Genomic DNA, 56,478 nt, shown 5'->3' on the forward strand with positions numbered 1-56,478 from the left:
TCGCGGCCGAAGGCGCCCACGTCGTCATCAACGGCTTCGGCAAGCCCGAGGATATCGAGCGCGAGCGCGCCGGGATCGAGAGCGAGCACGGCGTGAAGGCGCTCTATTCCCCGGCCGACATGACCAAGCCTGAGGACATCGCAGGCATGATCAAGCTCGCCGAAGCCGAACTCGGCGGAGTCGACGTGCTGGTGAACAATGCCGGCATCCAGTTCGTCTCGCCGATCGAGGACTTCCCGCCGGAGAAGTGGCAGCAGATCATCGCGATCAACCTGTCCTCGGCCTTTTACGCCATGCATCATGCGATCCCGCTGATGAAAGCGAAGAAGTGGGGCCGCATCATCAACACGGCCTCGGCGCATTCGCTGGTCGCCTCACCGTTCAAGTCGGCCTATGTCGCTGCCAAGCACGGCATCGCCGGACTGACCAAGACCGCGGCGCTCGAGACGGCGACCGCCGGCATCACCGTGAATTGCATCTCGCCCGGCTACGTCTGGACCCCGCTCGTCGAGAGCCAGATCCCGGACACGATGAAGGCACGCGGGCTCACCAAGGAACAGGTCATCAACGACGTGCTGCTCCACGCCCAGCCGACCAAGCAGTTCGTCACGGTCGATCAGGTCGCGGCGCTCGCGGTGTTCCTGTGCTCGGACGCGGCGAGCCAGATCACCGGCGCCAACATCTCCGTAGACGGCGGCTGGACCGCGCAGTAGCCCAGCGGAGATCGACGTCTCGGCAAAGGCTCCCGGGCCGGCCGCGAGCTGCTCTCACAAATGAAAACGGCGGGGCTCTCGCCCCGCCGCTTGTCCAACAGTATCGATGCGATCAGGCGGCCGGACCGCCTGCAGTCGTTCCATATTGCGGGAACTCGCGCTCCGGCTGGGAAGCATTGCCGCCCTTGGCGGAGCTGTCGATCGCACGCTGCTGCCAGGATGGCTGCGATTGATCGTGGCGGCCCTGAGCAAAGGCAGTGGCGGGAGCGCTCAAGGCCAGAGCGAGAGCTGCGGCAGCTGCAAAAACACGAGTATTCATCACGGAGTCCTCTTTGAAAGGCGCGGTCTCCGGCGTTCGTCGGCGGCCGTGTCTGCTTCGGTGACCCTGATATGAACCTCGCAGCGCGATCGCGTCGTGCGGTCGCGCACGCAACCATTCACGCAAAGCATGTGGGAAGCGGAAACGCTTTTGGCACATGAACTCAGCGCATCGGCTTAAGGCCGCCTACAGCTCTTCGGAATCGTATCGAGCCTGAGCCCCGGCGATCCGGTCGATGTGTTGAAACGCCCAGGTCCCGAGCGCCTCGACCGGCTCGGCCAGAGAATGCCCCATCGGCGTCAGCTCGTAATCGACCCGCGGCGGGATCGACGGCGTCACGGTTCGCGTGACGAGACCATCCCTCTCGAGGTTGCGCAGCGTCAGGGTCAGCATCCGCTGCGAGATCCCGTCGATGCCGCGCTTGAGTTCGCTGAACCTCATTGTCCTGCTACGCAAGGACATGATGATGAGCACACTCCATTTATCGCCGATCCGCGACAGGACTTGCGATATCTTGAGGCAATTCTCTGTACGATGAGGAACAGGGTCAGTCACACTCGTGTAACCTCGGTATCATTTGTGTGCGTTCTTGCGCAGCTGGGGCGGTTCATATCAGATATCGGTCACCAAAGAGAACCAGGTACCGATATGAAACTCCTCCACATCGATAGCAGCATCCTCGGCGCCGGCTCCGTCTCGCGGGAGCTTTCTGCCCTGGTCGTTGCCCGGCTGACGAGAGACGCTCAGGCCGAACTCACCTATCGCGACCTCGCCGTCGACGACCTGCCGCATCTCGCGCCGGCAACCTTGCCAGGCGCACACCCACTCTCGGCGATGGCCGGGCCCCTCGAAGGCCCCGCGCAGGCCACCCGCGCGACGAGCGACCGGATTCTCGAGGAGTTCCTCGCGGCCGACACCGTGGTGATTGGCGTGCCGATGTACAATTTCACGATCCCGTCCCAGCTGAAGGCCTGGATCGACAGGATCGTGGTGCCGGGCAAAACCTTCCGCTACGGCGAGGCAGGAGCCGAAGGCCTCGCCACCGGCAAGCGTGTGATCGTGGCGCTGGCGCGCGGCGCCGTCTTCGGCCCGGACCGCGCATCGGCAGAGCATGCCGAGAGCTATCTTCGCACCGTACTCGGCTTCATCGGCATCACCGATCTCGAATTCGTCCTGGCCGAAGGTCTCGCAGCCGGGGAGCCGAGCAAAGCCAAGGGCGTCGCCGCCGCGCGCGACGCCATCGGGCAGCTCGCCGCCTGAGCGGCGACGCGCAGAGCCGGCTCAGTTCGTCGGCTCGCCCGCGGCCACCTTCGCGGTCCAGTCATCGAAGGCGATCACGGTCTGGCGCTGCTCGCCGAGACCGTCGATGCGCAGCACCATCTCGTCGCCGGACTTGAGATAGCGCGGCGGTTTCTTGCCGAGGCCGACACCCGGCGGGGTGCCCGTGGTGATGACGTCGCCCGGCTCCAGCATCATGAAGTGCGAGACGTAGGCGACGAGTTGCGCCACGTCGAAGATCATCGTCGCAGTCGAGCCGGTCTGCATGCGGGTGCCGTTGAGGTCGAGGCTCATCGACAGCTTCTTCAGGTTCGGGATCTCGTCGAGCGTGACGAGCCACGGCCCCAGCGGCCCGAAGGTCGGGCAGCCCTTGCCCTTGGTCCAGGTGCCGCCACGCTCCATCTGGAATTCGCGCTCCGACACGTCGTTCATGATGCAAGCGCCGGCCACGTAATCGAGCGCCTCGTTGGCGTGGACGTAGCTCGCCCGCGCGCCGATCACCACGGCCAGCTCGATCTCCCAATCGGTCTTGGCCGAGCCCTTCGGCAGGATGACGGGATCGTTCGGCCCGGACAGGCAGGACGGCGCCTTGTTGAACAGGATCGGCTCGGCAGGAACCGCCGCGCCGGTCTCGGCAGCGTGGTCCGAGAAATTCAGGCCGATCGCCACAACGTTGCGCGTGCCGCCGACGCAGGGCCCGAGACGGGTGCCGGCCGGTAGGACGGGCAGCGTCAGCGGGTCGATCATCCGCAGCCGGTCGAGCGCCTGCCGTGACAGGCACGGCCCGGCGATGTCGCGCACCGATCCAGAGAGATCGCGGAGCTTGCCCGTGGAATCGACGAGGCCGGGTTTCTCGTCGCCGGCGGTCCCGTGACGGATCAGCTTCATCGCAGCATTCCCCCCAAGACGATCGAATCGGCGCGACCATGGCCGGCGCCCCGAAACGGTGCAAGCGCAGCCGCGCGTTGCGCGAGGGCAACATTGGCGTGGCGCGAGCGCCACAGACCGGAATCAAAGTGCGCCGGGCAGGAATTTGCCGGGCCGGGCCTGCACAATATCGCGTGAAGTTTACATGTGAACCAAATCTGAAAACCCTCTGCCGCCGAGAACTAAGCAAGAAGAGTGGCCGCATTCGTATGGTTAACGGAGAATTAATACTTCAAGGGCCTATGCTGCCCTAACGATTGATAAGCTTTGCGCAAACCGGCATCGTCGTCGGCAAGGTGACAGCCCGGCCGGGGGACGGCGGGGATACGAGCACCATCGAAGCGGCTTGGGGACATAAACATGATCGGCAGGATTGGTCTGCTCGCTTTGGCGGGCGTCTCGGCTCTCGGCCTCGCCACGGGCGCGCAGGCAGGCGCCTTCGGGCTGCGCGAGCAGAGCGCAGAGGCACAGGGTGTCGGCTTCGCGGGTGCCGCCTCGGGCTCCGGCGGCGTCTCGTCGATGTTCTGGAACCCTGCCGTCATCACGATGCGGCCGGGCTGGGTGTCGGAGCAGAACCTCACCTATATCGGCCTGCACGCCAACATTAAGCCGCAGGTGGGCACGAACCCCGCCTTCCTCGGCTTGGGCGAATCCGGCGACATCGGCCAGGGCGCGGTCGTACCGTCGGGGGCGACCTCCTATCAGCTCAACGACAAGCTTTGGGTCGGTCTGCAGACGGGCGCGCCGTTCGGCCTGATCACCAACCCGAACAAAGTCTGGGCCGGTGAAGTCTATGGCCGCTCGTCGCGGATCTTCTCCCTCGCCTTCAACCCGGTCATTGCCTACAAGGTCAATGATTGGCTCTCGATCGCGGCCGGCCCGAACATCGAATACTTCAAGCTGACGCTGCGTCAGGCACTCCCGATCCCCGGCATCCTGCCTCAGAACTATCCCAGCGCGTTCCTGAAGGGTGATTCCTGGGGAGTCGGCTACACGGCCGGTGTCACCGTGACACCCTGGGACGGCACGGTCCTCGGCGTCGGCTACCGCTCCTCGGTGCATCACGACATCGACGGCAAGATCGGCCTTCCATTCGTCTTCGCCGGACAGGCCAAGGCCAACCTCAACACCCCCGACAAGGTCAGCGTCGGCCTGACCCAGGCGATCAATGCCCAGACCCGGATCAATCTCGGCTTCGAGTGGGACAATTGGTCGAGGCTCGGCACCATTCCGATCATCGCGCCCGCCATCGGCGGCGTGATCACGACCCTGCCGCTGAACTTCAAGGACGGCTACACCTACTCGATCGGTGCCGAATACGATTGGTCGCCCGCACTCACCGTGCGCGCCGGCTTCTCCTACGAGGAAGTGCCGATCGACAACCAGAACCGCACCGTGCGCCTGCCCGACAACGACCGCTACACCGTCTCGGTGGGCGCGGGTTACCGCTGGAGCGACAAGCTGACGCTGAATGCGGCCTACTCGCACATCTTCCTCAACCGGAGCAGCATCCTCGCGGGTGCCGGCCAGAACTACAACGTCGGCAACATCGCCCTTGCCGCTCTGGTCGATGCGAGCGCCGACATCGTCTCGGTGGGCTTCCGCTACACGTTTGCCCCCCCTGCGGCCCCGATGCCGGCACCGATCGTGCGGAAGTACTGAACGCCGCTCCGCCGATCCACGGACGACGGATATTCCCGGCCCCGGACACAACTCCGGGGCCGAATTTTTTGCTCAATTTGACAACATGCTGTCATTACGACAATATAATGCCATAATGTCCAGCGGCCCTATCACCGAACTGATCCTCGAGAGCTTCCGGCTGAATGGCTGCCTGCTCGCAGCCGGGGATGCCTTGGTGAAGGACCTCGGGCTGACCAGCGCGCGCTGGCAGGTGCTCGGGGCCGCCGCACTCGCCCCGGCGCCAGCGCCGGTGGCGCATCTCGCGAGGGACATGGGCCTGTCGCGCCAAAACGTGCAGCGGATCGCCAACGAGCTTGAAGCTGCCGGGCTGCTGACCTTCGCTCCGAACCCCAACCACCAGCGGGCGAAACTCGTTCTGCTGACCGAGTACGGCCGTGCCGTCTATGCCAAGGCCGCCGCCAGGCAGGCCCCTTGGGCGGCCACCCTGTCGAAGGGAGTGCCGGACGATGCCATTGAAGGGGCGACGAGCCTGCTGCGCAACCTGCGCCGCCGGCTGGAAGCCCAGCAGCCGACCCCGCGAAGGAGCCCCGCATGATCCTCGGTCAGATGGCCTTCCTCGCTGCGGCTCTGTTCGCGGGCGCCGCCTTCTATGTCGGCGCCGTCGAGCAGCCGGCGCGGCTCTTCCTCGACGACCGCGCCCTGCTGAGCCAGTGGAAGCCGTCCTACAAACGGGCGACGGTCATGCAGGCCTCGCTCGTGGTCCTGAGCTTCGCCCTCGGCTTCACCGCCTGGATCCAGACGGACCGGCCCGGCTGGATCGTCGGAGCGCTGCTCATGCTCGCCAATCTGCCCGTCACCTTCCGGCTAATCCTGCCAGTCAACAAGCGGCTGATGGCAACCGACCCGACCGACGCGGGACCCGAGACACGCGCGCTGATCCTGCGCTGGGGATCGCTGCACGCGATCCGCACGGCACTCGGGCTTGCGGCGTCGATCGCCTACACGACGGCTGCGCTGACGTGAGCCTCAATAGCCGTCCGTACCGCGCCGCCGCTGCGCATCCACGCTGAGCGGACCGGGGCCGGCAACAGCGATGTAGAGGAACACGAAGCAGAACAGGATCGCGGCATCGCCTCCGTTGAGCGCCGGGAAGAAGCTCTTCGGCGCGTGGGCGAGGAAATAGGCCACAGCCATCTCCCCCGAGAGGATGAAGGCTACCGGCCGGCTGAACAGCCCGATCACGAGAAGCGCACCGCCGACGAGTTCGAGGATGCCGGCAATCCAGGGCAGCGAGAACATGGTCGGGTTCATGCTGCTGGGCGGGAAGCCAAGGATCTTCTGCGTTCCATGCGCCATGAAGACCAGGGCGGCGACGATCCGCAGGATGCTCAGCATCCGCGGGGCCCAGATCACGGTGATCGTCCTGACATCCATGGGTCACATGCTCCCGGCACATGGGTGGAGACGCTGATCGGCCTATCTCAGCCGCAGTGAAACACTAGTCGGACCTTCGCCATGGAAGAAAGCACCGCGAGCTGGCCGGATCGCCGCATCCTCGACCTCGTCGGCCTCACGCATCCGATCATCCAGGCACCCATGGGCGGGCCCAAGCTCGGGCTCACGGCGGCGGTCACGGGCGCGGGCGGCCTCGGCTCGCTCGGCTGCGCGGCGATGAGCGCCGAGCAGATCCGCGCCGCCATCGCCACGATCCGCGAAAGCACCGACGGGCCGGTCAACCTCAACTTCTTCTGCCACGCGCCGCCGCCGGACGAAGAGCCAGGGGATGCCCGCTGGCCGGCGCGCCTCGAGCCGTATTACCGCGAGTTCGGGATCGATCCGGCCGCCGCGCCGGCGATGGCGAAGCGCGCTCCGTTCGACGAGACGATGTGTGCGCTGGTCGAAGAGCTGCGGCCGAAGGTAGTCAGCTTCCATTTCGGCCTGCCGGAGACGAGATGGCTGGAGCGGGTCCGCGCCGCCGGCTCGCTGGTCTTCGCCTCGGCGACGACGGTGGCCGAGGCGCGCTGGCTCGACGAGCGGGGCGTCGACGCCGTGATCGCGCAGGGAGCGGAGGCTGGCGGCCATCGCGGCATCTTCCTGCCCGGTGAGATCGCGGCACAGCCGGGCCTCTTCGCGCTGTTGCCGCAGGTGGTCGACGCCGTGAGCGTGCCCGTGATCGCGGCCGGCGGGATAGCCGACGGGCGCGGCGTCGCGGCAGCCTTCGCCCTCGGTGCCTCCGCCGCGCAGATCGGAACTGCCTATCTGCGCTGTCCCGAGGCCGGCATTTCGCAGGTGCACCTCGACGCCCTGCGCGCGGCGCGCGACGAAGACACCGCGCTCACCAACGTCTTCACCGGCCGACCGGCCCGTGGCCTCCTGAACAGGGCGATGCGCGAGCTCGGCCCCCTTTCGGACGACACACCGTCTTTCCCGAAGGCCGCCGTCGCGCTGCAGCCGCTGCGCGTGGCAGCCGAGTCGCGGGGCGACGGTGATTTCTCGCCGCTCTGGTCGGGACAGTCAGCTGCGCTGGCGCGTGATCTCGGGGCAGCCGAGCTGACACGGCTACTGTCGGAGGAGGCTCGCAAGCGGATGGCCGAGATCGGCCGCCGCTAATTGCCGTAGCTCTGCACTAGCGAGCCGGCCACCAACGTCCAGCCATCGACCAGCACGAAGAAGATCAGCTTGAACGGGAGGGCGACGGTGGCCGGGGGCACCATCATCATGCCCACTGCCATCAGGATCGACGCGACCACGAGGTCGATGATCAGGAAGGGGATGAACAGGAGGAAGCCGATCTCGAAGGCGCGACGCAGTTCGGAGATCATGAAGGCGGGCGTCAGCACCTCCAAACCGACCGCCTCGGGCCCGGAGGGCACCGGCACCTTCGCCATGTCGAGGAACAGCTTGAGATCCTTCTCGCGCACGTTCTTGAGCATGAAGGTCTTGAAGGGCGCCGAGGCCCGCTCGAAGGCCACCGCCTGCGTGATCTGGCCGGCCACCAGCGGCTCGATGCCGTTGCGGTAGGCCTCCTTGCCCACCGGCGCCATGACGAACGCGGTCAGGAACAGCGCGAGGCTGACGATCACCGCGTTGGGCGGTGCGGTCTGGGTGCCGAGCGCCGAACGGAGGATCGAGAGCACAACCACGATCCGCGTGAAGGAGGTGGCCATCACCAGCACGGATGGCGCCAGCGCGAGGACCGTGATCAGCGCGACGAGTTGCAGGGCGCGCTCGGTGACGCCGCCGGTGCCGAGGTCGACGCTCACGCTCTGCGCATGCGCCGCCCCTGCGCTCAAGGCGAGGAGCGTGAGGCCGGCGAGGCTAGGGATCAGGGCTCGATTCGAGGGTCGCATCGCGCGGGCAACCTGCGTCGCGGGGGCGCCGCGCACAAGCGGCGCGCGGCCACGCTGTCCGGCGATCTTCAGGCCGGTCAGTTCTTGCGATCGAGGGGGCGGCCGAGGAGCCTGGCGAACTCGGTCTCGATCTCCTCGACGGTGAAGGGTGAGCCACCCGGCGCCTGTCCCGGCTTGATCTCGGGAGTCTCCGGCGGAGGAGGTTCCTTGGCGGGCGGTGGTGGTGGCGGTTCGGCCACCGCGACCGCGACGGAATCGGGCTTCGGCGCAGGTGCCGGCTCGGATGCCGGCGGCTGGGGTTGAGGCACTGGGTTGGCCCGTCCCAGCATGAAGGAGGGGTTCGGCCGTGCCGTGGCTTGGGCGATGACCGGTTCGGGGGCCGGAGGGGGCGGTGGCGGCGGGGGAACCGGGGCAGGCTCCGCCTGCTCGGCCGGCAAGGCGGGAGAGCCTGGCGGCGGCGTCACGGCAGAAGATTGCCGGCGCAGGGCCGTCTCGAGCTGGCGCGCCATGTCCGATAGGGCTTCCGGATCGAGCGGTCGCGGGGAGCCGGACGACATCAGCGACGGCGGCACGAAAGGCGGCGAGCCGCCGGCCTCGGCCTGCGGTTCCGACCGATCGCGCTCGGGTGCGGGATCCGGGCGCAGATCGGCGAAGGACGGCGTCGCGCGGCGCAGGATCCGGCCGACCTGGGAAATGCCGATCCGCGACGTCACCGGATCGGCAGCCCGCCGATCCGTCGGAGCAGCCTCGGGCTCGAACAGGGCTGGGTCGAGGGGAGGAGCACGCCCGGCGGAGGCAGGCTCGTGCACGTTGGTGCCAGGTTTCGGCGGTGGCACCACCAGCGGCATCTCGAAGGGCGACGTGCCGAGCGAAGCGGATCCCTCCTGCCGGCCCTGCACCGGCGCCATGTCGGATGCCGGCTCAGGGCGCAGCACGGTGTCGGCCGGCAGGCGCGAGCCGGCGCTGCGGATGACGTTGCGCTCGACCACGACGTCGTTGGGGCCGCCGACGAGGAGCAGATGCTCCACATTGTCCCGGCGCAGCAGGATGAGCTGGCGCTGCCGATCGAGCTCGTAGATGTCGACGATGCCGAGCCGCGGCTGGCGCGAGCGGTTTGCCGTGCGCGTCGCCGTCGACAATCCCCGGCCTGCGATGCGCCGGAACAGCAGCACGGCCCCCATCAGCAGGATGAGGATGACGAGGAAGATGACCAAGAACTGCAAGTAGTAAGGTCCGTCTGAACTGAAGAACTCTGGCAAGACGGGACACTCTCGTTGTCCGGGCCAAGCCGGCCGGGCCTGCGATGCCGCACGAGAGTATCGCGTTCGGCCCGGCGGCAGGCAACAAAGGTGAAAACTTCGTTAACAGCTTCGCGCAGGCACCGGAGTTCCTTCGACCCGTAGAGACCGATGTTGCGGCGGCTATCGGTCTGTTTACGCAGCAGTGTCTCGATTTAACGGTCCATTAACCATGGACGCGGCATTTTTTGCCGACCCGGAGCGCGTTACTCGGCAAGCGTTGCCGAGCATCCCGCCGCTCGCGGCTGAGGCGAGGACCCGCCGCCCATGTCGCTCACCGATCTGCCCATCCTCGGCATGCTGCGCAACAAGATGCAGTGGCACCAGGCCCGTCAGGCGCTGCTGGCCGAGAACGTGGCCAATGCCGACATGCCGCGTTTCCGCCCGCGCGACCTCGCCGAGATCAGCAGCACCTCCGGCCCAAGTGGCCTGACGGCACCGTCGGCCGCGGTCGTCGGCGGCGACGGCCTTGCCCGGACGAATGCCGGTCATATTGGCCTGGCCTCGGCCGATGGGCCGAATGCCGAAGCCAAGCGCTTCAAGGGGTTCGAGGTCCGCCCGAGCGGCAACGGCGTCAACCTCGAAGAAGAAATGATGAAGGCCGGCGAGAACCAGAGCGACTACCAGATGGTGGCCTCGCTCTATCAGAAGAGCCTCGACGCTCTGAAGATCGCTGTCGGCAAGCGCTGAAACCTCTGAGCGGAGCGCGCCATGGACTTTCTCAAATCACTCGGCATTGCCGCCTCGGGGCTCAAGGCCCAGTCCGGCCGCATGCGGATCATCGCCGAGAACATCGCCAACGCGGATTCTGCGGCCAAGACGGCCGGCGGCGAGCCCTATCGCCGCAAGGTGCCGACCTTCACGAGCCGCTTCGACAGCGAGCTCGGCGCGACCATCGTCGATACCGGGAGGGTTCGGCGCGACCAGTCGCCGTTCCGCACCAAGTACGATCCCGGAAACCCCGCGGCCAACGAACGCGGCGAGGTCTCGCTGCCCAACGTCAACGGGCTGATCGAGAACATGGACATGCGCGAGGCTCAGCGCTCCTACGAGGCCAACCTGAACATGGTCACCGCCACCCGGCGTATGATCTCCAAGACTCTCGAGATCCTGAAGGCCTGACCGCCATGGCGACCTCCTCCTTCGCCGCGGGCGCCTATGCCGCGGCCCAATCGATCGGCCGCCCCATGGCGGCACCGAAGCCGCTGCAGACCGCAGGAGCCGGCAACGGCTTCGGCTCGCTCCTGACCCAGGCGCTCGACTCGGTGGCGCAGACCGGCGCCAAGGCCGACGCGCAGACCCTTTCGGCAGCGAGCGGCAAGGCCAACGTCATCGATGTGGTCACCGCAGTGGCCGAGAGCGAGACCGCCCTCCAGACGCTCGTAGCCGTCCGCGACCGCGTGATCTCGGCCTACGAGGACATCATGAAGATGCCGATCTGACTGCTCTCAACCCTCCCCCGGTGCGGGGTAGGGAAAAACTTCACCCGCGCGAAAACCCAAAAAATGACCGGACTCGCCATCCTCGACATCGCCCGCGACGGGATCTTCACCTTCCTCAAGGTGGCGGGTCCGCTGATGATCGTCGCGCTGATCGTCGGCCTCGCAGTCTCGCTGTTCCAGGCGCTCACGCAGATCCAGGAGCAGACCCTGATCTACGTGCCGAAGATCGTTGCGGTGTTCGGCACGCTGCTGCTCATGCTGCCCTTCATGGGCGACGCACTCGGCAGCTACATGACCCGCATCGCCGAACGCATCGCCTCGGGCGGCTGAGGGAGCGTTCTGGTATGACGGGCCATGAACCTGCTTCTGCCCGGCATCGCGGCGGCCTTCCTGCTGACTTTCGCGCGCGTCGGCGTGCTGATGATGCTGATGCCGGGGCTCGGCGAGCAGAACATCTCGGCCCGGATGCGGCTCTCCCTCGCCCTGCTCGTCACGCTGGTGCTGTTTCCCACCGTACGCCCGCTTCTGCCGGCAACCGACGGGGCGCAGGGAGGTCCCGCTCTGATCGGGGTGCTGATCGGCGAGATCCTGGTCGGGATGGTGCTTGGGCTCACCGTGCGCATGGTGCTGGCCGCCCTTCAGACGGCGGGCGTGGTGATCTCGCAGTCGCTCGGCCTGTCCTACGCCATGACCGTCGACCCGATGACGGCCTCGCAGCAGGTCACGCTCGGCAACTTCCTGTCGCTGCTCGGCGTGACGCTGATCCTGGCGACCGACCTGCACCATCTCGCGCTCGACGCGATCGGGCGCAGCTACGTCCTGCTGCCGCCGAATGCGCTCCCGAGCATGGGCGATGCGGCTCAGCTCGCCATCACCGCGATCGCGCGCGGCTTCACGTTGGCGATCCGGATCTCGGCGCCGTTCATCGCCTTCGGCATCCTGTTCAATCTCGGGCTCGGCGTGCTGTCGCGGCTGATGCCGCAATTGCAGGTCTTCTTCGTCGCGGTGCCGGCCTCCATCCTGATCGGCATGCTGATCCTGGTCGCGGCGCTCGGCGTGGTGATGGGCGTGTTTCTGGACGATCTCGGCCGGTATCTCGGGGATTTCGTGGGCCGGTGAGCCGCATGGCGGGAGGCTGCTAGGCCATGGCCGAGGGCGCGGAACAGGAAGACAAAACAGAAGAACCGACACAGCGGCGCATCGATCAGGCGATCGAGCGGGGCGACGTCGCGAACTCGGTCGAGATCAACACCTTCTTCATGCTCGGCGCCTTCACGCTGGCGCTGATGCTCGCGGGCGGCCCCGTCGCGACGACGCTGATGACCGACGTCCGCGGGTTCCTGGCAAACGCCCACGCGATTCCCCTGGACCCACACGCTTATGGCGGTCTCGGCGGCCGGATCCTGATCATCTTCCTGCAGGCCGTGGCGATCCCGGCGGGCATGGTCGGCGCGGCGGCTCTGGCAGCCGGCCTGATCCAGCATCGACCGGTCTTCACCGCACAAAGCCTCGCGCCGAAGTTCGAGCGCATCTCGCCGATGTCCGGCATGAAGCGGCTGCTGGGTGTCGAGGCGCTGTTCCAGTTCGGCAAAGGGCTCGCCAAGCTCGTTGTCGTCGGCACCGTCGCCGGGACGATCCTGTGGGGAGAGCGCGACCGGCTGGAATCCTTCGCGCAACTCGATCCGGGCTCGGCGTTGCAAGCGGTGCTGACGCTCTCGCTCAAGATGATGGGCGGCGTGCTGGCGGCCTATGTCGCGATCGCGCTCGGCGACGCACTCTACCAGCGCCACCGCTGGCGCAGCCGCCTGCGCATGTCGAAGGAAGAGCTGAAGCAGGAGCACAAGGAGAGCGAGGGCAACCCCGAGGTGAAGGGCAAGCGCAAGCAGCTCATGCATGCGCGGGTGAAGAAGCGGATGATGGCGGCGGTCCCCACCGCCACCGTCGTCGTCACCAACCCGACCCACTTCGCAGTGGCGCTCCGCTACGAGCCGGGCATGGGTGCTCCGATCTGCGTCGCCAAGGGCGTCGACTCGCTCGCCTTCCGTATCCGTTCGGTGGCGACGGATGCCGGCGTGCCGGTCATCGAGAACCCGCCGCTCGCCCGCGCGCTGCACGCCACCGTCGAGATCGACGACGAGATTCCGGCTGAGCATTATCGCGCGGTTGCAGAGGTGATCGGATTCGTGCTTCGCCTGCGCAAGCGGGCCGCATGACGCGAGAGCTTTCGCCTTCGCGGAACGCCACGGTTTATCCACCTTTTTTCGCGAGATTTTTCCGTTAGTTCTCCGAAGTCGCCAGCGCAGGTGCGCGCATGGTGGCACGGGCTCGACGGATGGATGGGGCCTGATGGCTGAGGAGAGCGGAGCGGTGGGATCGACGACGACGCCAGGAGCGGCGTCGATCGATCGTTCGGAGCGACCGGGCCGCGTCGGGCTGCTTCTGATGTTGGCAGGGTTGCTGGTCGGCGCGGCCGTTGGCCTGTCCTTCGTCGCCACCGACCAGGCGCAGCCCCTGATCCTCGGCCTGCTGGCGCTCCTCGCCATGGCCGGCGTGTTCTTTCTTTTTGCCCTGGCGATCGGCGCCCTCCAGCTCGCAGGCCGCTCGGGCCGCGATGACGTCACCCGCGGGATCGTCGACGCCGCGCCCGAAGGCGTCGTGGTGGTCGAGGATGGCGGCCGGCTGATCTACGCCAACGAGGCCTATATGCGGCTCGCGGGCGGCGACAGCTTCACGACCTTGCGGCCCGTCGAGCGCATCTTCGTCGGCGCGCCGGAGGTGTCCGAGGCCGTTTTCCGTCTGGCCGAGGCCGGCCGCGACGACCGCGCCCATACGGAGGAGGTGCGCATGGCCCCTCCCCCGGTCGGCGCCGCCGAGCGCGATGCCGCCTGGTACCGGATTTCGGTGCGACCCGTCGCCCGCCCCGGCCGGAGCGCCGCGCTCTGGACAGTGAGCGACATCACCCACGAGCGCGAGCGCCAGGAGAACGTCTTCCAGGAACTCCAGCACGCGATCGACTATCTCGACCATGCGCCCGCCGGCTTCCTGTCGATCGATGGCGCCGGGTCCATCGTCTACATGAACGCGACGCTCGCCTCCTGGCTCGGCTACGACCTGGCCACGGTGGGCTCCGGTGGCCTCAGGCTGCTCGAGATCGCCCCTGGCGCCGACGTCTTCACCCACGCCACCGGCCTGCCCGGCGAGGTGCGCACCGACCGCTTCGACATCGATCTACGCCGCCGCAACGGCCATCCGCTGCCGGCCCGGCTCTATCATCGCGTCGCCTACGGACAGGACGGCAAGCCCGGCCCCTCGCGCACCTTCGTGCTCAACCGCTCGGCCGGCGCCGAGAGTGATGAGCCGCAGCGCGCGGCGGAAGTGCGGCTCGCCCGCTTCCTCAACAACAGCCCGATCGCCATCGCCACGGTCGACCGCGACGGCCGCGTGGCACGCGCCAACGCCTCGTTCATCCGGCTCTTCACCGACATGCCGCGCCAGCCCGGCGCTGGCGCGGCGGCCGACGCGCCCGAGCCGATGATGCGCGAGGCCGTGCTGGAGCGCGACCGCGGCGCCCTGGAAGCAGCCCTCGTCAAGGCCGCCAACGGCACTGGCGAGATCGAGCCGATCGAGGTGGCGTTGGCCGGTCCCGGCAACCGCTCCGCCCGCGTCTGGATGAGCCCGGCCGATGCCGAGGTGCCTCAAGCCGGCAAGGACGGTGCAGCGGCGCAGGCGGACCGCGAGCGCATCATCCTCTACGCTCTCGAAACGACGGCACAGCGCCAGCTCGAACAGCAGGTCGCGCAGGCCCAGAAGATGGACACCGTCGGCCAGCTCGCCGGCGGCATCGCGCACGATTTCAATAACGTCCTCCAGGCGATCATCGGCTATTCGGACCTGCTTCTCGCGAGCCACAGGCCGACCGACCACGCCTTCCAGGACATCATGCAGATCAAGCAGAACGCGAACCGGGCCGCGAGCCTGGTGCGCCAGCTGCTGGCCTTCTCGCGCCGCCAGACCCTGCGGCCGGAGGTGATGAGCGTCGGCGAGGCGCTGGCCGACCTCACCCTGCTCCTGAAGCGCCTCCTCGGCGAACGCGTCGCCCTCGACCTCAAGCACGGTCGCGACGTCTGGCCGGTGAAGGCCGACGTGAACCAGTTCGAGCAGGTCATCGTGAACCTCGCGGTCAATGCCCGCGACGCCATGCCGAGCGGCGGCAAGCTCCTGATCCGCACCGCCAACGTCGCACAGGGCGACGAGCGCCCCACCGAGGTGCCGGCCGGCGAGCACGTCCTGATCGAGGTGCTCGATACCGGCGAGGGTATCCCGCCGGAGATCATGGAGAAGATCTTCGAGCCGTTCTTCACAACGAAGGAGATCGGCAAGGGCACAGGCCTCGGACTCTCGACGGTGTTCGGCATCGTCAAGCAGTCGGGCGGCACCCTCGATGTACAGTCGAAGGTCGGAGAGGGCACGGCCTTCCGGATCTACCTGCCTCGGCACATCCCGGAGGCGGAGCCCGTCGTCGAGGAGCCGGCGATCGAGGCCCCCTCGCAGCGCGCCGCAGCTGCATCCTCGGCGAAGATCGCCAAGGAGCGCCTGAGCGAGGCGCTGCAGAAGCCGACGCCCGCCACATCGTCTCCGGAAGCCGCCCCGCCGCCACCTGCCGCCGCCGACGTTGCCGGCCACGCCACGATCATGCTCGTCGAGGACGAGGATCCGGTGCGTGCCGTGAACTCGCGCGCGCTGATGGCCCGCGGCTACACCGTGCTCGCAGCGGCCTCCGGGCCGGAGGCCCTGCGCCTCATGGAAGAGCACGAATACAAGGTCGACCTCGTCGTCTCGGACGTGGTGATGCCGGAGATGGACGGCCCGACCCTGCTGCGCGAGCTGCGCAAGACGCGGCCCGACCTCAAGGTGATCTTCGTCTCGGGCTACGCGGAAGACGTCTTCCGCAAGAACCTGCACGAGGGCGAGTCCTTCGACTATCTCGCCAAGCCGTTCAGCCTGAGGCAGCTCGTCGAAACCGTGAAGACGACACTGGCGAGCTGAGTCTCGGCGGCCTTTCAGGCCGTCCCGTCGCGCAACTGCCGCCGGATGATCTTGCCGGTGGTGGTCATCGGCAGCGCATCGAGGAATTCGAGCTCACGCGGGTATTCGTGCGCCGAGAGGTTTTTCCGCCCGAAGGCCAGGATCTCCGACGAAAGCGCCTCGGATGGCGTGAAACCTTCGCGCAAGACCACGAAGGCCTTCACGATCTCGGTGCGCAGCGGATCGGGCTTGCCCACGGCGGCGGCGAGCGCCACGGCCGGGTGGCGCAGCAGGCAATCCTCGATCTCGGTCGGGCCGATGCGATAGGCGGCCGAGGTGATGAGATCGTCGTCGCGCCCGACGAAATGGATGTAGCCATCCGCGTCGCGGCGGCCCGTATCGCCGGTCATCCACCAGCCGTCGCGGAACTTCTTCGCGGTGGCCTCGGGCTGCCGCCAATAGCCGAGGAACATCACCGGATCGGGCGCCTTCACGGCGATCTCGCCGGTCTCGCCGATCTCGGCATCGCTGCCGTCCGAACGTAGGATGGCGACGCGATGGCCAGGAACCGGCTTGCCGGTGGAGCCGGGTCGCGCGACGCCTGCACGGGCACAGGAGGCAAGGACGAGGTTGCACTCGGTCTGGCCGTAGGCCTCGCCGATGGTGAGCCCGAGGGCATCCCGTGCCCAGGCGAAGGTTTCCGGCCCGAGCGCCTCGCCGGCCGAGGCGATGTTGCGCAAGGTAGACAGGTCGAAACGCTCGCGGGGCTTCTCCACTCCGCGCAGCATCCGCAACGCCGTCGGGGGCAGGAAGGCGTTGGTAACCCGCAGATCCGCGATGAGCTGGAAGGCCGCCTCCGGCTCGAACCGACCGAGAGGCCGCGCCACCACGGGCATGCCACGGCGGAGCGAGGGCATCAGCACGTTGAGGAGGCCGCCGGCCCAAGCCCAGTCGGACGGCGTCCACATCAGGCCGCCGCCTTCCTCGGGGAAGTCGTGCATCATCGACCAGCCCGGCAGGTGCCCCAGCAGCACGCGGTGGCCATGCAGCGCGCCCTTGGCGAGCCCGGTCGTTCCCGAGGTGTAGATCATCAGGGCCGGATCGTCGGGTCCGGTCTCGGAGGTCACGAACTCGGCCGAGGCCCCGGCGAGAACCTGCGAGAGGCCTTCGGCCGGGCCGGAGGGGCCATCAACCGAGAGGAATACGGTGAGGTCCGGGAGCGACTCCCGGATCGGCTCCAGCTTGGCGAGGCCGGCAGCGTTGGTGACGATGGCCCGCGCACCGGAATCGGTGAGACGGTAACGCAGGGCCTCCGCACCGAACAGCCCGGCCAGAGGCAGGGCGATGGCGCCGAGCCGATAGGCCGCGAGATGTGCCACCACAACGGCCGAGGATTGCGGCAGCAGGATTGCGACGCGGTCCCCCGGCCCGATGCCGCGCGTAACGAGCGCGTTGGCGAGACGGTTCGACTCCTCCCTGAGCCGCCCATATGTCACGGGGGCGACGGCGCCCTCCGCCGAGACCTCCAGGATCGCCGGGCGATCCGGTTCGGACAGAGCCCAGCGGTCGCAGACGTCGACCGCGATGTTGTAGCGATCGGGAATGTCCCAGGAGAACCCGGCGACGAGCGCCGCATAGTCGTTTGCGGGTTTCAGCACGTGCGTCGGGCTCTTTGGGGAAGGCTCTCAGGCGTCTCGGGGCGGAAAGCCGCCCTTAAAGGCGAAGTCGGTGACGGGGCGCCGGGCATTCGGCGTCTCACGCCCGCGCTGCTCCTCGGCGAGGCTGTCATGCGGGGTCTTGCGGCCGATCGCGATGGCTGCCTCGATGCGGTGATCGGCCGGCAGCTTCAGCACCTCGGGCGCGCGCTGGTGGTCGAAGCCAACCATGCCGTGGGCATGCCAACCCTGCCGGATCGCCTGCAGCGCCAAGCTCTGCCAGGCCGCGCCGGCATCGAAGGAGTGGCTGTAGGACGGCTTGATCTCGTCACCGACCTTCATGTTCTTGTTGGAGGCGATGAACAGGATCGCGCCGGTATCCTTCACCCATTTCTGGTTGCCGGGCACGAGCAGGTCGAAGAAGGTCTGCCACTCGGGCGTGTCGCGCAGCGCGTAGACGAAGCGCCAGGGCTGCGAGTTGTAGGAGGACGGCGACCAGCGCGCGGCCTCGAACATCCGCAGCAACTCGGCTTCCGGCAGCGCCTCGCCGGTGAAGGCGCGCGGCGACCAGCGGTCGACGAAGAGCGGATCGATGTCGTGGTCGGTCTGGCGCGGGTTCGGCTCTGTCACGGGGTGCGGTCTCCTCGGCAGGGGCGGAAAGCGCACCTATGCCACGGAGAAAGCCGGCTCGACAGGGGCACTTTCGGCGGGGTTTCTTGCCCTCGGCCGCTCGCTGTCCGAGGGTCGGAGACACGAACCCGATCGACAGGGAAGGCGCCCGATGACCGATGCCCCGACAGCTCTCGTGCTCCGCTCGGATCGCGACGGGGTCGCGACCCTGGTGCTCAATCGCTCCAAAGCGCGCAACGCTCTCTCGCTCGCCATGCTGGAAGCGCTGCGAGAGGCCTTCGCGAGCCTCGCCGCGGACGACGGCATCCGCGCCGTGGTGCTCGCCGCGGAAGGTTCCGCCTTCTGCGCAGGTCACGATCTCAAGGAAATGACCGCTTTCCGCGCCGAGTCCGACCGGGGTGCCGCGCGGTTCTCGGCGCTGTTCGATCTCTGCGCCGCTGTGATGATGGCGATCCCCGCCCTGCCGCAGCCGGTGATCGCGGCGGTGGAGGGCATCGCCACGGCGGCGGGCTGCCAGCTCGTCGCTTCCTGCGATCTCGCAGTTGCCGGTGAGGAGGCGCGCTTCGCGACGCCGGGCGTGCAGATCGGCTTGTTCTGCTCGACGCCGATGGTGGCGCTTTCGCGAAATCTCTCGCGCAAGGCCGCGATGAAGATGCTGCTGACGGCCGATCTCGCGGACGCCGCCGAGGCCAGGGCGCTCGGCCTCGTCAACGAGGTGGTGCCGGCGGGGAGCGCGTTGTCGGCCGCGCAGGATTTGGCCGCAGGGATCGCCCGGCGCAGCGCCTATACCGTCCGCGTCGGCAAGCGCGCCTTCTACGAGCAACTGGAGATGCCGCTGGCGGAGGCCTATGCCCATGCCGGCCGGGTCATGACCGAGAACATGCTCGCGCGATCGGCGGAAGAGGGCATAGACGCGTTCCTGAACAAGCGCTCGCGTTGATCAGTGGGGTCGCCGGCCTATTCAGATCGTCTCTGTCGGCTTCGCCAAGCCGCTCTAGGTGTCTTCACAGCTCCAAGGGTCTGAGGTCGAAACCCCGAGCCGGAGGACGTCCATGATCAGATCCGCAATCGGTGCCGCCGCTTTTCTCGCAGCAGCCGTCACGGCCGCGCCCGCCTTGGAAGTGGTCAAGGCCGTCACCATCGCCGCGCCTCCGCAGAAAGTCTGGGACACGATCGGCAATTTCTGCGGGATCGGGGACTGGCATCCGGCCATCGAGCATTGCGAGGCCTCGATGCAGGACGGCAAGTCGATCCGCACGCTGAGTCTCAAGGGCGGCGGTACGATCGTCGAGACCGAACTGTCCCGCAGCGACGAGAAAATGAGCTACAGCTACGCGATCCTCGACGGACCGCTGCCGGTCGCCGGCTACATCTCGACGCTGGCCGTCACACCGGGAGGCGAAGGCTCGCGGGTGACCTGGTTCGGCGTGTTCGAAGCGAAGGGAGCCGACGATGCGAAGGCAACGGCCGCAATCTCGGGCATCTACGAAGCCGGGCTCGCCGCCATCTCCGAAAAGGCCAAGGCTGCGAAGTAAGCGCCGACCTCGGTAACGACGCACGGTCGCGCTGCCTTTCAAATGACATTCGGGGACGAAACCTGCACGCATGATTCGACGCCTCCGCCGCCGTGAGCCCGACCCCTCCCATCCGAGAGAGACGAGCCAGGCGTTTCCCCCGGGCACCCGCAAGATCGTCAGTTGGAATCTGCTGCGTCGGACCGGTGCGGCAGTCGACTGCATCGTTGCCCTCGTCGAGCGCGAAAAGCCCGACCTCGTGCTGATGCAGGAGGCGACGGAGGGCATCGCCGCGATCACCGAGCGCCTCGGCGGCGTGTTCGCGCGTGCGCCCCTACCGGGGCGCATCCACGGCCCGGCGATCTGGAGCCGCGACCCTTGGGACACGCCGCCGGAGGTGGTCACGCTGCCCGCCGGCATCATCGTCGACCGGGTTTGCCAGGTCCTGAAGCTCGGCGATTTTGGCGTCGCCAACGTCCACCTCTCGCACGGGCAGATGATGAACAGGCGCCAGTTGCGGCGGATCGAGCTGCACCTGCCGGAGCGCGCGGCGGTGCTCGGCGACTACAACATCGTCGGTCCGGCCCTGCTTCCCGGCTTCCACGACGTCGGCCCGCGTCGGCCGACCCATGCCATGGCCGGGGTCGCGCCCTTGCGCCTCGACCGCTGCCTGGTGCGCGGCCTCGCCTGCCACGGCCACGCGGTCCTGCCGCGCGGGCTGTCGGACCATCGTCCGATCGTCGTGCACCTCGCCCCGGCTACCGAGGATGCCCCGCAGCGCCGGCGGATCAGAGATATGGCAGCAGCAGTCGCACGGCTGCGTCGCGAAGGCGGACGGGCAATGCGCGGGCGTCGAGGTCGGCAAGAGTTAGCTGAGTCGCCTGCTTCGACTGGATGAAATCGTCGAGGCGCCCCGCAAGCTCCTCGTCATAGACCTCGACGTTCAGCTCGAAATTGAGCCGGAAGCTGCGCGAATCCCAGTTCGCGCTACCGATGAAGCTCCAGCACCGGTCGATCACCAGCGCCTTGGAATGGTCGAAGGGTGGATCGTCGAGCCAGATCCTGACGCCAGACGCGAGCAGGGGCGCCACATGCGCCCGCATGGCATAGTCGACGAAGTGGTGATCGCTGCGGCGGGGGACCACGATGTCCACCGAGATGCCTCGGGCTGCGGCAAGGCCGAGCGCATTCGTGATCAGCTCGTTCGGCAGGAAATAGGGCGTCGCCAGCCGGATCGAAGATCGCGCACAGGAGATTGCCTGCAGGATTACGGTGGCGATTTTCTCGATGTCTGCGTCCGGACCCGAGGTCACGACCCGCGCCGTCAGGTTACCGACCGGCTCCAGGGTCGGCAGCCAGCACTCGCCCTCGAGTTCCTCGTCCGCCACGAAGGCCCAGTCGGCTGCGAAGGCCTGGGCGAACTGCTCGACCACCGGCCCCTCGACCCGGAAATGCGTGTCGCGGATCGGCCAGACCGGCTTCGAGGCGAGCCGGTTGCCGTCGGAGATGTTGACGCCTCCGGTGAAAGCGACGCGGCCGTCGACGATCAGCAGCTTCTTGTGCGAGCGCAGATTGAGGAACGGCATCCGCCAGGGCAGCGCCGAGTGCATGAACAACCCGGCCGGAACGCCGGCACGGGTCAGGTGCCGCCAGGCCGCGGGACGGAAGTAGCCGCTGCCGATGCCGTCGATGATGACGCGGACCTCGGCCCCACGCGCCTTGGCGGCCACCAAAGCCGCGATGAAGGCGTTGCCGATCTCGTCGTCGCGAAAGATGTAGCTCGACAGCGCGACACTGGTGCATGCGCTCTCGATCGCCGCCAGCATCGCGGGATAGGCCTCGTCGCCGTTGCGATAGACGGCGATGGTCGTGCCGGCGACGGTAGGCAGGCCGGTGACCGCGCGCACCGCCCGGTCGAGTGCCTCGTAGGCCTCCGGCACGACAGCGGTGGGTTGCGGCGTCTCGTCGATCTGTTGCGAAGGCTTGCGCTTGAGCTTGCGCGCCCGCCGCTCGACCCGGTTGATGCCGAGGATCAGGTAGAATGCACTGCCGAAGACCGGAGCCAGCCAGGCGAGGCCAATCCAGCCGATCGCCGCACCGACGACGCGCTTCCTGAGCAGCACGTGCATGGTGACGGCGAGTGAAAGCACGAGCCCGATGAGCGCGAGCACGTCCGAACGCACGGACGCTGTCGCCGCGAGCCATCGATAAAGAACCTCTTCCAACGGGCGTACACTCGAGACTGCCGGAGTCTCGACGCATAGGGCAGGCGCACGCGGCGGGAAATAGATGGTCCGCTGAGCGATCAACCGGAAAACAAAGAAGCCCCGCCGCGAGGCGAGGCTTCCTTGGTCGATCGGGACGAGTCTGCTTACCAGCGGTAGGTGAGCGTGCCGAAGACGCTGCGGCGGAAGCCCTGGAACACGTAACCCTGGTAGAAGCCGGCGTTGTAGTACTTCTCATCCAACAGGTTGGTGGCGTTCACTGAAAGCACCGCGCCCCTCCAGGCCGGATCGAGCCGGGCGAGGTCGTAGCTCAGCGAGGCATCCACCAAGGCGTAGGACGGGATGTCGTCGACGTTCGTGGAATTGGTGCGCTGCCCGACATATCGGACACCGGCGCCGGCCCGGAAGCCGCCAAGCGGCGAGCTGAGCGGGAAGGTGTAGTCAGCGAACAGCGAGAAGGTGTTGTTCGGCGCATTGACTAGCCGCTTCCCGACCAGGGCGACGTTCTGAGGGTTCTTCGTCACCTCGGTGTCGAGGTGCGCATAGCCGTAAACAATGTTGAAACCCTCGAACAGGTTCGCCTTGCCCTCGATCTCGAAGCCCTTCGACTGAACTTCGCCCGTCTGAACGAAGAACCCGGGAGCGAGCGGATCAGCCTGCGCGATATTCGTCTGGGTGATCTCGAAATACGAGGCCGTGTAGAGCTGGTTCGTCCCGACCGGCTGCCACTTCACACCACCTTCGATCTGCTTTGCCTCGCGAGGATCGAGCCCCGATCCGTCAGCCTTCTGGCCACCGGCCTGCGGGTTGAAGGAGGTTGAATACGAGACGAAGGGAACGACACCAAAGTCGAACTCGTAACCCAGCGCAACGCGATAGCTGAGGGCGGAGACATCAAGTTTCGAACGGGCACCTCCAGAGGCGCCGACCCTTGGATATTGAACGAAGGTATTAGTCGTCTGATTTGCCCAGTCGTTTCTGACGCTTCCGGTAAATATGAACCCATTCCATTTCATTTGGTCTTGGAAATAAAGACCAGTCTGCTGCAACGAAGCGTCAGTGGTGATGTTGGGTCGCGCATCGAACCCAACATTGGCGAAATTGTAGACCGGATTATAAGGGTTTATGAAAACATCGACCGTCCCGAACGGAAGACCTTGATAGAATTTTCTTTCGTCGTGGCGGTGATAGTCCTGATAATCGACACCCGCTACGATGCTGTGCTGAATGCCCCAGGTATCGAACTGTCCTTCGACGTGATTGTCGGTGAGAAGCCCGTGGCTGGACTGGTTACGAACGTAAGGCGCCGTCGCCAAAGTGAGAAAGTTGGCAGGCGTCTTCGTCACATCTGCGCCGAAGGCCTGATACTTCGCATCGGCTTCGAAGTAGCGGAACGCGGAGTGGAACAGCCAACCCGGCGCAAAGGTGTGATCGAAGATGTAGCCGATCTCCTTGTTCTCCAGGAGCCCGGTATTGAAGTTCGGTGCACCGATGAGGGTGTTGGGGTCGAATTTGCCCAAGGTGCTCGAGCGGAGTGTCCCGACGATCGGCAGGCTCTGCTCCGCACCGCCACCCCGGAACTCGGCATACTTCGCGAGCACGGTCAGCGATGTGTCGCTGTCCGGCTTCCAGGTGATCGCCGGCGCGATGAAGGTGCGGTCATCCGGCGTGTACTTTACCTGGCTGTCCGAGTCCCGGATCAGACCAGTGATGCGGTAGGCGAAGTCGGGCGCTCCCTCGACCGGGCCGGTCAGGTCGAAGCCAGCCTGAACGCGGCTGCGATTGCCCGCCTGAATGAAGACCTCGTTCGAGCGCGTGAAGCTCGGACGCTTGGAGACCAGATTCACGATGCCGCCAGGTTGTCCCTGACCGTACAGGGCCCCGACCGGGCCCTTGATCACGTCGATGCGTTCGTAGGCATAGGGCTCGACGTTCTGGTCGAACGAGTTGAAGCCGTAGCGCAGGCCATCCTCGTAGACGCTGTCGAAGTTGTTGGCGTTGAAGCCGCGCAGGGTGAAGGTCGGGCCGCCCTGTCCGCCCGGATAGTCGACTGCCTGGATGCCAGGCGTATAGGCGACGGCCGTATTGAGATCCTGCACGCCGCGGACGTTCATTTCCTCGCGCGTGATCACGCTCACGTTGTTCGGCGTCTCGAGGATCGAGTCGTTGCCCTTCATGCCCGCTGTCGAGCGCGTGGCGACGAAGCCGGTCGTGCCGAATGTCGGCTGCTGGCCTTCGACCGAGATCTCGTCGAGGGTCGTGGAGCTCGCCGCCGCGCCTTGCGGCCTCGCGGCTTGCGCATGAGCCGACACCAGACCGGAGAGCAGCGCGGCGGTGGCAACGCCTGCCAGCAATCCGCCATGAAGCCCGCAGCGTCCGAAGACGCCGTCTCGTGTCGTGCGCATGATACCCAAGCCCGTTCGTGTTCTTGACCCGCGTGACAGCGTTCGCGCGGAGCTTGGCTATTCCAGTAATGTTGCTCGACATTTCTTCAATCGCGACTGTTTAGACGCGATCTAAAAACACATTACCGTCCGAGGCAGGGCGGCCTGCGGGTGCAATGGCTAAGCTGTTGCCATATCAGTGGTCTTGGGGCGCCGAGGTCGCACCGGGCGTGCCCAGAAGCGGCCTTTCGAGACCGTTTGGCGCCTGTGCGCGTGTCGAATCTGCAACGCTTGGAACTGGGCAGTCCGACCCATCGATGAGGGCGGACGATGTCACGCCACAATCGGGCGCGCCGCCTGTGCGCCTGCCCTAACGATTCGAAGCCGCACCTCGAGCCGTAGCCGGAAAATGACCCGGATCGCGTTTGCCGTCGATCTTTCAGAGAGCCGCCCGGCATCATGCCGAAGACGGCGCTATGTCGGGCTTATCGCCCGCGGCGGGTGCTCACGCTCTACTTGGCGGAGAGTTGAACGGCGGCTGCCGACAGGCCGGCATCACCGTGGCCACCGCTGAGGGTGTAGGCGGTCTGGCCCGAGCGCCAATAGGCGGTCGCGCCATCGGCCGATCGGGTCAGCCCGTCCGGACTCGCTCCACCTGCGGCCTTGCGGGTTGCGAACAACGAGAGATCGCCGAGCGCTCCCGCATCGATCGCGACCTCGACGCCGGGACCATTGCGCGAGGGGAAAACCTGCACGTCGCGCACACTCCAGCCGTTCGGCAGGTTCGGCAGCGAGAGCCCGGTGGCGGCTTCGAGGTCTGCGCGGTCATAGGCCGAGACCGGGCGCTGCGAAGTCGTCTTGGCGCGCACCAGCACGGCCTGGCGTGCCTGCTGCGCCTCCTCGACCAGAGCGGAATCGATGGTGGAGGCCTGGCTGTCCGGCACGCCGAAGGTGCCGATCTCGGTATGCGCGAGCCAGCCTGCACCGACGAGCACGACGATGGCGGCCGCCCGGCGCAGGCGCGCGCCGACCCGCTGCCAGGCCATAGACCGGTCGAGGCGGCGCGCTCCGGAGCGCAGCCGCTCCGGTTCCAGTCCCGGTGAGCTCGAATAGATCTCTCGCAATGCGTCGCGGTCGCGCAGGTCGGCCATCACCCGCGCGGCATCCTCGGGATGCTGCGCGAGATGGTTCTCGACCTCGAGACGGCGCATCGCGCCGAGCTCGTCGTCGACATACGCCGCGAGATCGCTTTCCGTGATCGGGTCGATCATCACGTCACTCTGCCTTTCCGGATCGCTCCGTCAGAGAAACGTCGGCCCGACCGTGCCGGGTTGGCGCTTCTGAATTGTTGTGACGCCCTCTTCCGAAGAACCCGTCTCCGGGTCGTCGGACGGCACTTCAGTGATCCATCCCCGGTGGCGAGGATCAGCCCTCGCCGACCGCCTGCCTGTGCTGGAACCCGGGGGTCTCCCCGGCGTGCTCCGTCTCACCTATCCCTGGGCGCCCGGCACTTGCGACGATGCGCAAAATCGGACGCCCACGCTCAGGAGGGCTCGAAGGCTGCCTCGCCTGCCTGGGCGCCTCGACAACGCGCTCGGGTTCGTTGTCCTCGAAGGCGCGCAAAGCCGCGCGGCCGCGGCCGAGCCGCGACATCAGCGTGCCGATCGGGATGCCCAGCACGGCGGCCGCATCGGCATAAGCCATGCCCTCGAGGGTCACGAGGTGGAGCGCCGCGCGCTGTTCCTCGGGAAGAGTCTCGAAGGCCTTGCGGATCTGCGAAAGCCGGACCTGTCCCTCTTGTGCCGGCAGCGCGACGTCGTCGCTCAGCTGAACCAGCACGTCGGCATGGCGTGCCTCGACCTTCTTGCGGCGCTGCTCGTCGATGAAGACGTTATGCAGCACGGTCATCATCCAGGTACGCAGGTTGGTGTTCGCGCGCAGCGAACCCTTCGCCTCCAGCGCCTTGACCAGGGTGTCATGGACCAAGTCGTCCGCCTTCAACGCGTCGCGTGTCAGCGAGCGTGCGTAGCGCCGCAGAGGAGGCAGCAGGTCGACGATGTCGGGCCGCTTAGAGCGAGATCGGCTGGAAATCATGATATGTGAACGCCTGGAACCCGAGCGATAATCCGTGCCCGGGCTCCCGGCTCATGATAGCACGTGTGCTGGCGCACATGCGCTGGGTCAAATGCCTCTTTCCTCTACTGATATGCGCTCCTGAGATCGAGCGTGCTCTCGCGCCCGACACCGTCGAAGCGCTCGGCGAGCCAGTGCTGCGCCGCCTCGCGGCCCCGGTCGCGCAGGCGCTCGAGACCGCGCCAGCGGGCATCGAGGCGGGACGAGGCGTCGTAATCGTCGAGCGCTTCGGTGCCATCGATCCGGTGAATGAAGACGCGCTTGTCCGTCGCTCCGTCAGGCTCCTGGCCAGCCAGCACGTCGTGCATCACGTCGATGGCCCGCAATTCCCTCATCAGGTTGGCGTTGAAGGTGATCTCATTTAGCCGGTTCTGGATCTCCTGCGGCGTACGCGGCGTCTCGCGCCGCTCGACCGGGTTGATCTGGACGATGAGGATGTCGCGCGCGCACCTCCCCTCGCCGATATGCTGATGAAGCGGATAGAGCGCCGGGTTACCGAGATAGCCGCCGTCCCAATACGGCACGCCGTCGATCTCCACCGCCTGGAACACGGTGGGCAGGCAGGCCGAGGCCATCAGGTGGTCGGCCGTCAGGCCACCCCGCTCGAACACCGTGAGCTTGCCCGTCCAGACATTTGTGGCCGAAACGAACACGTCGGCCGTCTCCGCGCTGCGCAGCCTCTCGAAATCGACGGTCTGTTCGAGCGCCCTGCGCAGCGGGTTGATGTTGAGCGGATTGGAGACGTAGGGGCTCGGCGCCAGCACCTTCATCCAGAACTCGGCGAAGGGGTTGTCCTTGAACGCACCGACGACGCCGCTGACCATGCCACGCTGAACCGGCCAGAGATCGCCGTCGACGCTGGCATGGCGCCAGAACGTCGCCAGTGCCTCGCGTGCACCCTCGGGTCCGCCGGCCAGCCAGCCGTCGATCAACACCACGGCGTTCATGGCGCCGGCGCTCGCCCCCGTCACGGCGTCGAAACCGAGACGGCCGTCCTCGATGAGCGCATCGAGCACGCCCCAGGTGAAAGCGCCATGCGCGCCGCCGCCCTGGAGCGCCAGCGCCACCGTCTTCTCTGTCCTTGGGCCGACGAGCGGGTTGCGGCTCCGAGCTCGGGAAACGGGTGCGGCCTCGGCCGCTCCCTTGGGGACGATCGTGGACAAGGCTTTCAGATCGGAAGTCGTGCCGGTTTGAGCCATCCGAACCTCACAACGAAATGTTGCAACGCAAACTAAAATGCTGCGAAGCAATAAATAGGCTCGGTGTTAGGCGGTTCAAAACGGGATCGCGCATGGCTGTCCGGCGGCAACACTCCTTGCAGGCGTTCCCTGCCATCCGCCCGGCACGCTTCTGCCGCAATGCGGCGAGCGCTCGACATCGCGCGCGGGATGCGACATGAAGCGGCACGAAAATCGTCGATCGCCGCATGGTCGCCACCCATGCGCCGCGCGCGGTTGACGGTGGTCGTGGCCGCTCACAGCTAAAGCGGTCGCGGGCGCTCGCGGCATCGGGTAGAATGATGCGAGCAGTCCACGGCCACGCCCGACGAGACCGACGGAAGCGGCCACGTCTCCGAGCCAAGGTCCCAGATGGAAGCCATGGAATCTCCTGACGCCCTCTCGAACCCGATCGCACCCGAGAGCCCCAATATGCGGGGTCCGGAGATCGCGGGGCCCTCGCCGCGCCACCGCACGGAGGGCGTGACGGTCGGCCAAGGCGAAGGCGCGGTCACCGTCGGCGGCGGTGCACCGATCGTCGTTCAGTCGATGACGAATACTGATACGGCGGATATCGACGCCACCGTGGCCCAGGTGTCGCAGCTCGCGCGCACCGGCTCGGAACTGGTGCGTATCACCGTGGACCGCGACGAAGCCGCGGCCGCCGTGCCGAAGATTCGCGAGCGGCTCGACCGGATCGGCTGCCACGTCCCGCTGGTCGGCGACTTCCACTATATCGGCCACAAGCTCCTGACCGATCATCCGGCCTGCGCCGAGGCGCTCGCCAAGTACCGGATCAACCCGGGCAATGTCGGCTTCAAGAACAAGCGCGACGTGCAGTTCTCGACCATCGTCGAGCAGGCCATCAAGTACGGCAAGACCGTCCGCATCGGCGCGAACTGGGGCTCCCTCGACGGCGAGCTCCTGACGCACCTGATGGACGAGAATGCCAAGTCGCCGCAGCCGATCGACGCGCGCGCCGTCATGCGCGAGGCGATGGTGCAGTCGGCCCTGTCCTCGGCTCAGCGCGCCGAGCAGCTCGGGCTCGGCAAGGACAAGATCATCCTGTCCGCGAAAGTCTCGGCGGTACAGGACCTGATCGCGGTCTATCGCGAGGTCGCCCGCCGCTCGGATTACGCGATCCATCTCGGCCTGACCGAGGCCGGCATGGGCTCGAAGGGCATCGTCGCCGCCTCGGCCGCGATCGGCGTGCTGCTGCAGGAAGGCATCGGCGACACCATCCGCTATTCGCTGACCCCCGAGCCGGGCGGCGACCGCACGGTGGAGGTGAAGGCGGCGCAGGAACTCCTGCAGACCATGGGCTTCCGCACCTTCGTGCCGCTCGTCGCGGCCTGCCCGGGCTGCGGCCGCACGACCTCGACGACCTTCCAGGAACTGGCGCGCGACATCCAGAACTGGATCACCACCTCGATGCCGGAATGGAAGAAATCCTATCCCGGCGTCGAAGGCCTCAACGTGGCGGTGATGGGCTGCATCGTGAACGGCCCCGGCGAATCGAAGCATGCCGATATCGGCATCTCGCTCCCCGGCACCGGCGAGACCCCGACCGCCCCCGTCTTCATCGACGGCCAGAAGGCGATGACCCTGCGCGGGCCGACGCTCGCGAAGGATTTCGAGGGCATTGTCATCGACTACATCGAGCGGCGCTTCGGCCAGGGCGGTGGCTCGGGCACTCGCGACGCCGCTGAGTGACGGGATCGGCGCTCGATCACGCGGCATTCTGATCGTCTCGATCAAAATGCCGCGTGATCGGTTCCAGTGATTTAGAACAGGCTTTGCGCGAAAAACCGTGACCACTTTTTCGCAGCCTGCTCTAAGCGCCGATCTCATGGTTCTCCTCTCGGGCCGCCCGAAGCGTATCCGTCATGCCGATCCGGCAGGTTTCGGAGTCGGGCGCCTGAGCACAGACCGGATTCCATGACCCAACCCGTCTCGCCGAGCACGCCTGCAGGCCCGGCCGCCAATGCCCCCGCCTCCGAGGGTGCCGCGGCCGCCACTGGTCCCGCGCCCGGCGAAGGCGGCCCCGTCGCCGCGTCGGCGGGCTCCGTGGATGCCACCGAGGAATCCGCGCAGGGCCATTCCAAGGCAGGGTTCTTCCCGCTCGCGCTCGGCTCGGTCGGCGTCGTCTACGGAGATATCGGCACCAGCCCGCTCTATGCCTTCCGCGAGGCGCTCGGCCCCTCGCGGGCCGATGGCACGCTGACCAGCGAAGAGGTGATCGGCACCACCTCGCTGATCCTCTGGGCGCTGATGTTGATCGTCACGATCAACTACGTCTCGATTCTGCTGCGCATGGACAACAAGGGCGAGGGCGGCATCCTCTCGCTGATGGCGCAGGCGCGGCACGCGCTCGGCGGCTCGCGCCTCGTCTTCATGCTGGGCCTGCTCGGAGCGGCCCTGTTCTATGGCGACTCGGTGGTGACACCGGCGATCTCGGTGCTGTCCTCGGTGGAGGGCCTCAAGCTCGTCACCCCGGCCTTCGAGGAATACGTGCTGCCGATCACCGTCGTGATCATCATCGGGCTGTTCCTGGTCCAGAGCCGAGGCACGGCGCGGGTGGCAACCTTCTTCGGTCCGATCATGGCGTGCTGGTTCCTGTCGCTCGCCATCGCGGCCGTGCCGCACGTCATCGGCAACCCGGCGGTGTTCTGGGCCTTCAACCCGTGGCACGCGGTGAACTATCTGCTGAACCACGGCTCCGGCGCCCTGGTGGCACTCGGCGCGGTCTTCCTGGCGGTGACGGGGGCCGAGGCCCTGTTCGCCGATCTCGGGCATTTCGGCCGCAAGCCGATCCAGTTCGCGTGGCTGTTCTTCGTCGGGCCGTGCCTGATGATGAACTATCTCGGCCAGACCGCGCTGGTTCTCGCCCACCCCGAGACCACGGACCCGTTCTACCAGCTCGTCCCGAGCTGGGCGCTGCTGCCGATGGTGATCCTGGCGACGCTCGCCACCGTCACCGCCTCGCAGGCCGTGATCACCGGCGCCTTCTCGCTGTCGCGGCAGGCGATCCAGCTCGGCATGCTGCCCCGCCTGGAGATCCGCCACACCTCGGAGAGCCATTCCGGCCAGATCTACCTGCCGCAGATCAACATGCTGCTTGGCCTCGCCGTGGTGATCCTAGCCATCGTCTTCCGCACCTCATCGGCGCTGGCCGCCGCCTACGGCATCGCCGTGACCGGCACCATGCTGCTCACCGCCAGCATGGCCTACATCGTGCTCTGGAAGGTGATGAAGCTCGGCCCGGCGCTCTCGGCGCTGATCATGATGCCGTTCATCATCCTGGAAACCCTGTTCCTGGCCTCGAACCTGCTCAAGCTGCACGAGGGCGGCTACGTGCCCCTGCTGCTCGCCGGCGGCTTGATGCTGATGATGTGGACCTGGGTCCGCGGCGTCGCGATCCTCACCAAAAAGACCCGCAAGACCGACGTACCGCTCTCCGAGCTCGTCGGCATGCTCGAGAAGAGCTCGTCGTATCATCACGTGAAGGGCACGGCGGTCTTCCTGACCAGCGATCCCGAGATCGCCCCGGCCGCCCTCCTCCACAACATGAAGCACAACAAGGTCGTGCACGAGAAGAACGTCGTGCTGACCATCGAGACCGTCGACACGCCGCGCTTCCCCGATTCCGAGCGCGTGCGCATCGAGCCGGTCGGGCCGCATTTCCATCGTGCCGTGATGAAGTTCGGCTACATGGAGACGCCGAACATCCCCAAGGCGCTGGCGCTGCTGCGAAAAGAAGGCTTCAAGTTCGACATCATGTCGACCTCGTTCTTCCTGTCGCGCCGCTCGATCCGCCCGGCCGCCCATTCCGGCATGCCGCTCTGGCAGGACCGCATCTTCATCACGCTGGCCAAGAACGCCAACGACGCCACGGACTTCTTCCAGATCCCGACGGGCCGTGTCGTGGAAGTCGGAACGCAAGTCACCGTTTGAGGACCCCGCCATGACGTCCACGCTGAAGATCGTCGTCACGGGCGCCGAGGGCCGCATGGGGCGGATGCTGATCCGCGCCGTCGCCGAGGCCGAGGGCTGTGTCCTCTCCGGCGCCGTGGAGCGCGAGGGCTCTCACGTGGTCGGCCATGATGCCGGAACGCTGGCGGGTCTCAGCCCGCTCGGCGTCGAGGTGAGCGACGATCCGCTGCCGATCTTCGCCGAGGCCGACGCCGTGCTCGACTTCACCGCCCCCAAGGCGACGGTGGCCTTCGCCGAGCTCGCGGCCCAGGCCCGCATCGTGCACGTCGTCGGCACCACGGGCCTGTCGGCCGAGGATCTCGAGAAGCTGAAAGCCGCCTCCTATCACGCCCGCATCGTGCGCTCCGGCAACATGTCGCTCGGCGTGAACCTGCTGGCGAGCCTCGTGCGCAAGGTCGCGGCGACTTTGGGCGAGGAATTCGACATCGAGGTGCTGGAGATGCACCACCGCATGAAGGTCGACGCGCCCTCCGGCACCGCCCTGCTGCTCGGCGCGGCCGCGGCCGAGGGCCGGAAGGTGGAGCTCGCAAAGACCAGCGTCGCGAGCCGTGAGGGCCATACCGGCGCGCGGCGCCCCGGCGATATCGGCTTCGCGACCCTGCGCGGCGGCAGCGTGGTCGGCGATCACAGCGTGATCTTCGCCGGCCCGTCCGAGCGTATCACCCTCAGCCACCACGCCGAGGACCGCGCCATCTTCGCCCGCGGTGCGCTCCGCGCTGCCCAATGGGCCTTCGACAAGCCACCGGGCCTCTACGGCATGGACGACGTGCTGGGCCTCTAACCGGTTACGATGGACTAAAGTCGCAACCCATCGGCCCCGCCGGCGCTTGGGACGGGGTCGGGCCTCTGCTAGGGAGCCGGCTGTCAGGGCGCGTTCAGGCGGGCGTCTCTATCCGCCGGGAAAGTCAGTTCTCGGGAGTCCACCGTTCATGGAGCGCCTGCTCGTCCTCGCTCGCCACGGCCAGAGCGAGTGGAACCTGAAAAACCTCTTCACCGGCTGGCGCGACCCGGACCTGACCGAGAAGGGTGTCGAGGAAGCCCGCATCGCCGGCCGCTGGCTCAAGGAACAGGGCTACCGGTTCGACGTCGCCTTCACCTCCAATCTCGGCCGCGCCCAACGCACCTGCACCCTGATGCTCGAGGAGATGGGCCAGGCCGGCCTCGAGACGATCCGGGCCGAAGCCTTGAACGAGCGCGACTATGGCGATCTCGCCGGCCTCAACAAGGATGACGCCCGCCAGCGCTGGGGAGACGAGCAGGTCCGGCTGTGGCGCCGCTCCTACGACGTGCCGCCGCCCGGCGGCGAAAGCCTCAAGGACACCGTCGCGCGCGTCCTGCCCTTCTACATCCAGGCGATCCTGCCGAACGTGCTCGCCGGGAAGCGCGTGCTCGTCGCAGCGCATGGCAACTCCCTGCGGGCGCTGGTGATGGTGCTCGACGGCATGACGACCCAGACCATCGCGGGCCTCGAGATCGCGACCGGCGTTCCGCTGGTCTACCACCTCAAGGCCAATGCCACGGTCGAGGCCAAGACCAGCCTCGACAAGGACATCGACTGATCGCGGCGGCCATCACGCTGGCGCCGGGTCTGATTCATTACCCCGGCTGGTTCGATGCGGAGGCGCGTATCGCACTCGCCTCCGCCCTCGCCGAAGCGCTCGGCACCGCGCCGCCCTACACCCCGCGCATGCCGCGAACCGGCAAGCCGTTCTCGGTGCGCATGACGAATTGCGGGCCGCTTGGCTGGGTCTCCGACCGGGACGGCTATCGCTACCAGTCCAATCACCCCGAGACCGGAGCACCCTGGCCGCCGATCCCGGAGACGGCATCACGGGCGTGGGATGCGCTCGCGCATTACGTCGCGCCGCCCGAAGCCTGTCTCGTGAACCTCTACGATCCGGGAGCACGGATGGGCCTGCACCAGGATCGCGACGAGGACGACATCGCCGCGCCGGTCGTGTCGCTGTCGCTCGGTGCGACGGCCCTGTTTCGCTACGGTGGCCTCAAACGTACCGATCCGACCCGCTCGATCCGGCTCGCCAGCGGCGACGCCCTCGTGATGGGCGGCGCCTCGCGGCTGATCCATCACGGCGTCGACCGCCTGATCGACGAGCCGCCGCAGCTGTTTGCAGACGACCACCGAGCCGAGGACGGACGGCTCGGCGCCACTCTCAGCCGCTTCCTGCCCACCGGCGGCCGCTGCAATCTGACGCTGCGCCGTGTGACGCAGCCGCGCGACCCAGCCGCGCGCTTGACAGCGGACGGAAGCGGGCTGACCCATCGCGGGTAGGCGCTCGCTCGACCGGGCGCTCCGGAGACACGATCCCGATGACGTTGCGTCCCGCCCTCAGCCGTCTCGCCGCCTTCGGCCTGCTTCTCGCGGGCCTGTCCTCCGCGCCGCTCACCACGACGGGAGCCCGTGCCGACACGCCGGTCTTCCCATCGAGCTCGCGGTTCGGCTTCCAACCGCCCTCCGACATGGCGCCCTCCCGGCGCTTCATGGGCTTCGAGCGGATGGAAGGGGGCGCCATGGTCTCGGTGGTCGAGCTGCCGGGCGGCGCCTATGGCGATATCGAGAAGAGCTTCACCGACGACAACCTGAAGAGCCAAGGCTTCGCGGTGGAGTCGCGCGAACCGGTCAAGGTCAGCGGCGGCCTCGAAGGATTGCTGCTGGTCGGCGGCCAGTCGCCGCCGCCGTCTCCTGTCACCGACGGGTCCACCGGCGCGGCGCCGAACCCGCCCGGCCTGCCCGCCGATCTGCCGACCGTCAGGAAATGGCTGCTCCTCGTGAACGGTCCCGACGTCACCGGCATCGTCGTCGCGCAGATGACGCCCGGCGCCGAGACCGACGAGACCATGAAAAACATGCTGCTCGGCGTGACCCTGCGGCCGCCTCTGACCCTCGAACAGCAGGTCGACGCCCTGCCCTTCCGCATCGATGATCTCGCCGGGTTTCGGCCGATCCGGGCGCTGGCCGGCAACTCGCTGCTGATGACCCGCGGCCCCAAGGACCAGCCGGCGAATTTCGAGCAGCCGATCCTGGTGCTGGCCCAGGCCGTCCAACAGCCCCCGACAGCGGAGCAGCGCGATGCCTTCGCTCGCGCAGCGCTCTACTCGAACCAGACCATGAAGGACTTCATGATCGAGCGCTCGCAGAGCTACCGCCAGAACGGGGTCGACTGGCACGAGATCGTCGCACGCGCCAACGACATTCCCACCGGACAGGCCGTGGTGATCACGCAGACGATCCGCTTCAATCCTGACGGCTACCTGCGCTCGCTCGGCGTGGTGCGCGCGGACCAGCGGGACGAGACGCTGGCCCTGTTCCGGCAGGTGGTGGACAGCGTGCAGTTGCGCTGAGCCGACACGGTGCGGTTTCGGCGACGCTTCGGCTGCCGATCAGCCCTTGGTCTGCGTGACCGCGAGTTCCGGCTTGTGGTTCAGCGTCTGGAACACGACGCAGTAGCGCTCCGTCAGCTTGATGAGCTGGTCGAGCTTGTCCTGCGGCGCGTCGGTGTCGAGGGCGAAGTTCAGACGGATGGCGCGGAAGCCGACCGGCGCGGTCTTGTCGACGCCGAGCGTGCCTCGGAAGTCGAGGTCGCCTTCGGCGCTGACGGTGCCGGCGCGCAGCGGGATCTCGAGGGCCGTCGCCACAGCCTTCACCGTCACGCCGGCACAGGCCACGAGGGCTTCGAGCAGCATGTCGCCCGAGCACAGCTCCAGGCCCGAGCCGCCGGTCGCCGGATGAAGGCCTGCCACCGCGAGGGCGCGGCCGGTCTCGACCTTGCAGGCGATGGAGGTGTCGTCGAGGGTGCCGTTGGCCTTGAGCGTGATGACCGCAGAATCCGGCGCCTCGCGGTACTGGTTCTTGAGCGGGGCCTGCATCTCGCGCAGCGCGTTGGCGTCCATTCGGCAATCTCCTCGATCGGGCTGTCGGCAGCGAGGTAGCCGGGCGCGGCCGGCGGCACAACTGCACCCGGTCCGAATCGCTCCCTGGGCCTGCTCACGAGCTTGGCCGCGCTCCGGCCCGGTGCTGCGAAACAGCCAGGGCAGCCCCATATCGAGAGGCGCGATTTATCCCTCGGAAAGAAGAATCTTCTCTTGGCGCGACCGAACAGGCCCTGGGACGGCCTGGGACAGGCGGGACGATCGTCCCACGCGCCATGCGATGTCCGTTAAAACGAACCGCCGCCCGCGAACGCTTCCACGACCTTTGGTCGCTTCTCGATCGGGCGCAGGGAGCGGTCGAGCGCTGCGAGGATGTTGCGGGTCGCGGCCTCGCTGCCCGGCGAGGTCGGGTCGCGCGGGCGCGCCATCGGTAGCGCCAGGGCCTCGTCGAGGCGGCCTGGCTTCGGACGCATCACCACGGCGCGGTCTGCCAGCGTCACCGCCTCTGCGACGTCATGCGTGACGATGAGCACCGTCGGCCGCACCTCCTCCCAGAGGGCGAGCAGGTGGCGGTGAAGGTCTTTGCGGGTGAAGGCATCGAGCGCCGAAAACGGCTCGTCGAGGAGCAGGACGCGCGGGCTCGCCACGAAGGCACGGGCGATCGAGACCCGCTGTTGCTGCCCCCCAGACAATTCACGCGGCCAGCGATGGCCGTGCTCGGCGAGGCCGACACGGTCGAGGGCGTGGGCGACACGCTCCCGGCGCTCACGCTTCGGCCGGTCGGCGAGACCGAAACCGACATTGTCGGCGACACTGAGCCAGGGCAGCAGCCGTGGCTCCTGGAACACCAGCCCGACGCCCGGATGAGGGCCGGCAATGCCCTCGCCATCGAGCGTGATGCGGCCCGCACTCGCCGTATCCAGCCCGGCGATGAGGCGCAGCAGGGTGGTCTTGCCGCAGCCCGATCCCCCGATCAGCGCGACGATCTCGCCGGCCGCGACCTGAAGGTCGATCCGGTCGAGGGCGTGCGTGCCGTCGGCATAGGTCTTGGAGAGGGTGTCGAGGCTGAGCATGGTCGTGTCCCGATAGCATGGCTGACGCAGACAGCGCATGGGATTCCGGGCCGCCGTGTCTCCGGCAGGCCATAGGACCGGCACCCGCCGGGTGCTACGGAGCGGTATCTCTCCTGTCGGAGTCGAGGCGTGACCGTGCTTCTCCGTGGCCTTCTGCTGACGGCGCTCGTCGCCGGCTCCGCCTCCGCCGCCGACCTGCACGAGCGGAGCATCAGGACCGGCCGCTTCCTCGCGAGTTGCGAAGACCTCGGTCAGTTCTGCTTCGCCGATGGCTGCGGCGGCAACCAGATCGATGCTGCGCTGAACTGCCGTGCGGCCTGCCCGAGCGCCGTGATCCTCGGTGTCGTCCCCGCCTCCTGCCCCCTGCCGCTGCAAAACGGCGGTGTGCGGGTGAAGCTGCGGTCGAAGGGGTAGCGCCTGAAGCGCCCCATTCCCGTGCCGGGCGGCCTCGGTATGAGCGAGAGGGAGAGTGGCAGATCGGTCTTCGACTGCGCCCTCAGAGCGTCTCCCGCGCCGTGTCCTGCCAGCGCACCAGCGGGGTGGTGAGGGCCACGAGCAGCGTGTCGGCGAGCTTTCCGACGACCGCGAAGCAGATGATGGCGGCCAGGATCTGGTCTGGCTTGCCGAATTGCTGACCATCCACCAGCAGGTAGCCGAGGCCTTCCGAGGCGCCCATCAACTCGGCGGCGACCACGAAGAGGAAGCCGAGGCCGAGGCCGGTCCGCAGGGACGTCAGCGTCGCCGGCAGCACCGCGGGGAGCAGGATGCGGCGGGCGAGCGCGGTCTGCGACAGGCGGAAGATCCGGCCGACCTCGACGAGCTTGCGATCCACCGAAGCGATGGCGCCGGAGACGCCGACATAGACCGGGAAGAACACGCCGACCGCGATCAGCGCGACCTTCGGGGTCTCCAGGATACCGAACCACAGGATGAACAGCGGTACCCAGGCCAGCGAGGGCACCGCGCGAAGGGCCTGCAGCGTGGGATCGACGAGCCAGCGCAGCCAGGGCAGCGTCGCGGTGGCGGTTCCCACGAGAATGCCGGCCCCCGCCCCGAAGGCGAAACCGAGACCGACCCGGATCAGGGTTGCCTCGACATGCATCCAGAGATCACCCGACGCCGCGAGCTGCCAGAGCGCCGCCGCGATGCGGCTCGGGGGCGGGATCAGCCGCCCCTGCGCCAGTCCGCGGGCGACGGCGATCTCCCAGCTCAGCGCCAGGATGAGCGGCAGGGCAAGACCGAGCGCCCATTTGAGGACGGAACCAGCGCGCCCGGCCGACGCCTTGGAGGCGTCCGGACGTGCCGTCATCGCGGCGTCGGGCAGCGCGAGGGATATTGTCTTCTCGGCAGCCAAGGCCCGAACCCGATAACAGCGAAGTGGATCAGCGCGGCGCCGGGTTGAACTGCGGGTCGATCAGCCCGGCAACGGCAGCGGCGACGTCGGTCTCCGCCGGTATCACGCCGGCCTGCTGCAAGGCTACACCGGCGGCGCGGATCGCATCGGCCTGGCTGCGGCCCACGGCAGGCTTGGTGAGGTCGGTCCGCTCGAGCTGCCGGGCGATCACCGGATCAGGCAGCTTCGTCGCCGCGACGAGGGCGGCCTTCAGGGCGTCGGGGTTCTCGCGAGAATAGGCGCGGGCCTGCTCGTAGGCGGCAATCACGGTCTTCACCAGATCCGGATGTTCCTTGGCGAAATCCTCCCGGACGTCGAGCACGCCCCAGGTGTTGGCGGCCGGGTCGCGGAAGAACAGCACGTCGTTGTTCTCGATCTCGGCGGCGGCCATCATCGGGTCGAGCCCGGCCCAGGCATCGACGTCACCGCGATCGAGCGCCGTGCGGCCGTCGGGATGCTGCAGGAGGACGAGCTTGGCGTCCTTCTCGGTGAGGCCGGCACCCTGGAGCGCGCGGATCAGGAAGATGTGCGGGTCGGTGCCGCGGGTCACCGCCACGCGCTTGCCCTTGAGGTCGGCGACGCTGGTGATGCCAGTATCCTTGCGGGTGACCAGCGCCGTCCATTCCGGCTGCGAGAAGGCGTAGATCACCTTGATCGGATTGCCGTTGATCCGCGCCAGAAGGGCGGCTGCACCGGCCGACGAGCCGAAATCAATCGCGCCGCCGTTGAGGAATTCCAACGCCTTGTTCGAGCCGAGCGACTGCACCCAGCGCACCTTGATGCCCTGGGCCTTCAGCGCCTCTTCCAGAAAGCCCTTGTCCTTAAGGACGAGGCTGACCGGGTTGTAGGTCGCCCAATCGAGCCGGATCTCCTTCACCTCGGCCGCGCGGGGGGCGGTCGGCAGGCCGATCAGCGCGAGAGCGCCGGCAAAGGCCGAGAGAACGGTGCGGCGGGCGAGCATGAGGGGCTCCATAGCGTCGAGAGGGCGCGAAAGCCCGACCGCTAAGTCAAGGCCGTTCGCCTCGTCAAACGAAAATCCGCGAAAGAGAACAAACCTCTTCAACTTTGATGTGCCCGTAGACGAAAGGCTCCGCTGCGGAGGCACGCTGTCGCGCGGCCCGGAACATGCTAACGGGAGCAGCATGTTCGACGCTGCGGCCGCCCTCGACAAGGTCCTGGAATCGCTCGACCGGGACGCGCGCGAGCCGACCCGGCTTCGCGCGGCCCTGGTGCCTGAACTGCGCAAGGTCATCGAGGCCGGCCACAAGGATGCCGAGCGCCAACTCCTGAAGGACCGGAACGGCGTCGCCTGCGCCGAACGCATCTCGAAGCTGACCGACGGGGTCGTGAAGGCGATCTTCGATGCCGTGGTCTGGCGGCTCTACCCGAACGACAACCCGTCCACCGGCGAGCAGCTCGCCATCGTCGCCACCGGCGGCTACGGCCGGGGCACGATGGCGCCGGGCTCGGACATCGATCTGCTCTTCCTGCTTCCCTACAAGCAGACCGCCTGGTCCGAGAGCGTCGTCGAGGCGATGCTCTACGTGCTGTGGGACCTCAAGCTGAAGGTCGGCCACGCCACCCGCTCCGTCGAGGAATGCCTGCGCGAGGGCCGCGCGGATATGACGATCCGCACCGCTCTCCTCGAAGCGCGCTTCCTGTTCGGGTCGCGGACATTGTTCGAGCAACTGGTGACCCGCTTCGACAGCGAGCTTGTCATCGGCACCGCCTCCGAATTCGTCGATGCGAAGCTGCGCGAGCGCGACGGTCGCGTCGCCAAGGCCGGCTCCTCGCGCTACCTCGTCGAGCCCAACGTGAAGGACGGCAAAGGGGGCCTGCGCGACCTCAACACCCTGTTTTGGATCGCGAAATACACCTACCGCGTCCGCGACCAGGCCGAGCTGGTCCATGCCGGACTGTTCACGCCGGAAGAGTACAAACTGTTCGAGCGCTGCGACGAGTTCCTGTGGCGGGTCCGCTGCCACATGCACTTCGTGACCGGCCGGGCGGAAGAGCGCCTGTCCTTCGGGCTGCAGCCCAAGATTGCCGAGCGCCTCGGCTTCGGCGCGCGCGGCGGCCTCTCGGGCGTCGAGCGCTTCATGAAGGCCTATTTCCTCGTGGCCAAGGAAGTCGGCGACCTCACCGCCATCGTCTGCTCGGAGCTCGAGGCGCGCCACGCCAAGCGCACGCCGGTGCTCGACCGCTGGATCGGTCGTTTCCGCGACCGTTTCCGCGCAACGACGATGGAGGCCGAGGATTTCCTGATCGACAACGGCCGGGTCAACACGCGCAGCGAGGGCACCTTCGAACGCGATCCGATCAACCTGATCCGGCTGTTCTGGCTCGCCGACCGCTACAACCTGCCGATCCACCCGGATGCCAAGCGCCTGGCCAACCGTTCACTGCGGCTGGTCTCGCAAGCGGTCCGGACCGATCCGGAGGCCAACCGGCTCTTTCTCGACATCCTCACCTCGGCCAATGCGCCGGAGACGATCCTGCGCGCCATGAACGAGGCGGGCGTGCTCGGACGCTTCGTCCCGGACTTCCGGCGCATCGTCGCGATGATGCAGTTCAACATGTACCACCACTTCACGGTGGACGAGCACCTGCTGCGCACGCTGGGCGTGCTCTCGGCCATCGAGGCCGGACGGCTGGAGGACGAGCATCCCCTCGCGACACGCCTGATCGGCACGATCCAGAACCGCCGGGCGCTCTACGTCGCGGTGCTGCTGCACGACATCGCCAAGGGACGGCCGGAGGATCACTCCATCGCCGGGGCCGCGATCGCGAAGAAGATCGGGCCGCGCTTCGGCCTGACCCAGGCCGAGACCAACACGGTGGCCTGGCTCGTCGAGCACCATCTGCTGATGTCGATGGTAGCCCAGAGCCGCGACCTCTCGGACCCGAAGACCATCGAGAAATTCGCCACCGTCGTGCAGAGCCTGGAGCGGTTGAAGCTCCTGCTGATCCTGACGGTCGCGGACATCAAGGCGGTAGGACCCGGCACCTGGACGGCCTGGAAGGGTACGCTGCTGCGCACCCTCTATGACGAGACCGAGGTGCATCTCTCGGGCGGCCATTCCGAGATTGCCCGCACCGACCGGGTCAAGATGATCCAGATCGCCCTGCGCGAGCGCCTCACCGACTGGGGTCCCGAGGAGTTCGACGCCTACGCGCTACGCCACAACCAGGCCTATTGGCTGAAGGTCGACAGCACGCGCCAGTTCAAGAATGCGGGCTTCATCAAGTCCGTCAACGAGTCGGGCCGCACCTCGGCGACCGCCTACGAGACCGACGTGTCGCGTGGAGTCACCGAGCTGACGGTCTACTCGCCGGATCATCCGCGGCTCCTCGCCATCATCACGGGTGCCTGCGCGGCGGCCGGCGGCAACATCGTCGACGCGCAGATCTTCACCACCACCGACGGCTTCGCCCTCGACACGATCTTCATCTCTCGCGCCTTCGAGCGGGACGAGGACGAGCTGCGCCGTGCCAAGCGCATCGCCACGGCGATCGAGAAGGCACTCAAGGGCGAGATCAAGATCGCCGAACTCGTCGCCGACAAGCACCCGAAGCACCCACCCAAGACCTTCCTGGTGCCGCCGGACATCTCGATCGACAACGCCCTGTCGAGCCGCGAGACGGTGATCGAGATTACAGGGCTCGACCGGCCCGGCCTGCTCTACGAGCTGACCACCGCTATCAATCGGCTCAGCCTCAACATCGTCTCGGCCCATATCGCCACCTTCGGCGAGCGGGCAGTGGACGTGTTCTACGTGGTCGATCTCACGGGCACTCGGGTGGTGCAGCCCGATCGGCTCGCGGCGATCCGCAATGCGGTAATGGAGGTCTTTGCCGGAGACGTCGCGGCGCTCAGGGCCGAGGGTCTCGATGCCCTCGTCGACTCGCCGCCACCGCGGGAGGCGTGAGCCTCGGGACGCTGGCAAAACTTGATTTCGTGGGTGTCGCGCCTGATATCAGCGCCGTTCCCAAAACGATGATGTCGACTGACGAACGGCGATGATGGCAGACCAGAACGAGCACGAGGATCCGCGTAACCAGGCAGAGGCGGCCCCGCAGGCCGAGCCGGCTGCGGTGGATGCTGAGACGCTGGCCGCCGCCCTGCGCGAACGCGACGAGATGAAGGACCGCCTGCTGCGTACGCTCGCGGAGATGGAGAACCTTCGCCGCCGCACCGAGCGCGAAGTCGCGGACTCCCGCACCTACGCCGTCACCAATTTCGCCCGCGACATCGTGGGTTCGGCTGACAATATCCGACGCGCGCTGGAGAGCGTGCCGGCCGAGGCGCGCGAGCATGCCGATGGGGCGCTCAAGGGTCTCATCGAGGGCATCGAGCTCACCGAGCGCGACCTCGGCAAGACGCTCGAGCGCCACGGCGTCAAGATTGTCGATCCCAAGGGCCAGCGCTTCGATCCGAATCGCCACCAGGCGATGTTCGAGGTTCCGGACACGCAGGTCCCGAACGGGACGGTCGTCCAGGTGGTCCAGACCGGCTACGTCATCGGTGACCGCACCCTGCGCCCGGCGCTGGTCGGTGTCTCCAAGGGCGGCCCGAAGCCGGAAGCCGCCAAGGACAAGCCGGCCGACGCCGCCTGAGGCGGTCCCTGTCCGTCATTGCGAGCGCAGCGAGGCGTTGACGGGATGCCGCGGGACCGGGTCACAACGGTCAGCGGACCTGCGTCAGCTCTGCCGACACGTCCCAGAGCCGGCTTGCATCGGCCTCGACGCGCGCATGCGCAGCGATGAGCGAGGGAGCGGGCACGCCCCGCATCTCCCCGCGCCCGTTGGGCCCGTAATAGCCGCCGCCGAGCGCCTCCGGCGCTGTCGCCGCGTAGAGCAGCGGGAGCGCGCCTCGCACCGCGGATTGGCCGAAGAGGACCATCACCAGCTGTCCGGTCAGTCGTTGCAACGGCCCAGCGACCCCGCCGAATCGGGTGATGGCGGTGCGTGTGATGCCGGGATGCGCCGCGACCGCGCGGATCTCCGAGCCCGACGCACGCAGCCGCCTGTCGAGTTCGAGCCCGAACATCAGCATCGCGAGCTTTGACTGCCGATAGGCGGTCCGAGCATCGTAGGCGTGCAGTTGCAGGTCGTCGAAGTGGAGCGATCCGCGCTGATGAGCGATGCTCGCGACGGGAACGATCCGTGAGGCAGGTCCCGGCCGCATCTTCGGCATCAGCAGGCCGGCCAGCGCAAAATGGCCGAGATAGTTAGTGGCGAATTGCAGCTCGAACCCGTCCTCGCTCTCATGACGCCGAGGCAGCCAGGCGATACCGGCATTGAGCAGCAGGATGTCGATCGGCCGCCCCGCCCCGTGAAGGCGGTCGGCGAAGGCGCGTACCGAGGGCAGGCTCGCTGTGTCGAGCGGCTCGATCTCCAGAACGGCGGTCGGATGCCGCCGCCGGATCGCGGCGACGACGCGCTCCGCCTTGTGCGCGTCGCGCGCTGCCAGCACGACCGTCGCACCGGCACCGGCGAGCGCCAGGGCTGCCTCGTAGCCGATCCCGCTGGTTGCGCCCGTGACGACGGCGAGGCGGCCGTGTTGGGATGGGATGTCGGCTGTCGTCCAGGCTGGCTTCGCCATTATCGCGCGCAGGTGATGCCAATGACGGAGCCGATCACGGGAGCCGCCGCCGCGCCGAGGCTCGCTGCCGCCGGAGCGGCATTCGGAGTGGCCTTGGCCACAGCGACCCCGGCTTGCGCCAGAAAGGCGGCGATCACGCTGCCCGGCACCACGGCATAGCTCGTCGGCGGCATCACCCCGGCGATGAGGCGTGGTGCAGTCGGGAATCGCGCGACGAGGCCGACGAGGTGACCGGACCGGTCGAGGATGGGCGCGCCGCCCGCGCCGGGCTGGAGCGGAGCGACGATGCCTCCGCTTCCGGCCGTACCGGGGGCGACGGTCGCCCCCTTCGCCTCGGCGCCGACGACGACGAGGGCCTCGCCTGACACGACGGTCTCGCTGCGGATCGCCGGCAGCGGTGACGCCTGATTGCGGGCCTCGGTCTCGAGCAGCACGAGGTTACCCGTCGGATCGCGCCCGGCCGCTCGTGCCGCAGCACTGCCGACGCGTGGCACCGGGCAGGTCTCGAGCGCAGCCGCCGAGGTCAGGATGCGCCCGTTGCCGAGGGCGAGGCCCGTCGCGGCCGGCTGCGCCGCGATACCCGGCAGCGGCGGAGGCGTCAGCGGAGAAGCGACATTTCCAGCTGGTCTCGCGCCGCCGGCATAGGGGTTCGGAGCCGCTGCTACGGGCTTGGCCTCATTTGCTGGCGCGGCACCCGGGAAAGGCAGGAAGCTGTTCGCCACCGCGATGACGAGGCGGTCGACCTCGGCGGTCAGCGCCTTGTCGTAGGCTATGGTGAAACCGCGGATGCCCTCGGCACCGGCGGCCTGCCGAATGTAGAAGCGGCCCGTCGGCGTCTCTCCGGTCACCACCAGAAAGTCCGGCTTCTTGAGCTTGTAGGTGATCTTCCGCTCGGGCGTGGTCGCCGTCGCCCGCTCGAACAAGCCATCGAGATCGGCGCCTCCGCCGGGATAGGACGTCGTGTCGAGCGTCACGCGGCCGTCTGTGCTCTGCCAGCGGGTGCCGCGCGGCAGGGAGCTCTTCTTCGCGAGCAGCTTCTCCGGCACGCCGATGACCGCGCCGCTCGCCGTATCGGCCTGGACGTTGAAGCGAAGCGCCTTGCGCGCCGCTTCACCTGCGGCGTCGAGGGCGGTGCGCTCCTTGGCCGTGAGGACACCGGTCGGCTCCGAGCCCTGCCGCTTCTGCCAGGCGGCAATCGCTTCATAGGTGCGTCTGCCGAAGGTGCCGGCGGTCACCGCGTTGTAGTCGCCGGTCCAGACCAAGGCGTCCTGGATCGCCTTGCGCAGGGGCTCGGGCAAAGCCTCGAAGGCAGCCTGCGAGGCCAGATAGGCCGGATCAGCCGCCGTGCGAGGCGGGGCCAATGGCTTCGGCTTCGCCGCGGGCGGCACGGGCGGCCGCAATGACGGCGGAAATGGTGAAGGAGCCTGCGCCTGCGCCGCTTGTGCCAGGGACAGGAGGCAACTGAGGGCGGACAGGCGAGCGAGCTGAATCATCATCCCTCACGTATGCCGATCGCGCTGGACGAGTCGCGTATGCCAGCGCACCGATCGCAGACAAGTTTCGGTGGGAAGAGGCAAGAGAAATCGCGGCCCGTCGAGTATTCGCCGGGCTGTGATACTCGGCTAACGAGCGTTGCGGGCCGCAACGGCCGTGATAGCGTGGCGGCGCGCCGGTTTGGCTGCTCTGATGGGGTGGGACGTGGTCATGTCGCGGGGAAACCTCTTGGAGCGCAGCCTTGGCGCGTGCCTGGTTCTCGGGCTCCTTGCCGGGCCGGCCTCGGCGCAGGCGCCCCGCCCCCCGGTTCCAGCCGCGAAATCCGCCACCGCCCCTGTCGCCAAAAGCTATGTGAACGAGGCGCTCGCGAGCAGCGGCGTGCGCCTCGAAGCGTCGCTCAAAAGCGAGGCGCCGGCGAACGGCAAGAGCGCGGCCCAATGGCGCAAGGAGGCGGAGGCCGCCGCTGCCGACGAATCCGAGGGCGCTGATGCCGATGCGGAGATGAACGCCTACGCGGCCGCCGTCTCGGCCGACCCGTCCGATCCACGCAACTGGCTCGGCTATGCCCGCACGGCCAGCACCGCCGGCGCGGACGAGGAGCAGACGGACTACGCCGAGCGCTCAAAGCTGAAGAGCCGCGCCACGGCCGCCGCCTACCAGGCCTATCTCCGCTCGAAGACGCCGGCCGACGAGGCCAAGGCCCTGACCGCACTCGCGGAAACCTATGTGGCGCAATCCGAGTGGCGACCGGCGCTCGACACCTACCGCGCCAGCCTCGGCGTTCGGGACGAGGCCGAGACGCGCGCCGCCTACGAGAAGCTGCGCGAGGAACACGGCTTCCGCATCACGGACTACAAGGTCGATTCGGATGCGGCCGCTCCGCGGGCCTGCTTCACCTTCTCGGAAGCGCTCGTCCGCAAGACAGACTACACGCCCTTCGTCGCCGTCTCCGGCGCTGCCAACGCCGCCGTGACGGCCGAGGGCCAGCAGGTCTGCGTCGACGGGCTCAAGCACGGCGAGCGCTACGCCTTCGTCATCCGCCAGGGCCTGCCCTCGTCCGTCGGCGAAACCCTTCTGAAATCAGCCGATTACGAGATCTATGTCCGGGACCGCTCGCCCCAGGTGCGCTTCACCGGGCGCAATTACGTGCTGCCGCGGACGGGGCAGTCCGGCGTGCCGATCGTCTCGGTGAACACGCCGAAGGTCGATGTCGAGGTGCTGCGCATCGGCGATCGCGGGCTGCTGCCGGCCTTGCGCTCGGAAGAGTTCCTCGGTCAGCTCAGCGGCTCGACGGCCAAGACCATCGCCGACGAGAAGGGCGTGCGCGTCTGGAAGGGCACGCTCGACACGGCCAAGGCCGAGGTCAACCGCGAGGCGGTCACGGCCTTCCCGGTCCTGCAGGCCGTCGGCAAGCTGGAGCCGGGCCTCTACATCATGCTCGCCCAGCCGAGCGGCACGACCTCGCCCTCCGATGAGGAGACTGGCGGCTACGAGCAGCAGGCGACGCAGTGGTTCGTCGTCTCCGATATCGGCCTGACCGCGTTCAAGGGCCGCGACGGCGTGCATGTCATCGCGCGATCGCTGGCGAACGCTGCGGTGCTCACGGGCGTGGACGTCCGGCTGATCGCCAAGAACAACGACGTGCTGAGCACGGCGAAGACCGACAGCAAAGGTCTGGCGAGCTTCCCCGCAGGCCTGGCGCGCGGCGAAGGCGGCCTCTCGCCCGGCATCGTCGTGGCTCAGGTCGGGGACGATTACGGTTTCCTCGACCTGAACCAGACGGCCTTCGACCTGTCCGATCGCGGCGTGAAGGGTCGCGCGGTCACCACCGGCGCCGAGGCCTTCGTGTTTCCTGAGCGCGGCGTCTACCGCTCCGGCGAGACCGTGCAGCTCACCGCCCTCCTGCGCGACCCACAGGGCACGGCTTTGGCCGGCCTCCCGCTGACGCTGGTGGTGAAGCGGCCGGACGGCGTCGAGTATCGCCGCGCCTCAGTGGCCGACGAAGGGCTCGGCGGCCGCTCGCTGTCGCTGCCGTTGATGTCGGGCGCCATGCGGGGCACCTGGCGGGTCTCGGCCTATACCGATCCGAAGGCGCCCGCCGTCGGCGAGGCGAGCTGGCTCGTCGAGGACTACGTCCCCGAGCGGCTGGAGGTCAGCCTGACGCCGGAGACGCCCGCGCTCAAGAAGGGCGAGGCGGCCAAGATCGACGTCGCTGCACGCTATCTCTACGGCGCGCCGGGCTCCGGCCTCGACGTATCCGGCTCGGTATCCGTCCAGCAGGCGGCGAATAGCGGCATCAAGGGCCTCGACGGCTTCTCGATCGGCCTCGACGACGAGTCGGTGGAGGCGACGACGGCCGAGATCGACGGCAAGTCGACCACGGATGCCAAGGGCCAAGTCGCGGTGACGGTGCCCGTGCAGGAGGTGGCGAGCCCGCGTCCGCTCGAGGCGAAGATCACCCTGAACGTCGGCGAGCCCGGCGGACGGGCGCTGAGCCGCAGCGTCACGCTGCCAATCCTGCCCTCGCAGCCGGTCCTCGCCATCCGAAAGGGCTTTTCAGGCGATCTCGCCGAGGGCAGCCCGGCGAGCTTCGATCTCGTCATGGCCACGCCGGACGGCCGCCGCCTCGCACAAGGCGGCGTGAGCTGGACGCTGTCGCGGCTCGACAAGACCTATCAATGGTATCGCGAGGACGGCCGCTGGCAGTTCGAGCCGGTGAAATCGACCCGCAAGATCGCCGACGGCCATGTCGATCTCGCCGCCGATGCACCGGCCCGCATCACCATGCCGGTCACCTACGGCAATTACCGCCTGGAAGCGTCCGTCGCCGGCCAGCCGCTCGCCACCGCCAGCCTTTCCTTCACGGTCGGCTGGGGCGGCGGCGAGACCGCCGACGTGCCGGATCTCCTGGATCTCACCCTCGACAAGGCGGCCTATGCCTCCGGCGAGCACATCCGCGCCCGGCTCCAGCCAAAATTCGCCGGCACCGCGACGCTGGCCGTCGTGGGAGAGAAATTGCACGAGGTGCTCGACGTGAAGGTCGCCGAGGGCGGCTCGACCATCGACGTCCCGGTCAAGGCCGAGTGGGGCTCCGGCGCCTATCTCGTCGCCACGGCCTACCGGCCGCTCGACCAGGCCGCCAAGCGCATGCCGGGCCGGGCGCTCGGCCTCGCCTGGTTCTCCATCGACAAAGAGAAGCGCGGCCTTTCGGTCTCGATCGGCGCGCCGGTAAAGACCCGCCCGCGTGAGACCCTAACCGTGCCGGTCAAGGTCGCGGGTCTGCAGGCCGGCGAGGAGGCGCGCATCACGCTCGCCGCCGTCGATGTCGGCATCCTCAACCTGACCCGCTACGAGGCCCCCAACCCCTTCGCCTATTTCTTCGGGCAGAAGGCGCTCGGGCCGGAGCTGCGCGATCTCTACGGCTTCCTGATCGACGGGATGCAGGGCACGCTCGGCGCCATCCGCTCCGGCGGCGACGGCGGCGCGGATGCTCTCTCCGACACGCCGCCGACCCAGGCGCCGCTCGCGCTCTATTCCGGGATCGTCACGGTCGGCGCGGACGGCACGGCCCAGGTGCCGCTCTCCTTGCCGGCCTTCAACGGCACCGCCCGGATCATGGTCACTGCCTGGACCAAGTCCCGCGTCGGCCAGGCCTCCAGCGACATGATCATCCGCGATCCGGTCGTCCTCACCGGCACGCTGCCGCGTTTCCTCAATGTCGGCGACCGCTCACGCTTCTTCGTGGCGGTGGACAACGTCGAGGGCGGGCCCGGCGATTACACGGTCGATCTCGACCTCACCGGCCCGGTCGTAGTCGGCGGCGATGCCGTGCACTCGACGATGAAGCTCGAAGCCGGCGCCAAGGGCCAACTCGTGATCCCGATCACGGCGGCAGGCCCCGGCACCGCGCGCCTCGACGTGAACCTGTCCGGCCCCGGCATCCAGGGCGTCGCCGGCCAGAGTTTTTCCTTGGCCATCGGCGCGGGCACGGGGGCACTCGTGCGTCGTACGGTCAAGCCGCTCGATCCGGGCGCCAGCGTCGAGATCAACAAGGACCTGCTCGCCGACATCCTGCCCGGCACCGGCGCGGTATCCGTCTCGGCCAGCCGCCTCGCCGGCATCGACGTGCCGGCCCTGCTGCAGGCGCTCGACCGCTATCCCTATGGCTGCTCGGAGCAGACCGTGAGCCGCGCCATGCCGCTGCTCTACGTCAACGCGCTGGCGGCGTCCGAAAAGCTCGGCCTCGACGGCAAGCTCGACGAACGGGTGCGCGAGGCGATCGAGCGCGTGCTCTCGCGCCAGGATTCGAGCGGCGCCTTCGGCCTGTGGTCGACGGAGAATGCCAGCGACACCTGGCTCAACGCCTACGTCACCGACTTCCTGACCCGGGCCCGCGAGCGCGGCTTCACGGTCCCGCAGACCGCCTTCAACAGCGCGCTGGACCGCCTGCGCAACACGGTCGCCAACGCCACCAAGGTCGAACAGGGCGGCATGGACCTCGCCTATGCGGCCTATGTGTTGGCCCGCAACGGGCGCCCGGTGATGGGCGACCTGCGCTACCTCGCCGACACCAAGCTCGCCGACTTCTCGACCCCGCTCGGCAAGGGGCAGCTCGCTGCCGCACTGGCGCTCCTCGGCGACCGCGGTCGTGCCCAGAAGACCTTTGGGGAGGCGCTGAAGTCACTCCAGGCCGAGCGCGACAAGGGCGCCTACCGCGCCGATTACGGCTCGCGCCTGCGCGACAGCGCTGGCTTGATCGCGCTCGCCGCCGAAACGGGCATGACCAGCAGCATGCTGCAGCCCGTCTCGACCATCATCGGCGAGGAACGCGCCAATGGTCGCTCCACTAGCACCCAGGAGAATGCCTGGATGGTGATGGCGGCCGAAAGCCTGTCGAAGGAATCCGAGGCGCTTGCCATCGGCATCGACGGCACGGTGGCGAAGGGACCGCTGGCGCGCCTGTTCAAGGCCCCCGCCCTGGAGGAGAAGCCGATCAAGCTGACCAATGCGGGCAGCGAGCCGGTACAGCTCGTGGTCGGCGTATCGGGCAACCCGATCGCGCCGGAACCGCCGGAATCGCGCGGTTACACGGTGGAGCGCGGCTATTACCGCCTCGACGGCATCCCCGTGGATGCCACCAAGCCCCTGCGCCAGAACGACCGCCTCGTCGTGGTTCTGAAGGTGACGGAGGCCAAGGCCACAGCCGGCCGCCTGCTCCTCGTCGACCGCCTGCCCGCGGGCCTCGAGATCGACAATCCGAAGCTCCTCGATTCGGATGCGCTCTCGGGCCTCGCCTTCGCCAAGAGCGACGTGCAGCCCGATCACACCGAGTTCCGGGACGACCGCTTCGTCGCTTCCTACGAGCGCGGCCCGGACCAATCCGCCTTCTTCTCCGCGGCCTACACGGTGCGCGTGGTCTCGCCGGGCACCTACGTTCATCCCGGAGCGACCATCGAGGACATGTACCGCCCCGAGCGGTTCGGACGCACCGCGTTCGGATCGATCGAGGTGGTGGCGAAGTAGAGTGTGATGGAGCGCGACGCGGATAACCCTCTCGCCACCGCGGGAGAGGGTGCCTGCGGAACAGGCGGGAGAGGGGAGCGACCTCTCCGGATGCGGCGCTCCCCGCTCCCGACCCTCGCTGACGCGAGGGCCACCCTCCCCCGCAGAGGGGGAAGGGTTTTAGCGGCGGCATTCGTCGCGCTTTGCTTTGCGATCGGCGCCCCCACCCTCGCCCTCTACCTCTTCACCCGATCCCTCCCGCCCCTCGACCTCACCCAAGCCAGCCTCCGCTCCACCGTCATCCTCGACCGAGACGGCCAGCTCCTGCGCCCCTTCGCCACCGCCGATGGACGCTGGCGGCTGCCGGCAAGCGCGGGGGATGTCGACCCGCGCTACCTCGCCATGCTGAAGGCCTACGAAGACCGGCGCTTCGAACGGCACATCGGCATCGATCCGGCGGCAACGCTCCGCGCTGCATGGCAATGGCTCGCCCATGGCCGCATCGTTTCCGGCGGCTCGACGCTATCGATGCAGGTCGCCCGCCTCGTCGAGCCGCGCTCCGAGCGCTCGATCACCCAAAAACTCCGGCAGATGGTGCGCGCCGTCGAGCTGGAGCGGCAGCTCGGCAAGGCCGGCGTGCTCGATCTCTACCTGCAGCTCGCCCCCTATGGCGGGCCGGTGGAGGGCGTACGGGCGGCGAGCCTCGCCTATCTCGGGCGCGAGCCGGCACGGCTGTCCTTCGCGGAGAGCGCGCTCCTCGTCGCCCTGCCGCAATCGCCGGAGGCGCGCCGCCCCGATCGCTTTCCCGTCCAGGCCCGCCGCGCCCGCGACCGGGTGCTCGACATCGCCGCCGCGCGCGGGGTGATCGACCGGGCCGAGGCGGAGGCCGCCAAGGCCGAGCCGGTGCCGCATGCGCGAAAATCCTTCCCGATGATCGCGGCCCATGCGGCCGAGCAGGCCGTCGCGGCCGATCCGGACGCACGGGTGCAGCGCCTGACCATCGACAAGCGGCTGCAGGCGAGCCTCGAAACGCTGGCCGCGGAACGCGCGGCCGCCATCGGCCCCGCCCTTTCGGCAGCGATCCTCGCCATCGACAACCGCACGGGAGCCGTGATCGCCCAGGTCGGGAGTGCCGGCTATCTCGATGCGGCGCGCGCCGGCGCGATCGACGCGACGCAGGCGGTGCGCTCACCGGGCTCCGCGCTGAAGCCCTTCATCTACGCGCTGGCCTTCGAGAACGGCATCGCCCATCCCGAGACGCTGCTCGACGACCGACCGGTGCGCTTCGCAGCCTCGTACGCCCCCGAAAACTTCGATCTCGGCTTCCGCGGCACGGTGACAGCCCGCACCGCCCTACAGCAATCGCTGAACGTACCCGCTGTGGACCTGCTCGACGTGGTCGGCGCCGCCCGTTTCATCGCTCGTCTGCGCAGCGCCGGGGCGACGATCCTGCTCCCGCGCGACACCGCTCCCGGCCTCCCCGTTGCGCTGGGCGGCCTCGGCATCACCCTCACCGACCTGGCCCGGCTTTATTCGGGGATCGCGCGCGGCGGCAGCGTGCCGACGCTGGTGCGGCGGGCAGCGGACTCCACCCCGTCTTCCGGAGAGAGGGCCGCCGCCGCGGCAGCCCCCGAAGCCGAACGCACCATCGCCGATCCGGTCTCCGCCTGGTACGTCGCCGACATCCTGCGCGGCGCGCCCCCGCCGGAAAACGCCCTGACCGGCCGGATCGCCTTCAAGACCGGCACCTCCTACGGCTATCGCGACGCCTGGGCGGTCGGCTTCGACCGTCGCGTCACCATCGCCGTCTGGGTTGGCCGGCCGGACGGTGCCTCGGTGCCCGGCCTCGTCGGCCGCGTCTCCGCCGCGCCGATCCTATTCGATGCCTTTTCCCGCTACGGCGGCGAGCCGGAATCGCTGCCGCGGCCGCGCGACGCTCTCGTCGTCGGCACCGCCGCCCTGCCCCCGCCCCTGCGCCACATCCGCCGTGACGCGCCGAAGACGCTCGAAGCCACGCTCGGCGTGCCGCTCAAGATCGCCTATCCGCCGGACGGATCGCGCGTCGATCTCGGTCTCTCGGAGGGCGCGAAGGCGCAGCTCGCCCTCAAGGCGCTGGGCGGCCAACCGCCACTCACCTGGATGGTCGACGGTCTGCCGGTCGGCCAGGGCATGCGCCGCCAGTCGGAATGGAGCCCGGAGGGCGCCGGCTTCGCGCGGATCTCGGTGATGGATGCGGCCGGAGCCAGCGACAGCGTGGTCGTGCGGATCGAGTGAGCGCGAGGCTGGCCTGCGTCGCCCAGTCTGGCAGCGCCGCCGGCGGGACCGTACATGCACGAGCATGGCCCCCACTTGCATCATCTGCATCCGCCACGGCGAATCCACCTTCAACGCGCATCACAGGGCCACAGGCCGCGATCCCGGTCATATCGATGCGCGGCTGTCGGAACTCGGCCATCGCCAGGCCGCCGCAGCCCGCAAGGCCATGCAGACGATCCCGTTCGAACTGGTGGTGACCTCGCCGCTGACGCGCGCGATCCAGACCACGATCGGCATCTTCGAGGGGCACCCGGCCAAACCGCGGATGCTGGTCGAGGTGCTGCACCGTGAGTGCCAGGAGAGTTCCTGCGACGTCGGCCGCGCTGCATCGGTGCTGGCCGAGGAGTTTCCGGATTTCGATGTCGACCACCTGCCCGAAATCTGGTGGCATGATGCGGACGCGGTCCAGGCCAAGGGCTATCCGGTCGAGCCGCCGCATCTGTTCGACCAGCGCGTCGCGGGCTTTCGCGAGTGGCTGCGGGGACGTCCCGAAGCCACCATCGCCGTCGTCGGGCACTCGACCTTCTTCTACCACCTGACCGGACAATGGCTCGCGAACTGCGAGGCGATCGAGATCGACCTCGACGTGGAGCCGCAGCTACGCGCTTACGCGTGAAGTGCGGGCGGCATCGAGCCGTTCTCGCGCGCGCAACAGGTCGATCTCCGGTGCCTGCCGGCCGATGACCAGGGCCTCGTCGAGGATCGCCACCGCGATCGGCCAGATGCCCTCGGCGAAAGGCGCCGCGCCCTCTGCGACCTCGGCCGCGCAGCGCGCATCCCCGAATGCCTTCACAGCCGCCGTCGCGGTGCGCGACACCGCGGAGAGCCGCGCGCCATCCAGCCAGGCACGACGATGCGACGCGGCCTGGGCCAACACCGCGCCCTGGCTCTCGGCCGAGCGTGCCGCTGCCATGGCCTCGGCGCCGCCGATCGCGTTCTCACAGCGGGCGGCCAGAGCCGGCAATCCAGCCCTGTCGAGGAGCGGCGGCAGGATGCGGCGCACGCTCTCCAGCGCCAGGAACTCCGTACGCTCCGCCTCGACCGCCTCGCTGTCGGCCGATCCGGACAGGCGCAGCACGAAGGCCATCAGGCGCGGACGCTCCGCGTCGGGCATCGCGTCGTTGAGACCGAGCGCGTACGCGGCCAGCGGTCGCGAGAAGCAGGGCGGGCAGTCCTCGGTCGCCTTGATCGCCTTGTAGGGCAGCCCGGCGGCGACGACCGCCGCCTCGTTGATGCAGGTGCCGCCATCCGGACCGGGAAAGGCGTGCGACCCGGCGAGCAGCCGCCAATTCAGGATGTGGTCGAAGGGGCCTGCGGTCACGGGCGCTCCTCTCAAGGATCCGAGGGGAGACTGACAGGCAATGCGGGCTTTGGCGAGTGCGCTACGTCTCAGCCGCCGAGGCCGACCGCGAGGCCGGCGAGCATCGTGACCCCGAGCACCAGCACGAAGGCCGCCGCCGCGAGTTCGAGCGCCCCCACCGCCAGCACCCCGGCCATGCCGCGCCCGCCGGCGAGACGGAGGGCGAGCGACTTGGCGAAGACCGCGATGCTGGCGAGCGCGCCGGTGGTCAGCGCTGTGCCGAGCGCCATGGCGAAGGTCGCGGCGATGCCGGCCGCGAGCATGCCTTGAGAGGCGGAAAAGACCAGGATCAGGATCGCGCCCGAGCAGGGCCGCGTGCCGGCCGCGAACACCACGGCCGCCCGCTCGCGCCACGTATCGAGCCGCGCGACGGTCTCGGCATCCGAGAGATGGACGTGTCCGCAGCCTGGCTCGCAGCCGACCGCGGGCTCGGCGGAAGCGACGGCAGCGAGCTGCCCGGCCTTGCGCCAGGTCACCGCCGCGCCGAGCAGCGCGACGAGGGCGAAGCTCACGGTCTCGATCAGCGTGCCCGCCTGGTTCATGCCGGCGGAGGTGGCGTTCAGCACGAGCACGCCGAACCCGACGATGCCGATGGCGACGAGCGCCTGCATCATCGCCGCCGCGAAGCTCAGGCCGAAACCGCGGCGCAGGGTGCGCTCACCGGCAACGATATAGCCGGCGATCACCGCCTTGCCGTGGCCAGGCCCAGCGGCATGAAAGACCCCGTAGGCGAAGCCGAGCAGCGCCAGCGGACCCCACTCGCCGCCCTGCTTGAGCGCCGAGACGGCCCCCTGCAGGCTGCGCGAAAAGCTCGATTGCACCGAGAGCAGCCAGCCGCCGATGCCCGTCGCGGATGGCGCGGCCTCGCGAAATCCCATGCCGAAGGGCGAGCGCGGCGGCGGTGCGGCGACGCCCGGCATGACGAGCCAAGCCAGCAACGTGAGCACGGCTGCGGCCAGGGCGACGGCACACGCAGCGAAAGCCAGCCGCAGGGCCAGCCGGCTGCGGGGCGACCGGCCTGTTTCCAGCGCGATTCCTACGGACATGCGACGATCGCCCGGTTGGCGTATTGCACGCCGTAATCGGAGGCAGCGGTGAGCGCCTCGAAGAAGGCTTCGGACATCGGCTTCCCGGCATCCGCCGTCTGCGGTTCGGTGGCCTTGGGCCGGCTGATGGTGACGGCGCAGCCGGAGGGCGCGCCCTTCAGGCTGACGGCGTCGGCGCCATCGGCGAGCCCGAAGGAGACGAAATAGGTCGGATCGTAGATCTCGATCGCCGCGACGCCGCGCCCCTGTGCGGCCGGGGTCTTCAGCGGCAGGAGGAAGCTGAGCGTCACCTTGTCGCCGTCCATCGACATGTGCGGTTCGCGCGGCTCGGCGAACGGCTGCTCCTTGCCGGCGACCTTGAGCTTGGTGAAGTAGCCGAATTCCGCGAGGTTCGAGGTGTTCTCGGTGGCGAGGCCCTGGAGCTCCTCGGAGGAGAGCTTTCCATCCTTGTTGGTGTCGAGGCCCTGAGTCACGTAGGCGGAATAGGCCGCATCGAAGGTCCAGCTGTGCCGCACGCCGGCGACCTTGCCGCTCTCATAGGCGATCTCGGCCTTCGCCGCGACCCAGACATGGGGATGCGCCAGCGCCGGGCCGGCCAGGGCGATGCCGAGGGCGGCGAGCGCGCAGCGAAAGGACGAGGCAGTCGGGATGCGGGTCACGGGTGCTCGCGGCTCGTGGTGCGACGGCGAAGCAGAGTGACCCCGTGATGCCGCCCCGGTTGGGCGAAAGCGAGGCGCATCGAAGGTGCGCGATCCTCGACAGCCCACGGCTGGCTCACTACACGGGCGCTGCGCCCGGCCATGCCGGGCGGCCCGCCGGCCTCCGGATCGTCCATGCCTGACCTGCTCCTCGAACTCCTCTCGGAAGAAATCCCGGCCCGCATGCAGCGGCGTGCGGCCGAGGATCTGAAGAAGCTCGTCACCGACGCGCTGGTGGAGCGAGGTTTCCTCTACGAAGGCGCCAAGGCCTTCGCGACGCCGCGCCGGCTGGCGCTGCACGTCGCCGGGCTGCCCGCACGGGGCGACGCTGTACGCGAGGAGCGGCGCGGGCCGAA

General features: G+C 68.0%; 51 protein-coding genes (2 of these 51 running past the window's edge). 29 read left to right on the forward strand and 22 right to left on the reverse strand.

Annotated elements, in window-relative coordinates:
* Positions 1 to 713, forward strand: partial view of a 3-hydroxybutyrate dehydrogenase gene (locus HCU64_RS11740; protein WP_233384065.1) — the 3' portion only. 73 nt of this gene lie to the left of the window's left edge; 713 of the gene's 786 nt are visible here — the last part of the coding sequence; its start codon lies beyond the left edge, outside the window; the stop codon is at positions 711 to 713.
* Between the two features lie 112 nt (positions 714 to 825).
* On the opposite strand, the gene HCU64_RS11745 is transcribed toward HCU64_RS11740, so the two are convergent.
* Together HCU64_RS11745 and HCU64_RS11750 are read right to left on the reverse strand one after the other, a co-directional pair.
* On the reverse strand, positions 826 to 1,032 hold the full coding sequence (locus HCU64_RS11745; RefSeq protein WP_233384066.1) for a hypothetical protein: 207 nt from the start codon (positions 1,030 to 1,032) through the stop codon (positions 826 to 828).
* A gap of 186 nt (positions 1,033 to 1,218) precedes the next feature.
* A complete protein-coding gene (locus HCU64_RS11750; RefSeq protein ID WP_233384067.1) occupies positions 1,219 to 1,587 on the reverse strand; it encodes a winged helix-turn-helix transcriptional regulator in 369 nt (122 codons plus the stop codon).
* Positions 1,588 to 1,680: 93 nt separating this feature from the next.
* Here HCU64_RS11750 and HCU64_RS11755 point away from each other — a divergent pair, with 93 nt between their 5' ends.
* The gene (locus HCU64_RS11755; protein ID WP_233384068.1) at positions 1,681 to 2,292 is read left to right on the forward strand and encodes an FMN-dependent NADH-azoreductase; all 612 of its coding nucleotides are present in this window, start codon (positions 1,681 to 1,683) and stop codon (positions 2,290 to 2,292) included.
* Between the two features lie 21 nt (positions 2,293 to 2,313).
* On the opposite strand, the gene HCU64_RS11760 is transcribed toward HCU64_RS11755, so the two are convergent.
* Positions 2,314 to 3,198, reverse strand: a complete 885-nt coding sequence (locus tag HCU64_RS11760; protein ID WP_233384070.1) for a fumarylacetoacetate hydrolase family protein — start codon at positions 3,196 to 3,198, stop codon at positions 2,314 to 2,316.
* A 399-nt stretch (positions 3,199 to 3,597) separates the two neighbouring features.
* On the opposite strand from HCU64_RS11760, the gene HCU64_RS11765 reads away from it, so the two are divergent.
* The 3 genes from HCU64_RS11765 (at position 3,598) to HCU64_RS11775 (ending at position 5,904) form a co-directional block, all read left to right on the forward strand.
* A complete protein-coding gene (locus HCU64_RS11765) occupies positions 3,598 to 4,899 on the forward strand; it encodes an OmpP1/FadL family transporter (RefSeq protein WP_233384072.1) in 1,302 nt (433 codons plus the stop codon).
* 115 nt (positions 4,900 to 5,014) lie between these two features.
* Positions 5,015 to 5,476: a MarR family winged helix-turn-helix transcriptional regulator gene (locus tag HCU64_RS11770; protein ID WP_233384074.1), complete on the forward strand. Its 462-nt coding sequence runs from the start codon at positions 5,015 to 5,017 to the stop codon at positions 5,474 to 5,476.
* The gene (locus HCU64_RS11775; protein WP_233384075.1) at positions 5,473 to 5,904 is read left to right on the forward strand and encodes a DUF1772 domain-containing protein; all 432 of its coding nucleotides are present in this window, start codon (positions 5,473 to 5,475) and stop codon (positions 5,902 to 5,904) included. Before HCU64_RS11770 ends, HCU64_RS11775 begins: the two co-directional genes overlap by 4 nt.
* Positions 5,905 to 5,907: 3 nt before the next feature.
* Here HCU64_RS11775 and HCU64_RS11780 read toward each other — a convergent pair whose 3' ends face one another.
* Positions 5,908 to 6,315: a DoxX family protein gene (locus tag HCU64_RS11780; protein WP_233384077.1), complete on the reverse strand. Its 408-nt coding sequence runs from the start codon at positions 6,313 to 6,315 to the stop codon at positions 5,908 to 5,910.
* Between the two features lie 81 nt (positions 6,316 to 6,396).
* Here HCU64_RS11780 and HCU64_RS11785 point away from each other — a divergent pair, with 81 nt between their 5' ends.
* On the forward strand, positions 6,397 to 7,491 hold the full coding sequence (locus HCU64_RS11785; RefSeq protein WP_233384079.1) for an NAD(P)H-dependent flavin oxidoreductase: 1,095 nt from the start codon (positions 6,397 to 6,399) through the stop codon (positions 7,489 to 7,491).
* On the opposite strand, the gene fliP is transcribed toward HCU64_RS11785, so the two are convergent.
* A complete protein-coding gene (fliP, locus tag HCU64_RS11790) occupies positions 7,488 to 8,231 on the reverse strand; it encodes a flagellar type III secretion system pore protein FliP (protein ID WP_233384080.1) in 744 nt (247 codons plus the stop codon). The two genes, HCU64_RS11785 and fliP, sit on opposite strands and share 4 nt — an antisense overlap.
* Positions 8,232 to 8,308: 77 nt before the next feature.
* Positions 8,309 to 9,454, reverse strand: a complete 1,146-nt coding sequence (locus HCU64_RS11795; RefSeq protein ID WP_233384082.1) for a hypothetical protein — start codon at positions 9,452 to 9,454, stop codon at positions 8,309 to 8,311.
* A gap of 342 nt (positions 9,455 to 9,796) precedes the next feature.
* Between HCU64_RS11795 and flgB the strand changes: the two genes are divergently transcribed.
* From flgB to cckA, 7 genes are all read left to right on the forward strand, one after another.
* Positions 9,797 to 10,219 (forward strand): flagellar basal body rod protein FlgB, encoded by a 423-nt coding sequence (gene flgB / locus HCU64_RS11800; protein WP_233384083.1) that lies wholly within the window; start codon positions 9,797 to 9,799, stop codon positions 10,217 to 10,219.
* 21 nt (positions 10,220 to 10,240) lie between these two features.
* Complete coding sequence (flgC, locus tag HCU64_RS11805) at positions 10,241 to 10,651, forward strand: flagellar basal body rod protein FlgC (RefSeq protein WP_233384085.1); 411 nt, start codon at positions 10,241 to 10,243, stop codon at positions 10,649 to 10,651.
* Between the two features lie 5 nt (positions 10,652 to 10,656).
* Positions 10,657 to 10,971 carry a flagellar hook-basal body complex protein FliE gene (gene fliE, locus HCU64_RS11810; protein ID WP_183503145.1) on the forward strand — a complete coding sequence of 105 codons (315 nt, stop codon included), beginning with the start codon at positions 10,657 to 10,659 and terminating at the stop codon, positions 10,969 to 10,971.
* Between the two features lie 63 nt (positions 10,972 to 11,034).
* Positions 11,035 to 11,301, forward strand: a complete 267-nt coding sequence (gene fliQ, locus HCU64_RS11815; protein ID WP_183503147.1) for a flagellar biosynthesis protein FliQ — start codon at positions 11,035 to 11,037, stop codon at positions 11,299 to 11,301.
* 24 nt (positions 11,302 to 11,325) lie between these two features.
* Positions 11,326 to 12,090, forward strand: coding sequence for a flagellar biosynthetic protein FliR (gene fliR, locus HCU64_RS11820; RefSeq protein WP_233384087.1), 765 nt, complete (start codon positions 11,326 to 11,328; stop codon positions 12,088 to 12,090).
* A 26-nt stretch (positions 12,091 to 12,116) separates the two neighbouring features.
* A complete protein-coding gene (flhB, locus tag HCU64_RS11825; RefSeq protein ID WP_233384088.1) occupies positions 12,117 to 13,184 on the forward strand; it encodes a flagellar biosynthesis protein FlhB in 1,068 nt (355 codons plus the stop codon).
* 133 nt (positions 13,185 to 13,317) lie between these two features.
* Complete coding sequence (gene cckA, locus HCU64_RS11830; protein ID WP_233384090.1) at positions 13,318 to 16,017, forward strand: cell cycle histidine kinase CckA; 2,700 nt, start codon at positions 13,318 to 13,320, stop codon at positions 16,015 to 16,017.
* 14 nt (positions 16,018 to 16,031) lie between these two features.
* Here the strand turns inward: cckA and HCU64_RS11835 are convergent, their stop codons facing one another.
* Both HCU64_RS11835 and HCU64_RS11840 read right to left on the reverse strand, forming a co-directional pair.
* The gene (locus tag HCU64_RS11835; RefSeq protein WP_233384092.1) at positions 16,032 to 17,654 is read right to left on the reverse strand and encodes an acyl-CoA synthetase; all 1,623 of its coding nucleotides are present in this window, start codon (positions 17,652 to 17,654) and stop codon (positions 16,032 to 16,034) included.
* Positions 17,655 to 17,681: 27 nt separating this feature from the next.
* Complete coding sequence (locus HCU64_RS11840; protein WP_233384093.1) at positions 17,682 to 18,281, reverse strand: nitroreductase family protein; 600 nt, start codon at positions 18,279 to 18,281, stop codon at positions 17,682 to 17,684.
* Between the two features lie 151 nt (positions 18,282 to 18,432).
* On the opposite strand from HCU64_RS11840, the gene HCU64_RS11845 reads away from it, so the two are divergent.
* The 3 genes from HCU64_RS11845 (at position 18,433) to HCU64_RS11855 (ending at position 20,693) form a co-directional block, all read left to right on the forward strand.
* On the forward strand, positions 18,433 to 19,221 hold the full coding sequence (locus HCU64_RS11845; RefSeq protein WP_233384094.1) for an enoyl-CoA hydratase: 789 nt from the start codon (positions 18,433 to 18,435) through the stop codon (positions 19,219 to 19,221).
* A 112-nt stretch (positions 19,222 to 19,333) separates the two neighbouring features.
* Positions 19,334 to 19,816, forward strand: a complete 483-nt coding sequence (locus HCU64_RS11850) for an SRPBCC family protein (protein ID WP_233384095.1) — start codon at positions 19,334 to 19,336, stop codon at positions 19,814 to 19,816.
* A gap of 70 nt (positions 19,817 to 19,886) precedes the next feature.
* The gene (locus HCU64_RS11855; protein ID WP_233384096.1) at positions 19,887 to 20,693 is read left to right on the forward strand and encodes an endonuclease/exonuclease/phosphatase family protein; all 807 of its coding nucleotides are present in this window, start codon (positions 19,887 to 19,889) and stop codon (positions 20,691 to 20,693) included.
* Here HCU64_RS11855 and HCU64_RS11860 read toward each other — a convergent pair.
* The 5 genes from HCU64_RS11860 to HCU64_RS11880 all read right to left on the reverse strand — a co-directional run bounded on the left by HCU64_RS11860 (position 20,584) and on the right by HCU64_RS11880 (position 27,736).
* A complete protein-coding gene (locus HCU64_RS11860; protein WP_233384097.1) occupies positions 20,584 to 22,020 on the reverse strand; it encodes a phospholipase D-like domain-containing protein in 1,437 nt (478 codons plus the stop codon). The genes HCU64_RS11855 and HCU64_RS11860 overlap by 110 nt on opposite strands.
* Before the next feature lie 146 nt (positions 22,021 to 22,166).
* A complete protein-coding gene (locus HCU64_RS11865; protein WP_233384098.1) occupies positions 22,167 to 24,425 on the reverse strand; it encodes a TonB-dependent siderophore receptor in 2,259 nt (752 codons plus the stop codon).
* A 491-nt stretch (positions 24,426 to 24,916) separates the two neighbouring features.
* On the reverse strand, positions 24,917 to 25,675 hold the full coding sequence (locus HCU64_RS11870) for an anti-sigma factor family protein (RefSeq protein WP_233384099.1): 759 nt from the start codon (positions 25,673 to 25,675) through the stop codon (positions 24,917 to 24,919).
* A gap of 154 nt (positions 25,676 to 25,829) precedes the next feature.
* Positions 25,830 to 26,498 carry a sigma-70 family RNA polymerase sigma factor gene (locus HCU64_RS11875; protein ID WP_233384101.1) on the reverse strand — a complete coding sequence of 223 codons (669 nt, stop codon included), beginning with the start codon at positions 26,496 to 26,498 and terminating at the stop codon, positions 25,830 to 25,832.
* A 104-nt stretch (positions 26,499 to 26,602) separates the two neighbouring features.
* Entirely contained in the window at positions 26,603 to 27,736 is a 1,134-nt protein-coding gene (locus HCU64_RS11880; protein ID WP_442785946.1) for a patatin-like phospholipase family protein, read from the reverse strand.
* Between the two features lie 399 nt (positions 27,737 to 28,135).
* Here HCU64_RS11880 and ispG point away from each other — a divergent pair, with 399 nt between their 5' ends.
* From ispG to HCU64_RS11910, 6 genes are all read left to right on the forward strand, one after another.
* Positions 28,136 to 29,467, forward strand: a complete 1,332-nt coding sequence (gene ispG, locus HCU64_RS11885; protein WP_442785947.1) for a flavodoxin-dependent (E)-4-hydroxy-3-methylbut-2-enyl-diphosphate synthase — start codon at positions 28,136 to 28,138, stop codon at positions 29,465 to 29,467.
* A 225-nt stretch (positions 29,468 to 29,692) separates the two neighbouring features.
* A complete protein-coding gene (locus HCU64_RS11890; protein WP_233384105.1) occupies positions 29,693 to 31,708 on the forward strand; it encodes a potassium transporter Kup in 2,016 nt (671 codons plus the stop codon).
* A gap of 22 nt (positions 31,709 to 31,730) precedes the next feature.
* Positions 31,731 to 32,528, forward strand: coding sequence for a 4-hydroxy-tetrahydrodipicolinate reductase (gene dapB / locus HCU64_RS11895; protein WP_233384288.1), 798 nt, complete (start codon positions 31,731 to 31,733; stop codon positions 32,526 to 32,528).
* Positions 32,529 to 32,676: 148 nt separating this feature from the next.
* Entirely contained in the window at positions 32,677 to 33,306 is a 630-nt protein-coding gene (locus HCU64_RS11900) for a 2,3-bisphosphoglycerate-dependent phosphoglycerate mutase (RefSeq protein WP_233384106.1), read from the forward strand.
* Entirely contained in the window at positions 33,306 to 34,037 is a 732-nt protein-coding gene (locus tag HCU64_RS11905; RefSeq protein ID WP_233384289.1) for an alpha-ketoglutarate-dependent dioxygenase AlkB family protein, read from the forward strand. Before HCU64_RS11900 ends, HCU64_RS11905 begins: the two co-directional genes overlap by 1 nt.
* Before the next feature lie 38 nt (positions 34,038 to 34,075).
* Positions 34,076 to 35,107 carry a hypothetical protein gene (locus HCU64_RS11910; RefSeq protein WP_233384107.1) on the forward strand — a complete coding sequence of 344 codons (1,032 nt, stop codon included), beginning with the start codon at positions 34,076 to 34,078 and terminating at the stop codon, positions 35,105 to 35,107.
* 39 nt (positions 35,108 to 35,146) lie between these two features.
* Here the strand turns inward: HCU64_RS11910 and HCU64_RS11915 are convergent, their stop codons facing one another.
* Together HCU64_RS11915 and HCU64_RS11920 are read right to left on the reverse strand one after the other, a co-directional pair.
* Positions 35,147 to 35,656, reverse strand: a complete 510-nt coding sequence (locus HCU64_RS11915) for an OsmC family protein (protein ID WP_233384108.1) — start codon at positions 35,654 to 35,656, stop codon at positions 35,147 to 35,149.
* Positions 35,657 to 35,922: 266 nt separating this feature from the next.
* Entirely contained in the window at positions 35,923 to 36,708 is a 786-nt protein-coding gene (locus tag HCU64_RS11920; RefSeq protein WP_233384109.1) for an ABC transporter ATP-binding protein, read from the reverse strand.
* 129 nt (positions 36,709 to 36,837) lie between these two features.
* Between HCU64_RS11920 and HCU64_RS11925 the strand changes: the two genes are divergently transcribed.
* The gene (locus HCU64_RS11925) at positions 36,838 to 37,122 is read left to right on the forward strand and encodes a hypothetical protein (RefSeq protein ID WP_233384110.1); all 285 of its coding nucleotides are present in this window, start codon (positions 36,838 to 36,840) and stop codon (positions 37,120 to 37,122) included.
* Positions 37,123 to 37,204: 82 nt separating this feature from the next.
* Here the strand turns inward: HCU64_RS11925 and HCU64_RS11930 are convergent, their stop codons facing one another.
* Both HCU64_RS11930 and HCU64_RS11935 read right to left on the reverse strand, forming a co-directional pair.
* Entirely contained in the window at positions 37,205 to 38,017 is an 813-nt protein-coding gene (locus HCU64_RS11930; RefSeq protein ID WP_233384111.1) for an ABC transporter permease, read from the reverse strand.
* A gap of 73 nt (positions 38,018 to 38,090) precedes the next feature.
* Positions 38,091 to 39,062 carry an aliphatic sulfonate ABC transporter substrate-binding protein gene (locus tag HCU64_RS11935; protein WP_233384112.1) on the reverse strand — a complete coding sequence of 324 codons (972 nt, stop codon included), beginning with the start codon at positions 39,060 to 39,062 and terminating at the stop codon, positions 38,091 to 38,093.
* Positions 39,063 to 39,243: 181 nt separating this feature from the next.
* Between HCU64_RS11935 and HCU64_RS11940 the strand changes: the two genes are divergently transcribed.
* Both HCU64_RS11940 and grpE read left to right on the forward strand, forming a co-directional pair.
* Positions 39,244 to 42,030, forward strand: coding sequence for a [protein-PII] uridylyltransferase (locus HCU64_RS11940; protein WP_233384114.1), 2,787 nt, complete (start codon positions 39,244 to 39,246; stop codon positions 42,028 to 42,030).
* Between the two features lie 91 nt (positions 42,031 to 42,121).
* A complete protein-coding gene (gene grpE / locus HCU64_RS11945) occupies positions 42,122 to 42,718 on the forward strand; it encodes a nucleotide exchange factor GrpE (protein ID WP_233384115.1) in 597 nt (198 codons plus the stop codon).
* A 70-nt stretch (positions 42,719 to 42,788) separates the two neighbouring features.
* Here grpE and HCU64_RS11950 read toward each other — a convergent pair whose 3' ends face one another.
* The gene (locus HCU64_RS11950; protein ID WP_233384116.1) at positions 42,789 to 43,706 is read right to left on the reverse strand and encodes an oxidoreductase; all 918 of its coding nucleotides are present in this window, start codon (positions 43,704 to 43,706) and stop codon (positions 42,789 to 42,791) included.
* A complete protein-coding gene (locus tag HCU64_RS11955) occupies positions 43,706 to 45,067 on the reverse strand; it encodes a peptidoglycan-binding domain-containing protein (RefSeq protein ID WP_325169967.1) in 1,362 nt (453 codons plus the stop codon). Before HCU64_RS11955 ends, HCU64_RS11950 begins: the two co-directional genes overlap by 1 nt.
* A gap of 343 nt (positions 45,068 to 45,410) precedes the next feature.
* Here HCU64_RS11955 and HCU64_RS11960 point away from each other — a divergent pair, with 343 nt between their 5' ends.
* The 3 genes from HCU64_RS11960 (at position 45,411) to HCU64_RS11970 (ending at position 53,634) form a co-directional block, all read left to right on the forward strand.
* Positions 45,411 to 50,723 carry an alpha-2-macroglobulin family protein gene (locus tag HCU64_RS11960; RefSeq protein WP_233384118.1) on the forward strand — a complete coding sequence of 1,771 codons (5,313 nt, stop codon included), beginning with the start codon at positions 45,411 to 45,413 and terminating at the stop codon, positions 50,721 to 50,723.
* A 90-nt stretch (positions 50,724 to 50,813) separates the two neighbouring features.
* A complete protein-coding gene (gene pbpC, locus HCU64_RS11965; protein WP_233384119.1) occupies positions 50,814 to 52,976 on the forward strand; it encodes a penicillin-binding protein 1C in 2,163 nt (720 codons plus the stop codon).
* 64 nt (positions 52,977 to 53,040) lie between these two features.
* Complete coding sequence (locus HCU64_RS11970) at positions 53,041 to 53,634, forward strand: histidine phosphatase family protein (protein WP_233384120.1); 594 nt, start codon at positions 53,041 to 53,043, stop codon at positions 53,632 to 53,634.
* Here HCU64_RS11970 and HCU64_RS11975 read toward each other — a convergent pair.
* The 3 genes from HCU64_RS11975 to HCU64_RS11985 form a co-directional block, all read right to left on the reverse strand.
* Complete coding sequence (locus tag HCU64_RS11975; RefSeq protein WP_233384122.1) at positions 53,617 to 54,339, reverse strand: hypothetical protein; 723 nt, start codon at positions 54,337 to 54,339, stop codon at positions 53,617 to 53,619. The two genes, HCU64_RS11970 and HCU64_RS11975, sit on opposite strands and share 18 nt — an antisense overlap.
* A gap of 68 nt (positions 54,340 to 54,407) precedes the next feature.
* Positions 54,408 to 55,424, reverse strand: a complete 1,017-nt coding sequence (locus tag HCU64_RS11980) for a nickel/cobalt transporter (RefSeq protein WP_233384123.1) — start codon at positions 55,422 to 55,424, stop codon at positions 54,408 to 54,410.
* Positions 55,415 to 56,074 (reverse strand): DUF1007 family protein, encoded by a 660-nt coding sequence (locus tag HCU64_RS11985; protein ID WP_233384290.1) that lies wholly within the window; start codon positions 56,072 to 56,074, stop codon positions 55,415 to 55,417. The genes HCU64_RS11980 and HCU64_RS11985 overlap by 10 nt, the downstream gene beginning before the upstream one ends.
* Before the next feature lie 183 nt (positions 56,075 to 56,257).
* Here HCU64_RS11985 and glyS point away from each other — a divergent pair, with 183 nt between their 5' ends.
* Positions 56,258 to 56,478, forward strand: partial view of a glycine--tRNA ligase subunit beta gene (glyS, locus tag HCU64_RS11990; RefSeq protein WP_233384124.1) — the 5' end (the start) only. 1,984 nt of this gene lie beyond the right edge of the window; only the first 221 of its 2,205 coding nucleotides appear in the window; its start codon is at positions 56,258 to 56,260; its stop codon lies beyond the right edge, outside the window.

The sequence above is a fragment of the Methylobacterium sp. C25 genome (genome assembly GCF_021352225.1).
In the GTDB taxonomy this organism is placed as follows: domain Bacteria; phylum Pseudomonadota; class Alphaproteobacteria; order Rhizobiales; family Beijerinckiaceae; genus Methylobacterium.

Coding starts and splice junctions, on each gene's coding strand:
- HCU64_RS11745 (WP_233384066.1), bottom strand. CDS start 1,032: ATGAATACTCGTGTTTTTGCAGCTGCCGCAGCTCTCGCTCTGGCCTTG.
- HCU64_RS11755 (WP_233384068.1), top strand. CDS start 1,681: ATGAAACTCCTCCACATCGATAGCAGCATCCTCGGCGCCGGCTCCGTC.
- HCU64_RS11760 (WP_233384070.1), bottom strand. CDS start 3,198: ATGAAGCTGATCCGTCACGGGACCGCCGGCGACGAGAAACCCGGCCTC.
- HCU64_RS11765 (WP_233384072.1), top strand. CDS start 3,598: ATGATCGGCAGGATTGGTCTGCTCGCTTTGGCGGGCGTCTCGGCTCTC.
- HCU64_RS11770 (WP_233384074.1), top strand. CDS start 5,015: ATGTCCAGCGGCCCTATCACCGAACTGATCCTCGAGAGCTTCCGGCTG.
- HCU64_RS11775 (WP_233384075.1), top strand. CDS start 5,473: ATGATCCTCGGTCAGATGGCCTTCCTCGCTGCGGCTCTGTTCGCGGGC.
- HCU64_RS11780 (WP_233384077.1), bottom strand. CDS start 6,315: ATGGATGTCAGGACGATCACCGTGATCTGGGCCCCGCGGATGCTGAGC.
- HCU64_RS11785 (WP_233384079.1), top strand. CDS start 6,397: ATGGAAGAAAGCACCGCGAGCTGGCCGGATCGCCGCATCCTCGACCTC.
- fliP (WP_233384080.1), bottom strand. CDS start 8,231: ATGCGACCCTCGAATCGAGCCCTGATCCCTAGCCTCGCCGGCCTCACG.
- flgB (WP_233384083.1), top strand. CDS start 9,797: ATGTCGCTCACCGATCTGCCCATCCTCGGCATGCTGCGCAACAAGATG.
- flgC (WP_233384085.1), top strand. CDS start 10,241: ATGGACTTTCTCAAATCACTCGGCATTGCCGCCTCGGGGCTCAAGGCC.
- fliE (WP_183503145.1), top strand. CDS start 10,657: ATGGCGACCTCCTCCTTCGCCGCGGGCGCCTATGCCGCGGCCCAATCG.
- fliQ (WP_183503147.1), top strand. CDS start 11,035: ATGACCGGACTCGCCATCCTCGACATCGCCCGCGACGGGATCTTCACC.
- fliR (WP_233384087.1), top strand. CDS start 11,326: ATGAACCTGCTTCTGCCCGGCATCGCGGCGGCCTTCCTGCTGACTTTC.
- flhB (WP_233384088.1), top strand. CDS start 12,117: ATGGCCGAGGGCGCGGAACAGGAAGACAAAACAGAAGAACCGACACAG.
- cckA (WP_233384090.1), top strand. CDS start 13,318: ATGGCTGAGGAGAGCGGAGCGGTGGGATCGACGACGACGCCAGGAGCG.
- HCU64_RS11845 (WP_233384094.1), top strand. CDS start 18,433: ATGACCGATGCCCCGACAGCTCTCGTGCTCCGCTCGGATCGCGACGGG.
- HCU64_RS11850 (WP_233384095.1), top strand. CDS start 19,334: ATGATCAGATCCGCAATCGGTGCCGCCGCTTTTCTCGCAGCAGCCGTC.
- HCU64_RS11855 (WP_233384096.1), top strand. CDS start 19,887: ATGATTCGACGCCTCCGCCGCCGTGAGCCCGACCCCTCCCATCCGAGA.
- HCU64_RS11865 (WP_233384098.1), bottom strand. CDS start 24,425: ATGCGCACGACACGAGACGGCGTCTTCGGACGCTGCGGGCTTCATGGC.
- HCU64_RS11870 (WP_233384099.1), bottom strand. CDS start 25,675: ATGATCGACCCGATCACGGAAAGCGATCTCGCGGCGTATGTCGACGAC.
- HCU64_RS11875 (WP_233384101.1), bottom strand. CDS start 26,498: ATGATTTCCAGCCGATCTCGCTCTAAGCGGCCCGACATCGTCGACCTG.
- HCU64_RS11880 (WP_442785946.1), bottom strand. CDS start 27,736: ATGGCTCAAACCGGCACGACTTCCGATCTGAAAGCCTTGTCCACGATC.
- ispG (WP_442785947.1), top strand. CDS start 28,136: ATGGAATCTCCTGACGCCCTCTCGAACCCGATCGCACCCGAGAGCCCC.
- HCU64_RS11890 (WP_233384105.1), top strand. CDS start 29,693: ATGACCCAACCCGTCTCGCCGAGCACGCCTGCAGGCCCGGCCGCCAAT.
- HCU64_RS11900 (WP_233384106.1), top strand. CDS start 32,677: ATGGAGCGCCTGCTCGTCCTCGCTCGCCACGGCCAGAGCGAGTGGAAC.
- HCU64_RS11910 (WP_233384107.1), top strand. CDS start 34,076: ATGACGTTGCGTCCCGCCCTCAGCCGTCTCGCCGCCTTCGGCCTGCTT.
- HCU64_RS11915 (WP_233384108.1), bottom strand. CDS start 35,656: ATGGACGCCAACGCGCTGCGCGAGATGCAGGCCCCGCTCAAGAACCAG.
- HCU64_RS11920 (WP_233384109.1), bottom strand. CDS start 36,708: ATGCTCAGCCTCGACACCCTCTCCAAGACCTATGCCGACGGCACGCAC.
- HCU64_RS11930 (WP_233384111.1), bottom strand. CDS start 38,017: ATGACGGCACGTCCGGACGCCTCCAAGGCGTCGGCCGGGCGCGCTGGT.
- HCU64_RS11935 (WP_233384112.1), bottom strand. CDS start 39,062: ATGCTCGCCCGCCGCACCGTTCTCTCGGCCTTTGCCGGCGCTCTCGCG.
- HCU64_RS11940 (WP_233384114.1), top strand. CDS start 39,244: ATGTTCGACGCTGCGGCCGCCCTCGACAAGGTCCTGGAATCGCTCGAC.
- grpE (WP_233384115.1), top strand. CDS start 42,122: ATGATGGCAGACCAGAACGAGCACGAGGATCCGCGTAACCAGGCAGAG.
- HCU64_RS11950 (WP_233384116.1), bottom strand. CDS start 43,706: ATGGCGAAGCCAGCCTGGACGACAGCCGACATCCCATCCCAACACGGC.
- HCU64_RS11960 (WP_233384118.1), top strand. CDS start 45,411: ATGTCGCGGGGAAACCTCTTGGAGCGCAGCCTTGGCGCGTGCCTGGTT.
- pbpC (WP_233384119.1), top strand. CDS start 50,814: ATGCGGCGCTCCCCGCTCCCGACCCTCGCTGACGCGAGGGCCACCCTC.
- HCU64_RS11970 (WP_233384120.1), top strand. CDS start 53,041: ATGGCCCCCACTTGCATCATCTGCATCCGCCACGGCGAATCCACCTTC.
- HCU64_RS11980 (WP_233384123.1), bottom strand. CDS start 55,424: ATGTCCGTAGGAATCGCGCTGGAAACAGGCCGGTCGCCCCGCAGCCGG.